The sequence below is a fragment of the Streptomyces sp. NPDC041968 genome, assembly GCF_055589025.1.
The window spans coordinates 56,717-114,387 of sequence record NZ_JBVJCB010000017.1; the positions used below are offsets into that span (position 1 = coordinate 56,717).

At 73.1% G+C, this 57,671-nt stretch carries 41 protein-coding genes and 1 other RNA gene (2 of these 42 running past the window's edge); 21 read left to right on the forward strand and 21 right to left on the reverse strand.

Annotation, left to right across the window (positions count from 1 at the left end):
• A protein-coding gene (locus ACZ6EG_RS31735; RefSeq protein WP_391968236.1) for an MFS transporter crosses the window boundary here: on the forward strand, positions 1 to 358 show its 3' end. Its footprint begins 956 nt before the window's first position; the window shows 358 of its 1,314 coding nt (coding positions 957-1,314); its start codon lies off the left edge, out of view; its stop codon occupies positions 356 to 358.
• Positions 359 to 405: 47 nt separating this feature from the next.
• Here the strand turns inward: ACZ6EG_RS31735 and ssrA are convergent.
• From ssrA to ftsE, 5 genes are all read right to left on the reverse strand, one after another.
• Positions 406 to 805: a transfer-messenger RNA gene (gene ssrA, locus ACZ6EG_RS31740) on the reverse strand.
• A 99-nt stretch (positions 806 to 904) separates the two neighbouring features.
• A complete protein-coding gene (gene smpB / locus ACZ6EG_RS31745) occupies positions 905 to 1,384 on the reverse strand; it encodes an SsrA-binding protein SmpB (protein ID WP_383640061.1) in 480 nt (159 codons plus the stop codon).
• A gap of 77 nt (positions 1,385 to 1,461) precedes the next feature.
• Positions 1,462 to 2,634: a S41 family peptidase gene (locus tag ACZ6EG_RS31750; RefSeq protein ID WP_391968237.1), complete on the reverse strand. Its 1,173-nt coding sequence runs from the start codon at positions 2,632 to 2,634 to the stop codon at positions 1,462 to 1,464.
• 68 nt (positions 2,635 to 2,702) lie between these two features.
• Positions 2,703 to 3,620: a permease-like cell division protein FtsX gene (ftsX, locus tag ACZ6EG_RS31755; RefSeq protein ID WP_053131875.1), complete on the reverse strand. Its 918-nt coding sequence runs from the start codon at positions 3,618 to 3,620 to the stop codon at positions 2,703 to 2,705.
• Between the two features lie 29 nt (positions 3,621 to 3,649).
• Complete coding sequence (gene ftsE, locus ACZ6EG_RS31760; protein ID WP_053131878.1) at positions 3,650 to 4,339, reverse strand: cell division ATP-binding protein FtsE; 690 nt, start codon at positions 4,337 to 4,339, stop codon at positions 3,650 to 3,652.
• A gap of 247 nt (positions 4,340 to 4,586) precedes the next feature.
• On the opposite strand from ftsE, the gene ACZ6EG_RS31765 reads away from it, so the two are divergent.
• Positions 4,587 to 4,778: a hypothetical protein gene (locus tag ACZ6EG_RS31765; protein WP_384701106.1), complete on the forward strand. Its 192-nt coding sequence runs from the start codon at positions 4,587 to 4,589 to the stop codon at positions 4,776 to 4,778.
• 128 nt (positions 4,779 to 4,906) lie between these two features.
• Here the strand turns inward: ACZ6EG_RS31765 and ACZ6EG_RS31770 are convergent, their stop codons facing one another.
• The 4 genes from ACZ6EG_RS31770 to ACZ6EG_RS31785 all read right to left on the reverse strand — a co-directional run bounded on the left by ACZ6EG_RS31770 (position 4,907) and on the right by ACZ6EG_RS31785 (position 10,358).
• On the reverse strand, positions 4,907 to 5,746 hold the full coding sequence (locus ACZ6EG_RS31770) for a hypothetical protein (RefSeq protein ID WP_469609835.1): 840 nt from the start codon (positions 5,744 to 5,746) through the stop codon (positions 4,907 to 4,909).
• A 320-nt stretch (positions 5,747 to 6,066) separates the two neighbouring features.
• Positions 6,067 to 7,173: a peptide chain release factor 2 gene (gene prfB / locus ACZ6EG_RS31775; RefSeq protein ID WP_391968239.1), complete on the reverse strand. Its 1,107-nt coding sequence runs from the start codon at positions 7,171 to 7,173 to the stop codon at positions 6,067 to 6,069.
• Between the two features lie 75 nt (positions 7,174 to 7,248).
• Entirely contained in the window at positions 7,249 to 8,493 is a 1,245-nt protein-coding gene (locus ACZ6EG_RS31780) for a serine/threonine-protein kinase (RefSeq protein ID WP_391968240.1), read from the reverse strand.
• A 143-nt stretch (positions 8,494 to 8,636) separates the two neighbouring features.
• A complete protein-coding gene (locus tag ACZ6EG_RS31785; RefSeq protein WP_469609839.1) occupies positions 8,637 to 10,358 on the reverse strand; it encodes a serine/threonine-protein kinase in 1,722 nt (573 codons plus the stop codon).
• Between the two features lie 469 nt (positions 10,359 to 10,827).
• Here ACZ6EG_RS31785 and ACZ6EG_RS31790 point away from each other — a divergent pair, with 469 nt between their 5' ends.
• From ACZ6EG_RS31790 to ACZ6EG_RS31830, 9 genes are all read left to right on the forward strand, one after another.
• Positions 10,828 to 14,592, forward strand: coding sequence for an FHA domain-containing protein (locus ACZ6EG_RS31790; protein ID WP_469609842.1), 3,765 nt, complete (start codon positions 10,828 to 10,830; stop codon positions 14,590 to 14,592).
• 487 nt (positions 14,593 to 15,079) lie between these two features.
• Positions 15,080 to 16,495 carry an ABC transporter substrate-binding protein gene (locus ACZ6EG_RS31795; protein WP_469609845.1) on the forward strand — a complete coding sequence of 472 codons (1,416 nt, stop codon included), beginning with the start codon at positions 15,080 to 15,082 and terminating at the stop codon, positions 16,493 to 16,495.
• Between the two features lie 4 nt (positions 16,496 to 16,499).
• Complete coding sequence (locus ACZ6EG_RS31800; RefSeq protein ID WP_391968244.1) at positions 16,500 to 17,846, forward strand: carbohydrate ABC transporter permease; 1,347 nt, start codon at positions 16,500 to 16,502, stop codon at positions 17,844 to 17,846.
• Positions 17,843 to 18,760 (forward strand): carbohydrate ABC transporter permease, encoded by a 918-nt coding sequence (locus tag ACZ6EG_RS31805; protein WP_361011185.1) that lies wholly within the window; start codon positions 17,843 to 17,845, stop codon positions 18,758 to 18,760. The genes ACZ6EG_RS31800 and ACZ6EG_RS31805 overlap by 4 nt, the downstream gene beginning before the upstream one ends.
• A gap of 177 nt (positions 18,761 to 18,937) precedes the next feature.
• Positions 18,938 to 21,199, forward strand: a complete 2,262-nt coding sequence (locus tag ACZ6EG_RS31810; RefSeq protein ID WP_469609850.1) for a bifunctional glycosyltransferase/CDP-glycerol:glycerophosphate glycerophosphotransferase — start codon at positions 18,938 to 18,940, stop codon at positions 21,197 to 21,199.
• Positions 21,200 to 21,355: 156 nt separating this feature from the next.
• A complete protein-coding gene (locus ACZ6EG_RS31815; RefSeq protein WP_391968246.1) occupies positions 21,356 to 23,563 on the forward strand; it encodes a bifunctional glycosyltransferase/CDP-glycerol:glycerophosphate glycerophosphotransferase in 2,208 nt (735 codons plus the stop codon).
• 7 nt (positions 23,564 to 23,570) lie between these two features.
• Positions 23,571 to 25,796 carry a bifunctional glycosyltransferase/CDP-glycerol:glycerophosphate glycerophosphotransferase gene (locus ACZ6EG_RS31820; protein WP_391968247.1) on the forward strand — a complete coding sequence of 742 codons (2,226 nt, stop codon included), beginning with the start codon at positions 23,571 to 23,573 and terminating at the stop codon, positions 25,794 to 25,796.
• Positions 25,793 to 27,070: a hypothetical protein gene (locus ACZ6EG_RS31825; protein WP_391968248.1), complete on the forward strand. Its 1,278-nt coding sequence runs from the start codon at positions 25,793 to 25,795 to the stop codon at positions 27,068 to 27,070. The genes ACZ6EG_RS31820 and ACZ6EG_RS31825 overlap by 4 nt, the downstream gene beginning before the upstream one ends.
• Positions 27,071 to 27,162: 92 nt before the next feature.
• Positions 27,163 to 28,716, forward strand: coding sequence for a hypothetical protein (locus tag ACZ6EG_RS31830; protein ID WP_469609854.1), 1,554 nt, complete (start codon positions 27,163 to 27,165; stop codon positions 28,714 to 28,716).
• Between the two features lie 45 nt (positions 28,717 to 28,761).
• Here ACZ6EG_RS31830 and ACZ6EG_RS31835 read toward each other — a convergent pair whose 3' ends face one another.
• Positions 28,762 to 29,175, reverse strand: a complete 414-nt coding sequence (locus tag ACZ6EG_RS31835) for an organic hydroperoxide resistance protein (RefSeq protein WP_391968250.1) — start codon at positions 29,173 to 29,175, stop codon at positions 28,762 to 28,764.
• A 143-nt stretch (positions 29,176 to 29,318) separates the two neighbouring features.
• Here ACZ6EG_RS31835 and ACZ6EG_RS31840 point away from each other — a divergent pair, with 143 nt between their 5' ends.
• Entirely contained in the window at positions 29,319 to 29,786 is a 468-nt protein-coding gene (locus ACZ6EG_RS31840) for a MarR family winged helix-turn-helix transcriptional regulator (RefSeq protein ID WP_391968251.1), read from the forward strand.
• A 74-nt stretch (positions 29,787 to 29,860) separates the two neighbouring features.
• On the forward strand, positions 29,861 to 30,841 hold the full coding sequence (gene galE, locus ACZ6EG_RS31845) for a UDP-glucose 4-epimerase GalE (protein ID WP_391968252.1): 981 nt from the start codon (positions 29,861 to 29,863) through the stop codon (positions 30,839 to 30,841).
• Positions 30,842 to 31,023: 182 nt separating this feature from the next.
• On the opposite strand, the gene ACZ6EG_RS31850 is transcribed toward galE, so the two are convergent.
• Complete coding sequence (locus tag ACZ6EG_RS31850) at positions 31,024 to 31,650, reverse strand: TetR/AcrR family transcriptional regulator (RefSeq protein WP_469609860.1); 627 nt, start codon at positions 31,648 to 31,650, stop codon at positions 31,024 to 31,026.
• A 179-nt stretch (positions 31,651 to 31,829) separates the two neighbouring features.
• Between ACZ6EG_RS31850 and ACZ6EG_RS31855 the strand changes: the two genes are divergently transcribed.
• The 4 genes from ACZ6EG_RS31855 to ACZ6EG_RS31870 all read left to right on the forward strand — a co-directional run bounded on the left by ACZ6EG_RS31855 (position 31,830) and on the right by ACZ6EG_RS31870 (position 37,699).
• On the forward strand, positions 31,830 to 32,771 hold the full coding sequence (locus tag ACZ6EG_RS31855) for an ABC transporter permease (RefSeq protein ID WP_391968254.1): 942 nt from the start codon (positions 31,830 to 31,832) through the stop codon (positions 32,769 to 32,771).
• Positions 32,764 to 33,642: an ABC transporter ATP-binding protein gene (locus tag ACZ6EG_RS31860; protein ID WP_391968255.1), complete on the forward strand. Its 879-nt coding sequence runs from the start codon at positions 32,764 to 32,766 to the stop codon at positions 33,640 to 33,642. The genes ACZ6EG_RS31855 and ACZ6EG_RS31860 overlap by 8 nt, the downstream gene beginning before the upstream one ends.
• Positions 33,643 to 33,779: 137 nt before the next feature.
• A complete protein-coding gene (locus ACZ6EG_RS31865) occupies positions 33,780 to 35,999 on the forward strand; it encodes a CDP-glycerol glycerophosphotransferase family protein (protein WP_469609863.1) in 2,220 nt (739 codons plus the stop codon).
• Positions 35,996 to 37,699 carry a glycosyltransferase family 2 protein gene (locus ACZ6EG_RS31870; protein WP_469609866.1) on the forward strand — a complete coding sequence of 568 codons (1,704 nt, stop codon included), beginning with the start codon at positions 35,996 to 35,998 and terminating at the stop codon, positions 37,697 to 37,699. The genes ACZ6EG_RS31865 and ACZ6EG_RS31870 overlap by 4 nt, the downstream gene beginning before the upstream one ends.
• A gap of 95 nt (positions 37,700 to 37,794) precedes the next feature.
• Here the strand turns inward: ACZ6EG_RS31870 and ACZ6EG_RS31875 are convergent, their stop codons facing one another.
• From ACZ6EG_RS31875 to ACZ6EG_RS31890, 4 genes are all read right to left on the reverse strand, one after another.
• Positions 37,795 to 39,309 (reverse strand): hypothetical protein, encoded by a 1,515-nt coding sequence (locus tag ACZ6EG_RS31875; RefSeq protein WP_469609918.1) that lies wholly within the window; start codon positions 39,307 to 39,309, stop codon positions 37,795 to 37,797.
• Positions 39,310 to 39,473: 164 nt separating this feature from the next.
• A complete protein-coding gene (locus ACZ6EG_RS31880) occupies positions 39,474 to 40,292 on the reverse strand; it encodes an ABC transporter permease (protein WP_391968258.1) in 819 nt (272 codons plus the stop codon).
• The gene (locus ACZ6EG_RS31885) at positions 40,289 to 41,269 is read right to left on the reverse strand and encodes an ATP-binding cassette domain-containing protein (protein WP_469609870.1); all 981 of its coding nucleotides are present in this window, start codon (positions 41,267 to 41,269) and stop codon (positions 40,289 to 40,291) included. The genes ACZ6EG_RS31880 and ACZ6EG_RS31885 overlap by 4 nt, the downstream gene beginning before the upstream one ends.
• A gap of 12 nt (positions 41,270 to 41,281) precedes the next feature.
• Positions 41,282 to 41,950 carry a DUF4097 family beta strand repeat-containing protein gene (locus ACZ6EG_RS31890; protein WP_391972988.1) on the reverse strand — a complete coding sequence of 223 codons (669 nt, stop codon included), beginning with the start codon at positions 41,948 to 41,950 and terminating at the stop codon, positions 41,282 to 41,284.
• A 225-nt stretch (positions 41,951 to 42,175) separates the two neighbouring features.
• Between ACZ6EG_RS31890 and ACZ6EG_RS31895 the strand changes: the two genes are divergently transcribed.
• The gene (locus ACZ6EG_RS31895) at positions 42,176 to 42,925 is read left to right on the forward strand and encodes a GbsR/MarR family transcriptional regulator (RefSeq protein WP_391972987.1); all 750 of its coding nucleotides are present in this window, start codon (positions 42,176 to 42,178) and stop codon (positions 42,923 to 42,925) included.
• 113 nt (positions 42,926 to 43,038) lie between these two features.
• On the opposite strand, the gene ACZ6EG_RS31900 is transcribed toward ACZ6EG_RS31895, so the two are convergent.
• The 3 genes from ACZ6EG_RS31900 to ACZ6EG_RS31910 all read right to left on the reverse strand — a co-directional run bounded on the left by ACZ6EG_RS31900 (position 43,039) and on the right by ACZ6EG_RS31910 (position 49,907).
• A complete protein-coding gene (locus tag ACZ6EG_RS31900) occupies positions 43,039 to 47,994 on the reverse strand; it encodes an NAD-glutamate dehydrogenase (RefSeq protein WP_391972986.1) in 4,956 nt (1,651 codons plus the stop codon).
• A gap of 594 nt (positions 47,995 to 48,588) precedes the next feature.
• Positions 48,589 to 49,260 carry an HAD family hydrolase gene (locus ACZ6EG_RS31905; protein WP_469609875.1) on the reverse strand — a complete coding sequence of 224 codons (672 nt, stop codon included), beginning with the start codon at positions 49,258 to 49,260 and terminating at the stop codon, positions 48,589 to 48,591.
• Between the two features lie 131 nt (positions 49,261 to 49,391).
• The gene (locus ACZ6EG_RS31910) at positions 49,392 to 49,907 is read right to left on the reverse strand and encodes a DUF6912 family protein (protein WP_391972984.1); all 516 of its coding nucleotides are present in this window, start codon (positions 49,905 to 49,907) and stop codon (positions 49,392 to 49,394) included.
• Between the two features lie 343 nt (positions 49,908 to 50,250).
• Here ACZ6EG_RS31910 and ACZ6EG_RS31915 point away from each other — a divergent pair, with 343 nt between their 5' ends.
• Entirely contained in the window at positions 50,251 to 50,985 is a 735-nt protein-coding gene (locus ACZ6EG_RS31915; RefSeq protein ID WP_469609878.1) for an Rv3235 family protein, read from the forward strand.
• A gap of 216 nt (positions 50,986 to 51,201) precedes the next feature.
• On the opposite strand, the gene secA is transcribed toward ACZ6EG_RS31915, so the two are convergent.
• Positions 51,202 to 54,045 carry a preprotein translocase subunit SecA gene (secA, locus tag ACZ6EG_RS31920; RefSeq protein WP_469609881.1) on the reverse strand — a complete coding sequence of 948 codons (2,844 nt, stop codon included), beginning with the start codon at positions 54,043 to 54,045 and terminating at the stop codon, positions 51,202 to 51,204.
• A gap of 275 nt (positions 54,046 to 54,320) precedes the next feature.
• Here secA and ACZ6EG_RS31925 point away from each other — a divergent pair, with 275 nt between their 5' ends.
• Together ACZ6EG_RS31925 and ACZ6EG_RS31930 are read left to right on the forward strand one after the other, a co-directional pair.
• Entirely contained in the window at positions 54,321 to 54,887 is a 567-nt protein-coding gene (locus ACZ6EG_RS31925; protein ID WP_391972981.1) for a GNAT family N-acetyltransferase, read from the forward strand.
• A gap of 61 nt (positions 54,888 to 54,948) precedes the next feature.
• Entirely contained in the window at positions 54,949 to 56,124 is a 1,176-nt protein-coding gene (locus ACZ6EG_RS31930) for a winged helix-turn-helix domain-containing protein (RefSeq protein ID WP_391972980.1), read from the forward strand.
• A 4-nt stretch (positions 56,125 to 56,128) separates the two neighbouring features.
• Here ACZ6EG_RS31930 and ACZ6EG_RS31935 read toward each other — a convergent pair whose 3' ends face one another.
• Both ACZ6EG_RS31935 and hpf read right to left on the reverse strand, forming a co-directional pair.
• Positions 56,129 to 56,884 (reverse strand): response regulator transcription factor, encoded by a 756-nt coding sequence (locus tag ACZ6EG_RS31935; protein WP_356612080.1) that lies wholly within the window; start codon positions 56,882 to 56,884, stop codon positions 56,129 to 56,131.
• A gap of 217 nt (positions 56,885 to 57,101) precedes the next feature.
• On the reverse strand, positions 57,102 to 57,671 hold the 3' portion of the coding sequence (gene hpf, locus ACZ6EG_RS31940; protein ID WP_356612078.1) for a ribosome hibernation-promoting factor, HPF/YfiA family. It continues 123 nt past the right edge of the window; 570 of the gene's 693 nt are visible here — the last part of the coding sequence; its start codon lies beyond the right edge, outside the window; it ends in the stop codon at positions 57,102 to 57,104.

Consider the following 57,671-nt stretch of genomic DNA (forward strand, 5'->3'; position numbering starts at 1 on the left):
CGTCGCCGCGATGGCCGCCCTGCTGACGCTGCCGCTGATCGCGGCGTCGCTCACGGGCTCCCTGCCGCTGCTGGCGCTCACGCTGCTCGTCGCCGGGATGGCGACCGCCCCGACGATGGTCACCACGATGACCCTGGTCCAGCAGCGCACCCCGGAGGGGCGCCTGAACGAGGGGATGACCCTGGCGGTGACGGGTCTGCTCGGCGGCATCGCCTGCGGCAGCGCGGCGGGCGGCTGGACGGTGGAACACGCCTCCCCCACGGCCGGCTACGGCGTCCCGGTCACGGCGGCGGCGCTGGCCCTGCTGCTCGCCCTGGCCTCCTCCGCCCGGGGTGCGGCGCACGGGCCGCGGGCATGACGAAGGCCCCGCCGCGTGGAGCGGCGGGGCCTTGGCCCACATGGGAACTGTGGAGATGGCGGGAATCGAACCCGCGTCCAACGGTGCGGAATCAGGGCTTCTCCGTGTGCAGTCCGCTTCGATTTTCTCAGCCCCGGAGATCACGCGGACAAGTCTCCGACGGGCTCAGTCACTGTTTGGTTTCCCTCTTCACCCCGTGACCGGGATCAAGGTTTAGTCCCCTAGCTGATGCCAGGATCCGGGTCGGGAACAGCCCCGGGCTGACACTCCCGTAGTAGGAGGCTCGCTTCGCTACCTGAGATCAGGCAGCGAGGGCGAAGGCCTGCTGGGAGGAATCGCGCTTGGTGTTGGCGATTATTTTTTTCGGCCTGTGGTTTACGAGATCATGGCCGCTTCCTCGACACGCTTCCCCTGCTTCGACAGCCGCTGTCGAAACCGATCATCCCCATGTTGATTTTTCAATCCGCGCACCCGCGTGGGGTGCGTTCACCATCGTACGTGACCAACGCACGCGGGTGCCAGCCTATTCCTTCCCCTGCCGGGAGGTCAGGCCCGCTGCTTGCGCCTGATCGCCGAGATCGTGCGCTCCGCCTCGCGGCGGTCCTGCTTCTCCCGCAGGGTCTGCCGCTTGTCGTACTCCTTCTTGCCGCGCGCCAGCGCGATCTCCACCTTGGCCCGGCCGTCCTTGAAGTAGAGCGCCAGGGGCACGATCGTGTGACCGGTCTCCTGGGACTTCGACTCCAGCTTGTCGATCTCCACGCGGTGCAGCAGCAGCTTCCGCTTGCGGCGGGCACTGTGGTTGGTCCAGGTGCCCTGGCTGTACTCGGGCACGTGCACGTTGTGCAGCCACGCCTCGTTGCCGTCCAGCTGCACGAAGCCGTCGGCCAGCGACGCACGCCCCTGGCGCAGCGACTTCACCTCGGTCCCGGACAGGACCAGGCCTGCCTCGTAGGTGTCGAGGATCTGGTAGTCGTGCCGCGCCTTCTTGTTCTGCGCGATCAGCTTGCGCCCTTTTTCCTTAGCCATAGTGCCGCCCATTTTGGCACTAGGGAGGGGGCCCGCGGAAAGCCGATTACGGGAGGGGCGCCGACGGGAGCGCCCGCCTACCGCCCCAGTCCGCTGAGCACCGTCCGCGCCCGGTCCAGCGCGGCCGGGCCGGCCGGGTCGACCACCAGGTCGGGTGTGATGCCCGTGCCGTCCACGCCGCGGCCGGAGGGGGTGCGGTAGTGCCCGACGGTCAGCTCGGCCACCGAGCCCCCGGGCAGCCGGCTCGGCATCTGCACCGAGCCCTTGCCGAAGGTGCGGGAGCCCAGGACGACGGCGCGTCCGCGGTCCTGGAGGGCTCCGGTGAGCAGCTCGGCCGCGCTCATCGTGCCGTCGTCGACGAGCGCGACCAGGGGTCTGCCGGTGTCGCCGCCGGGGTCGGCGTGCAGGGCCCGCTGCTCGCCGTCGACGTCGTAGGTGGCGACCAGACCGCCGTCGAGGAAGGCGGAGGCGGCGGTCACGGCCTCGGCCACCAGGCCGCCGCTGTTGCCGCGCAGGTCGAGAACGACGCCCGCGCCGGACGGCACCCGCGCGACGGCGGCCCGCACCTGTGCGCCGACCCCCTTGGTGAAGGAGGTGACCTTGACGACGGTGACGCCGCCGGCGAGTGTGCGCACGGCCACGGGGTCGGTGGACAGCGTGGCCCGGCGGACGGTCCTGGTCCAGGAGCGCGAGCCGCGTTCCAGGCCGAGCCGGACGGCGGTGCCGGCGGGTTCGGCCTCGGTGTCGCCGCGCAGTATCGAGACGACCTCGGTGACCGGGCGTCCGTCGACCCGCTCGCCGTCGACGCTGCGCAGCCGGTCGCCCTCGCGGATCCCGGCGCCGGCGGCGGGCGACCCGGAACGCACCCGCGTCACCTCGATGCGGCCGTCGCGCTCGCGGCGCGCGGAGAGCCCGACCCCGGTGTACCGGCCGTCGAGGGCCTCCTCCAACTCCTCGTACTCGCCCGGGGAGTAGACGGCTCCCCAGCGGTCGCCGCTGCGGCTGACGGCCTGTTCGGCGGCCTCCACGGGGGACTTGCCGTCGGCCATCGCCTCGGCGGCGGCGCGGGCCACCTGCTCCTGCCGTCCGGCGGGAGCGGCCGGGCGGGCCGTGTCGGGCGCGGGTTTCCGGTCGCCGCCGGGGAGCGAGCCGGTGGCGGCGCCCGCGACGAGTACACCGGCGAACAGCAAGGTCAGGGTGGCCCCGTGGCGTGCGCGGCGGGGCTGACAGAACAGGTCACGACCTGACATGCCGGTGAGTCTAGGACAAGGCGAGAGGGCCGAACGGTCGCTTGCCCGTTCGGCCCTCTTGGCATGTGTCACACCTTCAGGTACTTGCGCAGCGCGAAGAACGCGGCCAACGCGGGCATCAGCAGGCTCGTGGCGAGGATGAGCGGCAGCTTCGTCAGCAGCGCGTCCCAGCCGATGAAGTCGATCAGGGCCAGCTTCTCGGACAGGGCGAGCCCGTGGTCGATGAGGAAGTACCGCGCGGCGACCAGGAACGCGCAGGCGACCCCGCCGCCGATGAGCCCGGCGACCGCGGCCTCCATGATGAACGGCGCCTGGATGTAGAAGCCCGAGGCGCCGACCAGCCGCATGATGCCGGTCTCGCGCCGCCGGCTGAACGCCGAGACCCGCACGGTGTTCACGATCAGCATGAGCGCGACGACCAGCATGAGCGCCATCACCGCGCGCGCGGCCCAGTTCATACCGTTGAGGAGTTCGAAGAGGCTGTCCAGGGTCGCGCGCTGGTCCGCCACGGACTGCACGCCGTCCCGGCCCTCGAAGGCGGTCGCGATGACCTGGTACTTCTCCGGGTCCTTCAGCTTGATCCGGTACGACTCCTGCATCTGGTCCGGCGTGAGCGAACTGGCCAGCGGCGAGTCGCCGAACTGGTCCTTGTAGTGCTTGTACGCCTCGTCCTGCGACTCGTACGTCACCTTGTCCACGACCGACAGCTTGTCGAGGTCGGCGAGGATCTGCTTCTTCTGGTCCTCGGTCACCGCGCCCTTGGCACAGGCGGGGTCGGACTTCGCGTCGCTCTTGTTGCAGAGGTAGACGGTGACGTTGACCTTGTCGTACCAGTAGCCCTTCATGGTGTTGACCTGGTCGCTCATCAGCAGTGAACCGCCGAACAGGGCCAGGGACAGGGCGACCGAGACGATGACCGCGAAGGTCATCGTGAGATTGCGACGGAGACCGACACCGATCTCCGAGAGGACGAACTGGGCGCGCATGGCGTCTCGTCAAGCCTTTCCGTTGCTCGTCAGTGCTGGTAGCCGTAGACGCCGCGCGCCTGGTCGCGGACGAGGCGACCCTTCTCCAGCTCGATGACGCGCTTGCGCATCTGGTCCACGATGTTCTGGTCGTGGGTGGCCATGATCACGGTGGTGCCCGTCCGGTTGATGCGGTCGAGCAGCTTCATGATGCCGACCGAGGTCTGCGGGTCCAGGTTGCCGGTGGGCTCGTCGGCGATCAGGAGCTTGGGCCGGTTCACGAAGGCGCGTGCGATGGCGACGCGCTGCTGCTCACCGCCCGACAGCTCACCGGGCCTGCGGTCCTCCTTGCCGCCGAGCCCGACCAGGTCGAGGACCTGCGGCACGGACTTGCGGATCTCGCCGCGGGACTTGCCGATGACCTCCTGGGCGAAGGCCACGTTCTCGCCGACCGTCTTGTTCGGCAGCAGGCGGAAGTCCTGGAACACGGTCCCCAACTGGCGCCGCATCTGCGGCACCTTCCAGTTGGACAGGCGGGCGAGGTCCTTGCCCAGGACGTGCACCTGGCCGTGGCTGCACCGCTCCTCGCGGAGGACGAGCCGCAGGAAGGTGGACTTTCCGGAGCCGGAGGACCCCACGAGGAAGACGAACTCGCCCTTCTCGACCTCCAGGGAGACATCCCTGAGGGCTGGGTGGTTCTGCTTCGGGTAGACCTTGGAGACGTTGTCGAATCGGATCACGGGTGCACCACGGGTCGCCGGGGGTAGATGAGCGTGACCATACGCGAACCGGGGAGCGCGCCGCAGTCACCGGCCGGGGTTGCGCGACAGTGGCACGTTTTGTCCCCGTCCTTACGGGGCATGCACCGGGGTCCGGCCTCGGGGGGAAGGCGCGCGGGGCCCCACGGAACCTGGCACAGTGGAAGGGGAACGTTCACGGCGGTGTGGGCGTTGACCTGACGGAGCCGGCGGCAAGGAGGGCGAGCGCATGACGTACGACCGGTTGGTGTGCGCGAACTGCGCGGCGCCCGTGAGCGAGGGCCGGTGCCCGGTGTGCCGGGCAAACCGCGAGCGGCTGCAGCAGGGGAACTTCCTCGCGGGCCTGAATCCGATGACGCTGGTCGCACTGCTGGCGGTGCTGATCGCGGCGATGGCCCTGCTGGCCCACCAGACCGTCTGAGGCCCCCGGAGGGCCCCTCCCGGGCCCAGAGGGCGCGGGACGAGGGGACAGGGACGAGGAAAGGGCCCGGAGCGGGTGCGCTCCGGGCCCTTTCGTCCGCGTTCGCTGCGCGTACGCGGGTGGCTACCTCAGGCAGCCGCTCCGCCGCGGCCGTTCATCATGCGCGGCAGCATGCGGAAGCCGATGCCGCCGGCGATCATCGTGGCGGCGCCGACCAGCAGGAACGTGGTCTCCGCGGCGCCGGTCTCGGCGAGCTCGTCACCGCTGCCCTGGGCGGCGGTGTCGGAGGCCGGGGCCTCGTCGCCGGTGTCGGTCAGGGCGGAGGAACCCTCGTCCTGGGTGACGTTGTCGTTGCTGCCGCCGTCGGGGGCGGTGTTGTCGCCGCCACCGGTCCCGCCGTTGCCGCCGGTGCCGCCGCCCGTGGTCTGCGAGCCGCCGTTGTCGCCGTTGCCACCGTTGTCGCCGGTGCCGCCGTTGTCACCGGAGCCGCCGTTGTCACCGCCCTCGGAGGTGCCCGTCGAGGTTCCCTCGGAGGTGCCCTCCGTGGTGCCCTCGGACGTACCCACCGAAGAGCCCTCGGAGGTGCCTTCCGTCGTGCCCTCGGAGGTGCCCTCCGTGGTGCCTTCGGTGGCGCCCTCCGTGGTGCCTTCGGTGGTGCCCTCGGACGTCCCCTCCGTGGTGCCCTCGGACGTGCCTTCGGTGGTGCCCTCGGAGGTGCCCTCCGTGGTGCCCTCGGTCACGCCGACGATCGCGCCCTCGGTGGTCCCCTCGGTGGTGCCCTCCGTGGTGCCCTCGGTGTCACCCTCGCCCTGGACGCTCACGCCGACGCCGACGTTGGCGTCGCCGACACCCACGCCCACGCCGATGTCGAGCGCCGAAGCGGCACCCGCGGCGGTCAGGGAGGCGCCGGCCGCGATCACTGCGCCGGCCGCTATGCGCGCGACACGGATGCGCGTCTTCTTCGTCATGTAGTTGCTACCCCCAGTAGCCGATGAGTCGGTGAGGCCGCACTCGGGGCCGTGATCGACGGAGGTGGCTGTTTACTGACGTCCCCCGGTTCACATGCGCCCCGTAAATACGCATGCCGCGCCTCACCCTGGCGAATGTTCAAAGCAACGTCAAGGCCATTGCGTACGCGATGTCCAGGTACGGGACGTATGCCGGACACAAAGGGTGTGAGTGTGATGTAAAACCCGGACATCACCGGCGTCCGGGCGGCAGACAAAAGGCAACCGCCCCCGAAACGGCGGCAGTTGCCTTGTCGACAAAGCGGTCTCAGCGCTTCGCCCTACTTCTCCTGCTGCTTGCGCCAGCGAATTCCGGCCTCCAGGAACCCGTCGATCTCACCGTTGAACACGGCCTCCGGGTTGCCCACTTCGTGCTCGGTGCGCAGGTCCTTGACCATCTGGTACGGGTGCAGCACGTAAGAACGCATCTGGTTGCCCCAGGAGTTGCCGCCGTCGCCCTTGAGGGCGTCCATCTTGGCCTGCTCCTCCTGGCGGCGCCGCTCCAGCAGCTTGGCCTGGAGGACGTTCATCGCCGTGGCCTTGTTCTGGATCTGGGAGCGCTCGTTCTGGCAGGAGACCACGATGCCGGTGGGGAGGTGGGTGAGTCGCACCGCGGAGTCGGTGGTGTTCACACCCTGTCCACCGGGGCCGGAGGACCGGTACACGTCCACCCGCAGCTCGGACTCGTCGATCTCGATGTGGTCGGTCTGCTCGACCACCGGGAGGATCTCGACGCCCGCGAAGGAGGTCTGGCGGCGCCCCTGGTTGTCGAAGGGCGAGATGCGCACCAGGCGGTGGGTGCCCTGCTCCACGGAGAGGGTGCCGTAGGCGTACGGCGCCTGGACGGCGAAGGTCGTCGACTTGATGCCGGCCTCCTCCGCGTACGACGTCTCGTAGACCTCGGTCTTGTAGCCGCGCTGCTCGGCCCAGCGCAGGTACATCCGCTGGAGCTTCTCGGCGAAGTCCGCGGCGTCCACGCCACCGGCTTCGGCGCGGATGTTGACCAGCGCCTCACGGGCGTCGTACTCGCCCGAGAGCAGGGTGCGGACCTCCATCTCGTCCAGCGCCTTCTTCACGGCCGTGAGCTCGGACTCGGCCTCGGCGCGGGTGTCCGGGTCGTCCTCCTCCTCGGCCATCTCGAAGAGCACCGCGAGATCGTCGATCCGGCCGCGCAGGCCCTCGGCCTTCCGCACCTCCGCCTGGAGGTGGGAGAGCTTGCTCGTGATCTTCTGCGCCGCCTCCGGGTCGTCCCACAGGGAGGGTGCTGCCGCCTGCTCCTCGAGCACGGCGATGTCTGCCCTCAGCCTGTCCAGGTCCAGGACGGCCTCGATCGACTCCATGGTCGAGGAGAGGGACTTCAGCTCTTCGGATACATCGACGACTGCCACGCATCCAGCGTAACGGCTCCGTCCACCGGCTTTCGCCGGGTCGTCGCGGTGTCCGTGGCGACCCGGCCCCGGGCCTCAGGGCGAGGCCGGTGCCGAGTTCCGCGTGTCCTGCGGGTCCGCGCCGCTCTCGTCACCGCCCGTGGCGAGCCAGGTACCGGCGCCGATCGCGGCCACCAGGGCGACCACGCCGGCGCCCACCGCCAGCCGGCGGCGCCGGGCGGCGGCGCGGTTGCGGGCGGAGCCGGGGCGCGGGGCACCGGCGGCGCGCGGGGCGCGGGCGGTGCCGCGGGCTCCGCCGGCCAGCTCGTCGGGGGCGGGCACGCGCATGGAGGTGTGCGTGTCGCGGTTGGAGTCCGCCGGTGCGGAGCCCGGCACCAGGGGCACCGCTCCCCGGCGCCGTACCGGCTCCCCGGAGGGCGCGGCGGACGCCGGGGGCTCCTCCGGGGCGTCCTCGTCCTGCTCGGTGTCGGGCTCGTCCACGTCCAGCGGCCCCATGCCGACCAGCATCGGCAGCAGCTCGCGCAGCCGGTCCCCCAGCTCGGAGGCGCGCAGCCGGGAGGCCGGGGCCTTGGCGAGGCACTGGACGAGGAGCTGCCACAGCTCGTCGGGGATGCCCGGGAGGGGGACGACCGTCTCCGTCACGTGGCGGCGCAGCACCGCGCCCGGGTGGCCCCCGCCGAACGGCGTGAAGCCCGCGAGCAGCTCGTACAGCACCGTGGCCAGGGCGTAGATGTCCACGGCCGCGCGCGGGGGCAGGCCTTCGACGATCTCCGGGGCCAGGTAGTCGGGCGTGCCGATGATCTTCGTGGCGCGGGTGCGCCGGGGGGTGTCGATGAGCTTGGCGACCCCGAAGTCGGTCAGCAGGGCCGGGTGGGAGCCGCCGGGGCCGAGCGGGCCCTGCATGTCGAGCAGCACGTTCTCGGGCTTGACGTCGCGGTGCACGACCCCGGCGGCGTGCGCGGCGGCCAGGCCGTCGGCGACGTCGGCGGCGATGGCGACCGCCGCCTCGGGCGCCAGGCGCCGCTCCCGGTCCAGGCGGGTCCGCAGGTCCGTCCCCCGGACCAGGTCCATCACCAGCGCGAGGTCGTTGCCGTCGACCACCAGGTCGCGCACGGAGACCACGTGCGGGTGGTCCAGGCCGAGCAGCGCGGTGCGCTCCTGCACGAAGCGGGAGACCAGCTCCTGGTCGGACGCCAGGTCCTCGCGCAGCAGCTTGATCGCGACGGGCCCCTCGGGTCCCTCGCCCAGCCACACCGTGCCGGCGCTGCCCCGCCCCAGGATCTGGTGGGCGGTGTACCGGCTGCCGATCTTCCGTGCCAAGACTGCTCCTACCGACGCGTGTTGCGCCTAAACGTACGCGCCCGCGGAGCCGACCTTCACGGGGGAGCCGGAAATCACCCGCCGGATGTCGACAAATCTCCAGACTCGCCGTCGGATCCGGGGGAACGGGACCCGCCGGAGGCTCAGTTGCCGGTCGACGTACCGCCGCCCGAGCCGCTGCCGCCGCCCAGGTCCCCGATCCAGTCGGTCACGGTGGTGAACCAGTCGCTGAGCTGCTCCCAGTAGCCCTTGCCCGTGCCGATCCAGTCCTGCAGGGGGCTCAGCTCCCAGATCAGCCAGCCGGCCACGACCAGGATGACGAGCGTGAACAGGCAGCCCTTGAGACAGCCCAGCCCGGGGATGCGCATCGGGTTGGCGCTGCGCTGCCGCGGCGGCCGGGGCTCGCGCCGGGGCGGCTGGGGCTCGGGCGCGGGCGGCGGGGCGTAACGCTGCGGCTGGGGCCGCTGAGGCTGCGCGGGCTGCTGCGGCTGAGGGGTGGCGTAGCGCTGCGGCTGTTGCTGCTGCGGGTACCCGTAACCGGGCTGCTGGGGCGGCGGGCCCTGCGGTGCCTGGCGGGGCTGCTGCTGCGGGCGGGCGACCTGCCGCTGGGGGCGGCGGCGCAGCGGGTCCTGGTTCGGGTCGAGGTACTGGACCTGCGTCTGCTCGTTGCGGTCGCGGGCGGCGCGGAGCTGGTTCTGCCAGGGGTGGGGGTCCTCCGGTCCGCCCTGCTGCCCCGGTCCGCCCGGCTGCCCCGGGGGCACGGGCGGCATGACGGCGGTCGGGTCGGCGGCGCCCCGGTGGGGGAGCACGGCGGTGGGGTCGGCGGCGCCCGACGGGTTGCCGGTCTGCGGCAGGACGCTGGTGGCGCCGTTCGGGTCGTGGGCACCGGGCGGGTTCTGCGGCAGGACCTGCGTCGGGTCGGCGGCGCCGGGGGCTCCCGGGACCGGCGCGGGGGCCGGGTCGGGGGCGAGGAGCACGCCGACGTTCTCGGCGGCGCCGATCTGCGCGCTGCCGGCGTGCACACCGATGCCCTCGGCGACCACGCGCAGGCCGCGGGCGAGGTTCTCGGCGCTGGGGCGCTCGTCGGGGTTCTTGCGCAGGCAGCGCTCGATGACCGTCCACAGCGGGTCGGGGACGGTGGAGGGGCGGCGCGGTTCGGCGCTCAGGTGCTGGTGCAGCACCTCCAGCGCGGAGCCTCCGGCGAACGGGGGCCGGCCGGTGACCAGCTCGTACAGCAGGATGCCGGCGCCGTAGATGTCGACGGCGGAGGTCTGCGGGCGGCCCTCGGCGGACTCCGGCGCCACGTAGGCGGGGGTGCCGACGAACTCGTGGGTGCGGGTCAGGCCGGGTGAGTCGGCGAGGCGGGCGATGCCGAAGTCGGTGAGCATCGGGTGCATCTCGCCGCCGGTCTGCCTCAGCAGCACGTTGGCCGGCTTCAGGTCGCGGTGGACGACGCCGTCCTCGTGGCTGGCGGCGAGGGCGTCGGCGATCTGGGCCGTGAGCAGGGCCGCGGCGACCGGGGTGAACGGCCCGTTCTCGCGCAGGTAGCGGTGCAGGTCGGGGCCCTCGACGAGGTCCATGACCAGCGCCAGCAGCTCGCCCTCGACGACCAGGTCCCGGACCCGGACGATGTTGGGGTGGGTGAGCCGGAGCAGGACGGAGCGCTCCCGCAGGAAGCGCATCACGATGTCGGGATCGCTCGCGAGCTCCTCCTTGAGGACCTTGATCGCGACGGTCTCGCCGGGCTGCCCGGCCACGGCCGCCTCGGCACCCGCGGTCTCCCGCTGGCGGGCTCGCCAGACGGTGCCCGTGGCTCCGCGACCGAGGGGCTCCTCGAGGAGGTACTTGCTGCCTACCGGCCGCACGTCATGCGCTCCCTGTTGCTTGCTGGCTGTTCCGACCCACTGTAGTGCCGCGGTGCGGGCGCCGGGCTGTCGTCGCCCTTCGGGGTTCTCGTGGGGCCGCGGGCGGGTCCCGCGCTCCGCTCGCGTTCCGTGTCCGGCACCTGTTCAGGTGCGGGTGTTCAGGTGCGTGTTCGGAGGGAAGACGCTCGACCCGGTCCCTTGGTTGCCGGGCCCGGACGTGACCGATCTCAAGCGGGCACCCTTCGATCGCCGGCACGACAGCTGTCAGGCATTTTTACGGGCAGAGCCGACCAATCAAGATCATTTGATGGCCGGTGACGGGCGCGTTGTCAGTGGCAGGTGCGAGGATGCGTGCAGTACTGGCCGACGTGCTCGTGTGGCGGTGGGGGAAGTCCGCGGTGGGGGACCGTGGTGACGGCTTCTTGTTTCCCGGCGCGCGGGCGCCCGCGCGAAGGGACCGCTGACGGCGATGCAGATCCGGCTGACCGTCGTAGACCCGCTGGGCCCGCATGCCGCGGTGGGGGGCCGCGCCGCGAGCTGCGACGTGCTGGTCACCGCACCGGCCGGCACCGCGCTGGCCGCGATCTCCTCCGCGCTGGCCGCCGTGCTCCCCGGCGGTGAGGGCCAGGGCTCCGGCCAGGTGGTGCTCTACGCCGGTGCGCAGCGGCTCGACGCCCAGCGCAGCACCCTCGGCGAGCCACCGCTCCTGGACGGCGCCGTGCTCTGCGTGGGCGCCCCGGGCGAGCCCGACCCGCACACCGAGCCGGCCGACGTCCCGGCCCAGCTGCACGTGGTCGCCGGTCCCGACGCGGGCGGCGTGCACCTGCTGCACGGCGGCCAGGTCCGGCTCGGCCGCTCGGCGGAGGCGGACGTCGCGCTGGACGACCCGGACGTCTCCCGGATGCACTGCGCCGTGACCGTCGCCGCCGACGGCCGCGTCTCGGTCGCCGACCTCGGCTCCACCAACGGCACCACACTGGACGGCACCCGCGTGGGCGACCGCCCGGTCCGCTTCGCGCCGGGGGCGCTGCTGCGGGTCGGCGAGTCGGCCCTGCGGCTCGTGCCGGTGCCCCCGGCGGACGAGGCGCGGGTGCCCACGACCTCCGACGGCGAGGGGCACGTACGGCTGCCGGCCGCCCGCACGTCCGCCGCCTTCGGCGGGGACGACGTGGTGCACGCGCGCGTGGCGGACGCGGTGGAGGGACGCGCCCCGGCGAGCGGGGCGGGAGGCTCCCCGCACCCGGGCGGCTCCGCGGCAGGCTCCCCGTACCCGGGCGGCCCGGGGGCGGGTTCCGCCCGGCCCGGTGCGGGGGCGCGTGGTCACCGGCACCCGGCCGACGCCACGGACGGCGGCGTGTACGGGGCGGGCGGGCCTCCTGCGGCCGGACGGACGGGCGGCCCCACCCCCCGGGCCGGCGCGGCGGACGGAGACCCCCGCGCGGCCGGTGCGCCGGACGGACGACCCGGGACCGGTCGCCAGGACCCGCCCGTTTCCGCCGGGCCCACCCACCACGCCTACGGCACCACGGGGTACCCCGCGGCGGGGTACGGCACCGCTCCGCACGGCGGCGCGGGGCCGGCCGGGTCACCTCAGGTGCCCGGCCAGGGAGGCGCACCCCGCATCGAGAGCCATGGGTACGACCCCGGGGCAGGTTCACCGCGCTCGTACCCGGCCGCGGGCGACACGCACGGCGCCGGAGCCGGGTCGGACGCCTTCACGGCAGGGGCGACGGCCGCCTTCGGCGGGAGCGCGGGCCCCGGCGACGCCCCCCGCCTGGACGACGGCGCCGGACGCGCGGGCACACCGCCGCGGGACGCCGATGCCCCGCAGGGCGCACGCCGGCGCGGCGGGCTCGGCGCATGGGCGCGGCGCCTGGCCGGCGGACGCGGCGGCCCGCAGCACGCGCCCGGACCCGACGCGTACACGGACGCCCTCGACGAGGAGGCGGCCCGGCCGGCGCCGACCGCCCCGACCGGCGCCTCCCGCGCGCCGGAGACCTGGCCGGACCCCGCCTCGCTGCTGCTGACGGCGCTCGGGCCGGGGCCCCGCCTGTGGGAGCGCGGCCCGGGCCACCCGGAGGCGCTCACCGTGCGGCTCGGCACGGCCGACCGGGTGGCGCCCGGCGGCGACGCGCCGCTGCCCGCCGTCCCGGTGACCGCCGGGCTGCGCGAGGTGGGGGCGCTCGGACTGGCCGGCCCGCGCGGGCGGCTCGCCGGGCTGGCCCGCTCGGTGCTGGCCCAGCTCGCCGCGCTGCACTCCGCCGACGTCCTGGAGATCGTCCTGATCAGCGCGGACCGCTCCCGCCCGCTCGCGGACCGGGCCGCCGAATGGGCCTGGCTGGGCTGGCTGCCGCAGCTGCGCCCGGGACACGGCCAGGACTGCCGCCTGTTGCTCGCCTACGACCGCGAACAGGCCGCGGCGCGCGCCGGTGAACTCCTGCGCCGCCTGGAGGACCACATGGCGGACGTCCGCTCCGGCGCACGGCCACCGGCCCCCGCCGGCACGATCCCGGCCCAGCCGACGGCCCTCGCGCGGGACGCGCGGGGGCACGGCGCGGCACCGGCGGCCGACACCGTCCGACAGCCCTCGTGGGCGCGGCCCGACGACGGCTCCGACCCGGCCGGCGGCTTCCCGGGCCCGTACACGGTGGTCGTGGTGGACGGGGACCCCGGCGGGGCGGACGTGCGCGAGACCGTGACGCGCCTGACCCTGGAGGGGCCGCGGGCCGGCATCCACGTCGTGTGCCTCGCCGAGACGGCCGCCGCCTCCCCGACCTCGCCGGTGACGGAGACCTACGAGGCGGCCTGCGCGGCGTCGCCGGTGTTCCGGAGTTGCGGTGCCGTGGCGCTGCTCAGCGGGGACGTGGCGACGGCCCTGCGGCTGCTGCGCGTCGCGCGCGCCGGCACCTCCCCCGGCACCCCGGACACCGCGTCCGCCCCCGCCGGCCCGGTCGGCCACGGCACGCTCGGCACGGTGGACGCCGTCTCCCTCGCGTGGGCCGAGCGGTTCGCCCGCGCCCTGGCTCCGCTGCGCACCGACGGCCCGGTCGGCGAGCGGCACACGCGCGTGTCCGCACCGCTGCCCCAGGCGGCCCGGCTCCTCGACGAGTTGGGCCTCGCCCGCGCCACCCCGGCCTCCCTGATGGCCCGTTGGGCGGACGCGGCCGACGACGCCCAGGCCCTCGGGGGCCGCGCGCACGCCGTGCTGGGCGCCGGACCGCGCGGCCCGGTCGCGGCGGACCTCGGCGCCGAGGGGCCGCACCTGCTGATCGAGGGCCCGCCGGGAAGCGGCCGCACCGAGCTGCTGCGGGCGATCGTGGCCTCCCTCGCCTCCGCCGAACGCCCCGACCGCCTCGGCGTCGTCCTGGTGGACGGCCGGGACAGCGTGGGCGCGGGCGGCGGACACGGCGAGGGACTGCGGGTCTGCACGGACGTACCGCACGTCACCACGCACCTCACCGCCAACGACCCGGTCCGCATGCGGGAGTTCGCGCAGTCCCTGAGCGCGGAGCTGAAGCGGCGCGCCGAGCTGCTCGGGCGGTCGCACTTCGCCGAGTGGCACAGCGGGCGGGAGGTGTCCGGCCGGCTGGTCGCCCAGCGCGGCCCCGCGGACGGGTCCGGGGCCGGGCCGGGGGCGGGCACCGGGGACGTGGAGTCCCCGCCCAGTTCCACGCTGCGGCTGCGGCCGGGCGCGGCCCGGCGCCGAGCGGAGGCCGTACCACCGCTCCCCCGCCTCGTCGTCGTCGTGGACGATCTCGACGCACTCGTCACTCCCCCGCTCGGCTCGCCCGGCCGCCCCGCGGCGGGCTCGGTGATGCGGGCGCTGGAGGCCGTAGCGCGGGAGGGCGAGCGGCTCGGCGTGCATCTGGTGGCCGCCACCACGCCGGGGGGCCGCACCTCCCAGACGGAGCCTTCGTCGCGCGCCACGCTGCGGGTCGCCCTCGACGCGCCGGTGCCGGGCCCGGACGAACCGGCGCCGGGGCGGGGGCGGTTGACCCGCCCGGACGGCCAGGTCGTGGTGTTCCAGGGCGGCCGGGTCACGGGACGCATCCCGCGGACGGCGACCCTGCGGCCCACGGTGGTCCCGCTGGAGTGGCACCGCATGGGCGACCCGCCTGCCCGGCGCCCCGTCCGGGAGCTGGGCAACGGGCCGACGGACCTGGCCCTGCTGGCCAGCGCGCTGGAGCGGGCGGCGCGGGAGGTGGCGGCGGCGGAGGTGCCGTCGCTGCTGTGACCCCGGCCGTCGACCGGCCCGCCGAAGGCGCCACCCGAGGCGGGCTCCGCGGGCCGGAGGGCCAAGGGCCGGTCCGACGATTCCCGCCCGCCTCGCGACGCCACGCGCGCACCCTCGACGCCACGCGCGCACCCTCGACGCCACGCGCACCCTGGCGCGGCCACGCGCGCCCTCGCAACGCCACGCGCACCCCCCACGCGACGCGCACCCTCGACACCTTGCTCGCACCCTCGACGCACCGGCCGCCGCGAGACCGCCCTCCGGGCGACGACGCTCGGGGCCGGCCAGGCCCTGGACCGGTCAGTCGCGAGCGGCGGTGCACGGGCGGCGGCCCTCGACGGTGCCGGCCGCCCGGTGCCTGGTCACGACGCGGTCACGATCCCCCGCTTGACAGCGGAGGCGCTCTTGCCGCCCTCACCCCCCTGGCGTACACCAGAGCGCACGGGACAGCGCCGGACGTTCGACGAGGACGAAGAACGGGGCAGTGATGCGCACGAGCAGCACCATGGGGACACGCAGGACCGTCAAGGGCACGGGCAGAGCCGCGAAGAGGACCACCCGGGCCGCCGCCGCCCTCGCCGCGGGGGCGCTCGCGCTCTCGCTCACCGCGTGCGGCGGCGACGACGACAAGGGCGGCGACGAGAACGCCGGTGAGGGGGGCGGCAAGGAGACGGCCGCCACCGTCACCCTGCCGAAGCTGGACGGCGAGAGCCTGGAGGTCGCCGCCGTCTGGACCGGCGCCGAGCAGGAGAACTTCAAGAAGGTCCTCGCCGAGTTCGAGAAGCGCACCGGCGCCAAGGTGACGTTCGTGCCCGCCCAGGACCCGATCATCAACTTCCTCGGCTCGAAGATCGCGGGCGGTGCGCCGCCGGACGTGGCGATGCTGCCGCAGCCGGGGGCCATCAAGCAGGCCGTCGACAAGGGCTGGGCCAAGCCGCTGGGCGCGGAGGCCGCCAAGGAGCTGGCGGAGAACTACTCGCCGGGCTGGCAGGAGATCGGCAAGGTCGGCGGCAAGCAGTACGGCGTCTACTACAAGGCCGCCAACAAGTCCCTGATCTGGTACAACGCGCAGGTCTTCGAGAACGCGGGCGCGGCGGAGCCCAAGACCTGGGACGAGCTGCTCACCGCCGCCCAGACGATCTACGACTCCGGCGTCACGCCGTTCTCGGTCGGCGGCGCGGACGGCTGGACGCTCACCGACTGGTTCGAGAACGTCTACCTCTCGCAGGCCGGCCCGGAGAAGTACGACCAGCTGGCGAAGCACGAGATCAAGTGGACGGACCCGTCGGTGAAGGAGGCGCTGACCACCCTCGCCGAGATCTGGGGCAAGAAGGACTACGTGGCGGGCGGCGCGTCCGGCGCGCTGCAGACCGAGTTCCCGGCCTCGGTGACGCAGACTTTCACCGGCGGCGACCAGCCCAAGGCGGGCATGGTCTACGAGGGCGACTTCGTCCAGGTCAACATCGGCGAGACGGACGCGGAGGTCGGCACGGACGCGAAGGTGTTCCCCTTCCCGTCGGTCGGCGGCACCGCGCCGGTGGTGTCCGGCGGCGACGCGGCCGTGGTCCTTCAGGACTCGAAGGCGGCGCAGGCCCTGGCCACCTGGCTGGCCTCGCCGGACGCGGCGACGATCCAGGCGAAGCTCGGCGGCTACCTCTCGCCGAACAAGAACGTGGAGGCGTCGGCGTACCCGAACGACGTGCAGAGGAAGATCGCCGAGGCGCTCGTCGCGGCCGGTGACGACTTCCGCTTCGACATGTCGGACCAGGCCCCGCAGGCCTTCGGCGGCACGCCCGGCAAGGGCGAGTGGAAGGCGCTGCAGGACTTCCTGAAGAACCCGAAGGACGTCGCGGGCACGCAGGAGCGGCTGGAGGCGGACGCGGCCGCCGCCTACGGGGACTGACGCGATGACGTCGGTCACGGCGGCGGGGACCACACCGGGCCCTGCCGCCCCCAAGTCGCGCAAGAGCGTGACCGGCACCCGCAAGGCCGTGGCGGTGCTGTTCCTGCTGCCCGCCCTGGTGCTGCTCGGCGCGCTCGTGGTCTACCCGATCGGGTACTCGCTGATCCGCAGCTTCTACGACCAGTCCGGCGACTCCTTCGCCGGATTCGACAACTACCAGGCCCTGTTCACCGACGACGGCATCCGCACGGCCCTCAAGAACAACATCATCTGGGTGGTGTTCGCGCCCACGGTCGCCACCGCGCTCGGCCTGATCTTCGCGGTCCTGACCGAACGGGTGCGCTGGGGCACGGCGTTCAAGCTGGTCGTCTTCATGCCGATGGCGATCTCGATGCTCGCGGCGGGCATCATCTTCCGCCTGGTGTACGACCAGGACCCGGACAAGGGCGTCGCCAACGCGGTGTGGGTCGGGGTGCACGACACGTTCGCCGAGTCGTCCGCGTTCCCGAAGGCGCACCCGGGCCGCGACTCGCCGCTGGAGCCGGCCGGCGGGGGCGCCTTCGTCACCAAGGAGCCGGTGCGGGCGGGCGCGACCGTCGTCCTGCCCCTGGTCGGCGTCGCCCCCGACCTGATGCCGGACGGTGCGAAGAAGGCCGTGCCCGCCGAGCCGGAGGACGGCAGGATCACCGGCACCACCTGGCAGGACTTCACCCGCGGCAAGGGCGTCGGGAAGCTCAACGGCGTCGACGCGGCCGAACTGGGCTACGCCGGGATGAGGATCGAGGCGGTGAAGGACGGCGAGGTCGTCGCCTCGGCCACGGCGGCCGGCGACGGCACCTTCTCGCTGCCGGCGGCTGCCGACGGGGCACAGCTCAGGCTGCCCGCCGACAACTTCAAGGAGCCCTACAACGGCCTGGACTGGCTGGGCCCCTCGCTCGTCACACCGGCCATCATCGGGTCGTACGTGTGGATGTGGGCGGGCTTCGCGATGGTGCTGATCGCGGCGGGGCTGGCCGGGGTCCCGCGGGAGCTGCTGGAGGCCGCCCGGGTCGACGGGGCCAACGAGTGGCAGGTCTTCAGACGGGTCACGGTGCCGCTCCTGGCGCCGGTGCTCGCGGTCGTGGCCGTCACCCTGATGATCAACGTGCTGAAGGTCTTCGACCTGGTCTTCATCATCGCCCCCGGGTCCTCCCAGGACGACGCGAACGTGCTCGCCCTGGAGCTGTACCGCAAGGGCTTCGCCTCCGACCAGCCGGGCATCGCCAGCGCCATCGCGGTGTTCCTGCTGCTCCTGGTGATCCCGGTGATGTGGTTCAACGTACGGCGGCTGAGGCGGGAGGTGCGGCGATGACCACGGACGCGGGCTCCCTCACGAAGACGGCACCGGCGTCGCCCGGGACCGCCCGCGAGGCGAAGCGGTCGCTCGGGTCGCGGCTCGCCGAGGGCGTCAGCGGCGGACTGGTCCGGGTCTTCCTGATCGTGGTGGGCCTGTTCTGGCTGGTCCCGACGATCGGTCTGCTGCTGTCCTCGCTGCGCACGCCCCGGGACATGGCGTCGAGCGGCTGGTGGGAGGTCTTCACCAAGCCCTCCCAGCTCACCTTCCAGAGCTACGAGGAGCTGCTGAAGAACGGCGACATCACCTCCTCCCTGTTCAACACCGTCCTGATCACGGTCCCGGCGACGGTCCTGGTCGTGGTCATCGGGTCGCTGGCGGGCTACGCCTTCGCGTGGATGGAGTTCCCGGGCCGCGACTGGTGGTTCCTCGCCGTGGTGGGGCTGTTGGTCGTCCCGGTGCAGGTCGCGCTGATCCCGATCGCCGAACTCTTCGGGAAGATCGGCCTGTTCGGGTCGATCGTCGGTGTGATCCTCTTCCACGTCGGCTTCGGTCTGCCCTTCGCGGTGTTCCTGCTGCGGAACTTCTTCGCGGAGATCCCGAGGGAGCTGCTGGAGGCCGCCCGGCTCGACGGCGCGGGTGAGCTGCGGCTGTTCGCCCGGGTCGTGATGCCGCTGGGCGGGCCCGCGATCGCGAGCCTCGGCATCTTCCAGTTCCTGTGGGTGTGGAACGACATGCTGGTCGCGCTGATCTTCTCGGACTCCGGGAACCAGCCGATCACGGTCGCCCTGCAGACGCAGGTACGGCAGTTCGGCAACAACATCGACGTGCTGGCGCCGGGAGCGTTCATCTCCATGGTGATCCCGCTGGCCGTGTTCTTCGCGTTCCAGCGGCAGTTCGTCTCCGGCGTGATGGCGGGTGCCGTCAAGTAGGGCGCCGGGGCACCACGCTTGAGGGGGCGGACCGGACACCGGTCCGCCCCTTCCTTCGTACGGGGCACGCGTCGGCGCGACGGTCCCCCGAATGCCGCAGGGACCGTAACCAAGTCACTCCATCGGCCGTTCCCGGGCAGAGCGCCCGCGCCGACCCCGCCGACCCATGGATGTCCCGTGCCCCGGTTCAGTGTCATCGTCCCCGCGTACCAGGTTCAGGCGTATCTGCACGAGTGCCTGGAATCGGTGCTGTCGCAGTCGTACCCGGACCTCGAGGTGATCGCGGTCGACGACTGCTCGCCGGACGCCTGCGGCGCGATCGCCGACGAGTTCGCGGCCCGCGACCCGCGCGTCCGCGTCGTGCACCTGCCCGAGAACCAGGGCCTCGGCCCCGCCCGCAACGCCGGGTTGGAGCGGGCGACCGGCGACTACCTGGTCTTCCTCGACGGTGACGACACCCTGACCCCGGACGCGCTCAGGGCGATCGCGGACCGGATCAAGGAGACCGGCGAGCCGGACGTCCTGGTCTACGACTACGCGCGGACGCACTGGTCGGGCGAGGCGGTCCGCAACCAGGCCGCCGCGCACCTCACCGAGCGGGGCCCGGCACCGTTCCGGCTCACCGACCGGCCGGGGCTGCTGAAGCTGCTGATGGTGGCCTGGAACAAGGCGGTGCGCCGCGAGTTCGCCGAGCGCGAGGGGTTCACCTTCCCGCCGGGCTACTACGAGGACACCCCGTGGACGTACCCGGTCCTGCTGACGGCGGAGTCCGTCGCCACCCTGGACCGGGTCTGCGTCCACTACCGGCAGCGCCGGCGCGGCAGCATCCTGGGCACGCCGAGCGAACGGCACCTGGACGTCTTCGCGCAGTACGACCGTGTCTTCGCGTTCCTGGAGTCGCACCCGGAGCGGACCCGCTGGCGGCCGGTGCTCTACCGCCGCATGGCCGACCACCTGACGACGGTGTTCACCCGCCCCGACCGCCTCCCGCGCTCCCTGCGCGCGGAGTTCCTGCGCCGGGCCCGCGTCCACTGCCGCCGTTACCGGGTCCCCGGCGCCCCCGCCCCGCTGCCCGTGCGGCTGCGCCACGCCCTGCTCCGGCTCGGCCTGCGCCGCACCTACGAGACCCTGCGGCTGGCGTCGGCCCTGCGCCGCCGGACGGTGAAGGTCACGGCGAAGCTGCTGCGCGCCGCACGGGCCGGCGCCCTGCGCCTGCACTACCGCGTCCAGCGCCGTCTCCCGCTGCGCGCCGACCGCGCCGTCTTCGCGGCCCACGGCGACCGCGGTCACGGCTGCAACCCGGGCGCGCTGGAGGAGGCGTTCCGCGACTTCGCGCCGCACGTGCGCACGGCGTGGGCCGCCGACCCCGCGCACCACCACACCGTCCCGCCCGGCCCGCGCCGCCTGACCCCCGGCACGGCCGCCTACTGGACGGCGCTGGCCCGCTCCCGGTACGTGGTGCACAACGCGGGCTTCGACGCCGGCCTGGTCAAGCGCAAGGGGCAGGTGCTGATCCAGACGCAGGCCGGGACGCCCCTCAAGCACATGGGCCTGGACCTCCAGGAACGCCCGGCCGCGGCGCGGGGCACCGACTTCGCCCGGCTGCTGCGCGACGTCGACTCCTGGGACTACGTCGTCTCCGCCAACCGCCACTCCACGCTGACCTGGGAACGCGTCCACCCCGGCGACTACACCACGCTGGAGTACGGCCAGCCCCGCACCGACGCCCTCCAGCGGGCGACCGCCGCGGACGTGGCCCGGCTGCGGGAGAGCCTCGGCATCCCCGACGGCACGGTCGCGATCCTGTACGCGCCGACCCACCGCGACTACCGGCGTACCCAGCGCGCCGCCCTGGACCTGGAGCGCGTCCTGACCCGTCTCGGGCCGCGCTTCATGGTGCTGGCCCGCGCCCACCCCCGCAACGGCGGCCCGCTCGTCGAGTCCGGGGGCCGCGTCCTCGACGTCAGCGACCACCCGAGCGTGGAGTCGCTCTGCCTGGCCTCGGACGCGCTCGTCACCGACTACTCGGCACTGATGTTCGACTACGCGGGTCTGGACCGCCCGATCGTGATCCACGCCGACGAGCCGGAGGCGTACGAGGCGGCCCGCGGGACCTACTTCGACCTGCGTGAGCTGCCGCCGGGAGCGATCGCCCGGGACGAGGACGAGCTGATCGACATCTTCGCCGACGGCCACTGGTGCGGCTCGCGGTCCGCGCAGCTCAGGACGGCTTTCCGGGAGCGGTTCTGCCCCTGGGACGACGGGCGCGCCGCCGAGCGCGTCGTGCGCCGGGTGGTGCTCGGGGAGACGGACCTGCCGCCCGTCGTGCCGCCGGCCGCGCGCCGCCCCGTGCCCTCCGCCGCCGCGGCCCTCGCCCGGCCCCCGCTGGCCACCGTGCCGCAACCCGCCGGGCCTCGCACCGTCACCGACAGCCTCTGATCGCCGTTTGTCCACTGGGAGTTCGCATGCCCCGCAGCTCGAAGCGGCCCACTCCGCCCCGGCCGTCCACCGTGCGGCCGACGGGACGGCCGGGCCGCCGCACGGCGTGAGCGGCGGGGGCTCCCTTCGGACCAGGACAACGAGAGAAAGAGCAGTATGCCCCGCTTCAGCATCATCGTCCCGTCCCATGGGGTCGCGGGGCGGCTGTCCCAGGCGCTGGACTCCGTCCTCGCCCAGTCCTTCGGCGACTTCGAGCTGATCCCGGTCCACGACGCCCCGGACCGCGCCGCGGCGGACGTCGTGGAGGAGCGCGCCGAGCGGGACTCCCGGGTGGCGCCCGTGCACGCGCCGCCGGAGGCCGGGCTGGCCGGGGCGCGCAACACCGGGATGCGGGCGGCGACCGGCGCGTACCTGCTGTTCCTCGACGGCGACGACGTCCTCGTCCCGGGCGCGCTGGCGGCGCTGGACGCGCGGCTGGCGGACACCGGGGGCGTCGACGTCCTGTACTTCGAGCACGAGCGGGTGCCCTGGTGGGAGGGCGAGCCGGCCAACCCGGCGGCCCCGCTGCTGGCGAAGGCCCCGGACGGCGCCTTCGCCCCCGACCGCGCCCCGCACCTCACCGGCGTGCGGCTGCCCGCCTGGAGCGCCGTCTACCGCCGCACCTTCCTCACCGAGCGGCGACTGGACTTCCCCGACGGGCACTTCACCGACGTCGGCTTCGGGGCGCTGGTCTCGGCGCGCGCCGAGCGCGTCACGGTGCTGCGGTCGGTGGTCGTACGGCATCTGGTGCGCCGGCAGGGCAGCCGGCTGAGCCTGCCGGGCGAGCACCACGCGGACCTCCTCGACCAGGCCGAACGGGCCCTCGCGCACGCCGAGGAGCGGGGGCTGCCGGCCGAGCGGCGCGGGCCGCTGTTCGAGCAGCTCTTCGCGGCGGTCCTGAAGACGGCCACCCATCCGCGGCGCCTGACCCGCCGGGGCCGCCGTGCCTTCTTCCGCCGCGCGAGCCGCCTCTACCGGCGCCACCGTCCCGCCGGTTTCCGGCCGCCGGGCGGCCGGCTCGGCGTCCAGCACCGGCTGCTGGCCTCCGGGTCCTACACCGGCTTCCGCGTCTTGCGCGCCGCCCACCGCGCCGCCTCCGGCGTCCTGCTGCGGCTGCCACGCCCGCACGGGCTGCGCACCCGGCTGCGCTACCGCCGCGCGCTGCGCCGCCCGCTCGACCCGAACCTCGTCGTGTACTGCGCCTACTGGGGCCGCGGTTACGCCTGCAACCCGGCCGCGATCCACGCCAAGGCCCGCGAACTCGCCCCGCACCTGCGGTCGGTGTTCCTGGTCGAGGCGGACCAGGCGCACACCGTCCCGAAGGACGTCGACCACGCGGTCATCGGCAGCCGGCGCTACTGGGAGGTGCTGGCCCGCGCCACGTACCTGGTCAACAACGCCAACTTCGCCGAGGGCGTCGTCAAGCGCCCCGGCAGTGTGCACGTGCAGACCCAGCACGGCACGCCGCTGAAGACGATGGGCGTCGACCAGTCGACGTACCCCGTGGTGGCGGCGGCCAGCGGCAGCTTCACCAGGCTGCTTGGCCGGGTGGACCGCTGGGACTACAACCTCTGCGCCAACCGCCACTCCACCCAGATGTGGGAGCGCGCCTTCCCCGGCTCGTACGAGCAGCTGGAGTACGGCTATCCGCGCAACGACGTCTACTGCACGGCCACCGCCGAGGACGTCGCCCGCGTCCGGCGCGAGCTGGGCGTCCCGGAGGGGAGGACGGCCGTGCTGTACGCACCCACGCACCGCGACCACGAGGCGGGGTTCGGCGCCGGCGGCCTGGATCTGGAGGCGTTCTGCGAGGCGGCCGGCGAGGACGTGGTCGTGCTGCTGCGGGCCCACTACTTCTACGACCGGGGCGGCGCCGCGAGCAGCGGCCGGATCATCGACGTGACCGCACACCGCTCCTCCGAGGACGTGTGCCTGGCCGCCGACGCGCTGATCACCGACTACTCGTCGATCATGTTCGACTACGCCAACCTGGACCGGCCGATCGTCGTGTACGCCGACGACTGGGAGGTCTACCGGGAGACCCGCGGGGTCTACTTCGACCTGATGGCGGCGCCGCCCGGCCCGGTGGCGCGGACACCGCAGGAGCTGGCCCGCGTCTTCCGCGACGGCACCTTCGCGGGCCGGGAGTCGGCGGCGCTGCGGGCCGCCTTCCGCGAGCGGTTCTGCGACTTCGACGACGGCCGGGCCGCCGAGCGCGTGGTGCGCCGGGTGCTGCTCGGCGAGCCGCCCGAGGCGCTCCCGCCCGTGACCCCGCTCGCCGAGCGCGTCCCGGCCCCCGCCGCCGCCACCCTCGTAAGGAGCTGATCCCGCAGTGCCCCGCTTCAGCGTCATCCTCCCCTGTTTCAAGGTGCAGGGCTTCCTGCGCGAGTGCCTGGACTCGGTCCTGGACCAGTCCTACCGGGACATCGAGGTCGTCGCCGTCGACGACTGCTCGCCGGACGGCAGCGGCGCCATCCTCGACGAGTACGCGGCCCGCGACGACCGGGTGCGGGTGCTGCACCTGGCGGAGAACGTGGGCCTCGGCCGGGCCCGCAACGCCGGGCTGCCGCACGCCACCGGTGACTACCTCTTCTTCCTCGACAGCGACGACTCCCTGACCCCGGGCGCCCTGCGCGCGATGGCCGACCGGCTCGCGGAGACCGACGACCCCGACGTCCTCGTCTTCGACTACGCGCGCACCTACTGGTGGGGCGGCACCCGGCGCAACGCCCTGGCCCGGGTCCTGGCGGAGGCCGGCGACGGCACCTTCACCGCCGCCGGGCACCCGGAGATCCTCGACCTGCTGATGGTGGTGTGGAACAAGGTCTACCGGCGCGACTTCGTGGAGCGGGAGGGCTTCACCTTCCCGCCGGGTTACTACGAGGACACGCCCTGGACCTTCCCGGTCATGTTCAGCGCCGGGCGGATCGCCGCGCTGGACCGGATCTGCCTGAACTACCGCCAGCGCCGCCAGGGCAACATCCTGTCCACCACCAGCCGCAAGCACTTCGACGTCCACGCGCAGTACGAGCGGGTGTTCGCGTTCCTCGACGCGCGTCCGGAGCTGGCCCGCTGGCGGCCGTTCCTGCACACCAAGATGGGCGAGCACTGCCTGGACATCCTGAGCAAGCCGGACCGGCTGCCGCCGTCCGACCGGGGCGAGTTCTTCGGCCGCACCGCCGAGATGTTCCGCGCGTACCGGCCGGAGGGCGCCGAGGTCCCGGCCGAACTGCGCGTCCTGGAGGGCGGGTACACCGCGTACCGCCTGCGGCGGCGGTCCGGGCGGGCGGGCCGGGAGCTGGAGCGGCGGGCGCGGCAGGTGCGCGGGGCGGTCGCCTCACGTGCGGGGCGGGTCAGGACCGCGGTGCACACGCGCCGCCCGCTGGTCGGGGACCTCGTCGTGTACTCGGCGTTCTCCCACCGGGGTGTGCTGGGGGACCCGGCGGCGGTCCACCGCAAGGCCCGCGAGATCGCCCCGCACCTGCGCGGGGTGTGGGTGGTGCGCGACGAGGAGGACGTGCCGCTGCTGCCGCCGGACACGGAGCACGTGATCCTCGGCAGCGCGGCCTACCGCCGGGTGACCGAGCGGGCGACGTTCTTCGTGAACAACGTCAACTGGCCCGGTGCGGTGGCCAAGCGCCCCGGCAGTGTCCACATCCACACCCACCAGGGCACGCCGCTGAAGTACATGGGCGTCGATCTGCTGGGCCGGCCCGGCGCCCGGCACGGCCTGGACGTGCCGCAGATGCTGCGCCGGGCCGACCGCTGGGACCACAGCCTGGTCGCGGGCCGGTACGCGGAGCGGGTGTGGGAGCGGGCGTACCCGTGCCACTTCACGTCCGCGCGCACGGGCAGCCCGCGCAACGACGTGCTGGTGAACGCGGGCCCCGAGGAGGGCCGGCGGGTCCGTGAGCGGCTCGGCGTCCCCGACGGGCACACCGTCGTGCTGTACGCGCCGACCCGCCGCGAGTACCGGCGGGGCGGGCACGTCGACCGGATCGACCTGGCCCGTCTCGCCGCCGATCTCGGGGAGGGGCACACCCTGGTGGTGCGGCTGCACCCGTCGCTGGCCACCGGACCGGCGCGCGGTCTGGGCCTGTCGGAGCTGCACCGGCGGGGCGTCCTGGTCGACGCGACGGACGAGCCGCACGTGGAGGACCTGATGCTCGCCTCCGACCTGCTGATCACCGACTACTCCGCCCTGATGTTCGACTACGTCCTCCTGGACCGGCCGGTCGTCATCCACGCCGACGACTGGGCGGCCTACACGGCGAGCCGCGGCGCCTACTTCGACATCACCGCCGAGGCTCCGGGCCACGTCTCGCGTTCGTACCGGGAGCTGGCGTGGCTGCTGGACTCCGGGGCGTGGCGGGACGAGGAGGCGGCGCGCCTCAGGTCCGCCTTCCGGGCCCGGTACTGCGAGTACGAGGACGGCAGGGCCGCCGAGCGGGTCGTGCGGACGCTGATGCTGGGCGAGCGGATGCCCGAGCCACAGCCGCCGGCCGTCCCCGGGGCCCGGGCCGCGCAGGCCCGCCGCGACCTGCTGACCTCCTCGTGAGGCCGCGCGGCTGGGTGCTGGTGGTGGCGGCCGTGTTCGCCGCGCTCCAGCTCGCGAACATCACCGGCCGGGACACCCCCGACACGAAGAACTACCTGGCGTACGCCCTGAGTCTCACCGGGGAGAGCAAGCGCGGGGTGGCGGCGGCGACCATCGACTACGTGTGCGCGAGCCAGGCCTCCGCGGCCCGCCGCGACCAGAGCGTGCACGTGGTCCGCTTCCACCGCCCCGACCCCGGCGACCGGGTCGCGGCCGAGTGCCGCCAGCGCCAGTGGCGGCAGGTGGAGCCGCGGCTGGCGGCCGGGCAGACCGGCGGGCACACGGTGCCGTACATGGAGGAACGCTTCATGCGGATCTTCGAGGCGCGGCCCGGCTATCCGGCGTTCCTGGTGCCGTTCGTCCTGGCCTTCGGGGCGACCTGGGGGCTGTGGGCCGCGGGGGTCGTGCTGGCGTGCGCGGGCGGGGTGCTGGTCTTCCTGATCCTGCGCACCCTGTCGGTCCCGGTACCGCTCGCGCTGACCGGACAGGCGCTCTACTACGTGCTGCCGAGCGGCACGACGGCCATGCGCCCGATGGCCGAGGGGCTGCTGATGGCGCTGACCCTGGCGGCGGTGTGGGGCTGTGCGCTGGTGCTGCGGGCCGGGCGCGGGCGGGCCGGGCTCCTGCTGGTCGCCGGGTCGCTGCTCGCGCTGTTCGCCGTCAAGCACTCCCAGGCGCTCTTCCTCGGGCTGTGCCTGGCGGCGGCGGGCGCGCTGCTGGCCCTGCGGCGGTACCGGCGGGGCCGGCCGCCCGGCCGGGACGTGCTCGCGATCGCGGTGACCGGCCTGTGCGGCGCGGCCCTGACCATGGTCCTGGCGCGGCTGCTGCACTACCCGACCGTGTCCGACAGCCTCCAGGACCTGCTCACCGGGCACTTCGCCCGGCCCGACCGGGAGGACCCGTGGCCGGAGTTCTGGCAGTTGCAGGGCAACTTCTGGGTGGAGTGGCTGCGCCGCCAGGCGTGGGAGCCGCTGTTCGCGGCGGCCCTGGGGGCGGGGGCGTGGGGTGCGCTGCGGCGCGGGGGCGCGGTCGGCGTCTTCCTGGTCGCGGCCGCGTTCACCGGGATCCTCACCCAGGCCGCGCATCCGGACATCGACATCTGGGGCGGGCGGCTGATCGTGCTGGCGTGGCTGCTGCCGGTGGTGGGGGTGCCGATGCTGCTGGAGCCGGTGGTGCGGGGCCGGGTGGCACTGCCGGCGCAGGGGCACACCGACCGGGCCCGCGCGATCAACTGAGGATCACTCGATGAGGTGACTTGGGTTCATGTCGTTGACCCCGACGGGAACATACGGCAAATGCCCCGAATGTCCCACCAGTCATCTCTTCCGTGAGCGCCGGCGTCCTCGTCCGGCGGCCCGTGCGCGGCGCGACGGCGCTGCGCGGCGGCCGCGCCTGGCGTCCCACCCCGTACCAGGTCGCCGGCTTCCTGTTCTTCCTGCTGATGTCGCTGGCGTACTGGGCGGTGCCGCTGTGCTGCGACGCCGGACAGCACGCGGCCGTCGTCGAGCGCCTGAAGGCCGATCTCCTCCATCCCCGCCATCCGATGGCCGACCTGCCCGGCGCGGGCAGCGCCTACTACTCGCCCTACGCGGTGGCGCAGGGCCTGTTCGCCCGGCTGACCGGCCTGGGCGGCTGGGAGGTGGTGCGGCTGGCCGGGCCGGTGAACCTGCTGGTCCTGCTGACCGGCCTGGGCCGCTTCGTCAGGGTGCTCTCCCCCCGGCCGTGGGCGCCGGTGCTGGCGCTGGGCGCGATGACGCTGCTGTGGGGGACCGAGCGGGCCTGGTGGAGCGGCTACCTCGGGCTGATGTCGATGACCGGCAACCTGGGCTACCCGTCGGCCTTCGCGATCGGGCTCACCTTCTGGGCCTGGGCGCTCACCGGTGCCCGGGCACGGGACGCGCGCCGGGTGCGCTACCTGGGACCGAGCGGGCTGCGCGGCCTGCCCGGGTACGCGGGCCTGGGCGTCCTCTACGGTCTGATCCTCCTCGTCCACCCGATCACCTCGGTGGCGGCGGCGCTGGGCGCGGTGGCCCTGGTGGGCGGTTGGCAGCGCCGGTGGCGCACGGCGGTCGTCGGACGGTGGGCCCTGACGGGCGCGGCGGCGGTGGCCTCGGCGGCGGCGTGGCCGTACTTCGACGTGTTCGCGCTGGCCGGGGACGACAGCGTGGACGGCATGCACCGGGTGCTGTACCTGGATCTGCCCGGCGAGTTCTGGCTGGCCCTGCTCGGGCTGCCGGCGCTGTGGCTGCGCGGGCGGCGCTCGGCGCGGGACCCGCTGGTGCTGATGTTCGCGCTGGACTGCGCGGTGGTGGCGTACGGCTGGTTCAGCGGCCACTACACCTACGGCCGCATTCTCGGGCTGACGCTGGTGCCGGCGCAGTTCGCCCTCGCGGTGGAGCTGGCGGCGCCCCGGCCGTGGGAGCGGTGGCGGCGGGCGCTGGGCGGGGCCGCGGCCGCCGGGGCCCTGCTGGGCTTCCTCGCGGTCCACGCCGGGGCGGTGGTGCCGCGCGCGCTGGACCCGGTCGGTTTCGAGCAGCCCCCGCGGTGGCCGACGTACGCGTGGGCGGCCCGGCACATCGGTCCCGGCGAGGTCGTGATCACCGACGGCTACTACGCCGGGCACGCCATCGCCGGGTACGGACCCAACCTCGCGGCGCCCGCCTGGCCGGACCCCTCGCTCGACGAACGGGAGCGCCGGCGGCGGGTGGCCGACGTCGAGGCGTACCTGGCGCCCGGCTCGACCCGCGCGGAGCGCGCCGCCGTGGTCCGCCGCCACCACGTCCGCTGGCTGCTGCTGACGCGCTGGCAGCCGGTGCCCGAGGAGGCGGTGGTGGTGGCGTGGAGCGAACGGACGGGCGAGGTGCTGGCGCGGGTCGGGTGAGGGCCTGCCCGGGGGCGGGCCGGGGGGCCGGGGGGCCGGGGGGCTCTACTCGATGACGAGCTCGACCGGGATGTTGCCGCGAGTGGCGTTGGAGTAGGGGCAGACCTGGTGGGCCTGCTCGACCAGCTTGCGGCCGGTCTCCTCGTCCACGCCCTCGGGCAGCTCCACCCGGAGGGTGACGGCGAGCGCGAAGCCCTCGCCCTGCTTGCCGATGCCGACCTCGGCGGTCACCGCCGCCTCGCTGACGTCGACCTTCGCCTGCCGGCCGACGACACCGAGGGCGCTGCCGAAGCAGGCGGCGTACCCGGCGGCGAACAGCTGCTCGGGGTTGGTGCCCTTGCCGTCGCCGCCCATCTCGGCGGGGGCGCTGAGCGCGAGGTCGAGCTTGCCGTCGGAGCTGACGGCGCGGCCGTCGCGGCCGTGGGTGGCGGTGGCGGCGGCGGTGTAGAGCGCGTCCATGGGGAACCTTCCCTCTGAAGAGATCTGGCGAGAAGCGTGCCGGGCGGCCGGCCTCCCGGCGCCCCGACGACACCAACTGTGACACACAATTAAGTTGTGCACAACTGAATGACGCGCAATCCCCACCCCGCTACCCTGGAGCCATGACCACGCCCGCAACGGACTGGCTCCGCCTCGACCAGCAGATCTGCTTCTCGCTCAACGCCGCCTCGCGTGCCTTCAACGGCGTCTACCGCGTGGTCCTCAAGGACCTCGGGCTCACCTACCCGCAGTACCTGGTGATGCTGGTGCTGTGGGAGGACGGGGAGCTGCCGGTGAAGAAGCTCGGCGAGCGGCTGCGGCTCGACTCCGGCACGCTCTCGCCCCTGCTCAAGCGGCTGGAGGCGGCCGGACTGGTCCGGCGGGAGCGCAGCGCGCGCGACGAGCGGTCGGTGGAGGTCGGGCTGACCGCGGAGGGCGTGGCGCTGCGCGAGCGGGCCGGCGAGGTGCCGCGCCGGATCGCCGGGGCGACCGGCCTGGACCTCGCCGAGATCCAGGACCTGGGCGCCCGGCTGAACCGGCTCACGGCCGCCCTGGACGCGTACGGCACCGGGTCACCCCCGGCGTCCTGACGGGTGCGGTGACCACCGGGTCCCGGGATGACGGATCATGGCTACCGAGGACCACTGACGAGGGGACGGCCGCAATGACCTGGCTGATCACCGGCGGCGCCGGCTACATCGGGGCGCACGTCGTACGGGCGATGACCGAGGCGGGCGAGCGGGCGGTCGTGTACGACGACCTGTCCACCGGCATCGCCGAGCGCGTCCCCGACGGCGTCCCCCTGGTCGTGGGCTCGGTCCTGGACGGCGAGCGGGTCGCGCGCGCCCTCACCGACCACTCCGTCACCGGGGTCGTGCACCTCGCGGCGAAGAAGCAGGTCGGCGAGTCGGTGGACCTGCCGCTCCACTACTACCGGGAGAACGTGGAGGGCCTGCGCGTCCTGCTGGAGGCGGCCACGGAGGCCGGTGTCGCGTCGTTCGTCTTCTCCTCCTCCGCGGCCGTGTACGGCATGCCCGACGTCGACCTGGTGACGGAGGAGACGCCGTGCCTGCCCCTGTCCCCGTACGGTGAGACCAAGCTGGCGGGTGAGTGGCTGGTCCGGGCGACCGGGCGGGCGGCGGGCCTGTCCACGGCCTCGCTGCGCTACTTCAACGTGGCGGGCGCGGCGAGCCCGGAACTCGCCGACACCGGTGTCTACAACCTCGTCCCGATGGTCTTCGAGAAGCTCACCGAGGGCGCCGCCCCGCGGGTCTTCGGCGACGACTACGCGACGCCGGACGGCACCTGCGTCCGCGACTACATCCACGTGGTCGACCTGGCCGAGGCCCACGTCGCCGCGGCCCGCGCCCTGGCCGCCTCCCCGGGCCGCTCCCTCACCCTCAACATCGGGCGGGGCGAGGGCGTCTCCGTCCGCGAGATGATCGACCGCATCAACGCCCTCACCGGCCACGACCAGCCCCCGACGGTCACCCCGCGTCGCCCCGGCGACCCGGCCCGCGTCGTCGCCTCGGCCGACCGCGCCGCCGTCGAGCTGGACTGGAAGGCCAAGCACGACGTCGAGGACATGATCACGTCGGCGTGGGCGGGCTGGGTGCGGCTGCATCCGGGGGCCGCGCGGGACTGAACCCGGTCGGACCACCCCGTCCGCGCGGCACCCGGGCCACCCCGGGCGCCCCTCACAGCCCCGACGGATCTCCCCGGCCGGGGAACGCGGGCCGCCACACCGGCCGAGGCCGACCACCGGGGCACGCCCGCCCGCCCGGCCGGCACCCCGCGGCCCGGAGCTTCACCCGGAGGCGACCGCGCTCACAGCGCCTTGAGGCCCTCCGCCGTGGCCCGCGCCAGCGCGCCCAGGTAGCCCTTGGGCAGCTTCGGGCTGCGGATGACCACCGAGCGCCAGTACAGCGGGCCCGAGATCAGGTCGAGGGCCAGGTCGGTGTCGAGGCCGGGGCCGACCTCGCCGCGCTCCCCGGCAGCGGCGAGGATCCTGCTGGCGACGCCGTCCTGCCCCTCCCGCAGGGCCTTCCGCAGCGCCTCGGCGATGTCGGGATTGCGGGCCGCCTCCGCCTGGAGGTCGGGGATGATCTGCGAGGCCACCGGGTGGCGCAGCGCCCGCGAGGTCACCTCGTACAGCAGCCGCAGGTCGCCCTCCAGCGACCCGGTGTCGGGCGCGGGCAGGCCCTGGACGGCGAGCGCGGAGACGATGTCGAGCACCAGGTGCAGCTTGGAGCGCCAGCGCCGGTACACCGCCGTCTTGCCGACCCCCGCGCGGCGCGCGATCCCCTCGATGGACATCCGCGCGTAGCCGACCGCCGCCAGCTCCTCGAAGACCGCCGCCCGGATCGCCTCCGTCACGTCCTCGCGCAGCACCGCCGCCCCGGCGGGGGCCCGGCGGCGCGGGCGCGGCTGCGGCTCGTCGGCGTTGGTCGTCATGCGAGCCAAGCATAGGGGCGATACGGGCGTCACGACGGAACGGTTGCGTCCCGACGCCGTCACGCCCTACCCTCACGTCACGACGATACGGTCCCGTCCCGACGTAAGTGAACGCACGAGGTCACTCGGGTGAACGCCGGGCGCCGCCCCCTCTCCCCCTCCGAGCGAAAGCAGCGGATGTGAGCCAGGCCCTCGACACACCGCCCCCGACACCGGCCCCCGCACCGGCCCCGGCCGCGCCCCCCGGCGACCACGACCTCGCGGCCCTCGCCGCCCGTCACGGTCTGTCGGTCAGCGGCGCCCGCCCCTCACTGCCCCAGTACGTCCGCCAGTTGTGGGCGCGCCGGCACTTCATCACCGCCTTCGCCACCGCCAAGCTCACCGCCCAGTACAGCCAGGCCAAGCTGGGCCAGCTCTGGCAGGTGATGACGCCCCTGCTCAACGCGGCGGTGTACTACTTCATCTTCGGCGTCCTGATGGACACCAGGCAGGGCGTGGAGGACTTCGTCCCGTTCCTGGTGACCGGCGTGTTCGTGTGGACGTTCACGCAGAGCTCGATCATGGCGGGCACCAAGGCCGTCTCCGGCAACCTCGGCCTGGTGCGCGCCCTGCACTTCCCGCGGGCGGCGCTGCCGGTCTCCTTCTGCCTCCAGCAGCTCCAGCAGCTGCTGTTCTCGATGGCCGCCCTGGTCGTGATCCTGCTCGCCTTCGGCGTGCCGCCCGCCGCGTCCTGGGTGCTCGCGGTCCCCGCGCTGGTGCTGCAGTTCGTGTTCAACGCGGGCGTGGCACTGGTCATGGCCCGGGTCGGCTCCAAGATCCCGGACATGGCGCAGCTGATGCCGTTCCTGCTGCGGACCTGGATGTACGGCTCGGGCGTGATGTTCAGCATCCATCACATGACCGGCCCGGACAGCGGCCTGCCCTCGTGGGTCGGGCCGCTCCTCCAGGTCAACCCGGCCGTCGTCTACATCGACCTGATGCGCTTCGCGCTGATCGACAGCTTCGGCGGCGGCATGCTGCCGGACCACGTGTGGGCGCTGGCCCTGGGCTGGGCCCTGGTCGCCGGGATCGGCGGCTTCATCTACTTCTGGAAGGCCGAGGAGACGTACGGTCGTGGCTGACAACACCGGCATCACCGAGCAGGCGGGCGAGCGCGTCCCCACCGTCATCGCCGACGGCGTCGACATCGTCTACCGGGTCAACGGCACCGGCGCGGGCCGCGGCTCCGCGACCGCCGCCCTCAACCGCATCCTGCGCCGCGGGAAGGCCGAGAAGGCCGCGGGCGTGCGCCGGGTGCACGCCGTGCGCAACGTGTCCTTCGTGGCGTACCGGGGCGAGGCCATCGGCCTGATCGGCACCAACGGCTCCGGCAAGTCGACGCTGCTCAAGGCGGTCGCCGGGCTGCTCCCGGTGGAGAACGGCCGCATCCACACCGACGGCCAGCCCTCGCTCCTCGGCGTCAACGCGGCCCTGATGAACGACCTCACCGGCGAGCGCAACGTCTACCTCGGCGGTCTGGCGATGGGCATGTCCCGGGCCCAGATCAAGGAGCGGTACCAGGAGATCGTCGACTTCTCCGGGATCAACGACAAGGGTGACTTCATCACCCTGCCGATGCGCACGTACTCCTCCGGCATGGCGGCCCGGCTGCGGTTCTCCATCGCCGCCGCCAAGGACCACGACGTCCTCCTCGTCGACGAGGCCCTGGCCACCGGCGACCGCGCCTTCCAGAAGCGCTCCGAGGAACGCATCCGGGAGCTGCGCAAGCACGCCGGCACGGTGTTCCTGGTCAGCCACAGCAACAAGTCCATCCGCGACACCTGCGACCGGGTGCTGTGGCTGGAGCGCGGCGAGCTGCGGATGGACGGCCCGACGGACGAGGTGCTGAAGGAGTACGAGAAGTTCACCGGCGGCCCGGACAGGGCGGCGAAGCCCAAGCCCGCGCCCAAGGCGGCACCGAAGCCGGCACCGGGGGCGAAGACGGCCGCCTGAACGCCCCGGCGCCGGTCGCCCTTCGCCCGTCAGGCGCACTCCCGACTCACCCTGTCGCCCGTTTGGTGCCACTATGACCCAATAGGCCGAGCAGCCAGGAGTAGGCCGGGAGCGACGAAGGCGAAGGAGTCCCCGCGATGTCCGAGACCCCCGAACTCAGCGTCGTCGTGTACGGACCCAACGCCCAGGACCACCTGCCCGCACTCCTCGGCCCCCTGGCCGCCCAGCCGCCCGACGGCGGCGTCGAGGTGATCGTCGCCGCCGTCGGGGACTGGGCCCGGGAGGCGGCCGAAGAGCACGCGCCCGCGTTCACCGTGCTTCCGCTGCCGGACGGGGCCGGTGACGCCGCGGCCCGCGCGGCGGGGGCGGCGCGGGCCTCCGGCCGGTGGCTGCACTTCGTCCACGCCAAGGACGGACTGCCCGCCGGCGCCCCGCGCACCATCGCCGACCACGCGGCGAGCCTCCCGGACACCGTGGACGTCCTGCTCTTCGACCATGTCCGCAGCACCTGGCGGACCACCGGCCTGCCCTCCCCCGACGGCCCCCGCCTCGCCCGGGCGGGCGGCGCCGCCCTGGCCCTCGACGACCGCGCGGCGCTGCTCGGGCTGGCCCCGCTGCTCGGCAACCGCGCCGTGCGCGCCGCCTTCTGGCGGGACCACGAACGGCTCCTCACCACCGACGACGAGCCGTTCGCCGCGTACACGGCCCTGCTGCTCGCCGACCGCGTCGCGTGCCTTTCCCACGCCGCCTACGAGGTCCGCGCGCTGCGCCGCGAGAGCCTGCCCCCCGTCCCGCCCGAGCGGCGGCACGCGCTGGTCGAGCGCTACGAGAGCCTCCTGGACCTGGCCGCCGACCGCCCGGCCGCCTACGCCGTCCTGTACGACCTGATGGTCGGCGACTGCCTGCGCACCTTCGCCCGCGCCGGCATGCCGGACGACGTCGCGCGGGAGTTCTTCCGGCGGGCCTCCCTGGCCGCCCGGCACCGCCGCCCCGACGGCCACCGGCGACCGCCCGGCCTCGAAGGCCTGCGCCGGTCGCTGCTGGAGGAGGACGCCTGCATGGAGTACCGCGCGCTCCAGGCCGCCAACCGCACGCGCCGCAGGGTGCGTTCCGCCGTCCGCACCGGCAGGCGCCGGGCCGGCACGCTGCTGCGCACGGCCCAGTACCGCCGGGCGCTGGCCGAGCCGGTCGATCCCCACCTCGCCGTCTTCTCCGCGTACTGGGCCCGCGGCGTGGCCTGCAACCCGGCCGCGATAGCCGCCGAGCTGGCCCGGCTCGCCCCCGGTGTCCACCCGGTATGGGTGGTCACCGCGGCGGGCGCCGCCCTGCTGCCGCCCGGCACCGACCACGTCGTGCCCGGCACCCGCCGCTACTGGGAGGTGCTGGCGCGGGCCAAGTACCTGGTCAACAACGTCAACTTCCCGGACGCGGTCGTCAAACGCCCCGGCACCGTCCACCTCCAGACCCACCACGGCACCCCGCTCAAGCGCATGGGCCTGGACCAGCTGCCGTACCCGGCCGCCGCCCGGGGCCTGGACTTCCAGGCGCTGCTGGAGCGCGTCGACAAGTGGGACTTCAGCGTCTCCGCCAACAGCCACTCGACCCGCATGTGGCAGCGGGCCTACCCCTCCCGGCACGTCTCCCTGGACCACGGCTATCCGCGCAACGACGTCTACTACCGCGCCGGTGCCGCCGAGGTCCGGGCGGTCCGCGCGCGCCTCGGCATCGCGCCCGGCCGCAGAGCGGTCCTGTACGCGCCGACCCACCGCGACTACGAGGCCGGCTGGACGCCGCGCCTGGACCTCGCCGCGCTCGCCGACCAACTCGGCGAAGAAACGATTCTGCTGGTGCGGGCCCACTACTTCTACGAGACCGCCGCCTCCCCCTCCTCCCCGCTGGCCGGTCTGCGCCGCGCCGGCCGGATCATCGACGTCTCCTCCTACGACCCCGTCGAGGAGCTGTGCCTGGCGGCCGACGCGCTGGTGACGGACTACTCGTCGATCATGTTCGACTACGCCAACCTCGACCGCCCGATCGTGATCCACGCCGACGACTGGGAGACGTACCGCACCACCCGCGGCGTCTACTTCGACCTGACGGCCGAGGCCCCGGGCCCGGTCGCCCGCACCCAGCGGGAGCTGGTGGACATCCTCAGCACGGACGCCTGGCACGACGAGCGCGCGGCGAAGACGCGGACCGCCTTCCGGCGCCGGTTCTGCGAGTACGACGACGGCCGCGCCGCCGAGCGCGTCGTCCGCCGGGTCTTCCTCGGGGAGGACGAGCGGACGCTGCCGCCGGTACTGCCGATCGAGGAGCGCACCCCGGCCCCGAGCCCCGAGGAGGCGACCGCGTCATGACCACGGTCCAGAGCCCGGCCAGGAGCACGGCCGTGACCACGCCGGACGTCACCGTCACGGTCATCGTCCACAACGACGCCGAACGCCTGCCCCGCGCGGTCGCGTCCGTCCTGCGCCAGACCCACACCGACATCGAGGTCGTCATCAGCGACGACCACTCGACGGACGCGACCCCCGACGTGGCGCGGCGGCTGGCGGCACTCGACCCCCGTGTCGTGTACCTCCGCCTGCCCGAGAACAGCGGCGGCTGCAGCGCGCCGCGCAACCGCGCCCTGGAGATCGCGCGGGCGCCGTACCTGATGTTCCTGGACAGCGACGACGAGCTGCCGGAGCGCGCCGTCGAGGTGCTGCTCGCCGCCCACCGGGAACGCGACCTCGACTTCGCGATGGGCGCGGTGCACCGGGTGCGCGTGGACAACGGACGCCGTACGACGTGGATGCCGCACCTGGTCGCCGAGCGCCGCACGCTCGACGGCATCGAGGCCGACCCGCGGCTGCTCTTCGAGCACCTGGCCACCAGCAAGATGTACGCCCGGACCTTCCTCGACCGGCACGGCCTGCGCTTCCCGGAGGGCATCCACTACGAGGACCAGCTCTTCTCCGCGCAGGCGTACTGCCTGGCCAGGGCGTTCACCGTCGTCCCGGAACCGGTCTACCGCTGGTACGTCGCCCCGTACGCCGCCTTCGAGGCCGCCTCCATCTCCAACCAGCGGCACAAGCTGAGCAACGTCCGGGACCGCGTGCACGTGCAGCGCCTGATCGACGCGTTCCTGGCCGGGAGCGGGCACGGGTCGCTGCGCGAGGACAAGGACTTCAAGTTCCTCAAGCACGACTTCCGGATGTACGCCGGTGACCTGCCGTACCGGGACGACGCGTGGCTGGCGTCCTTCGCGGACCTCATGGCCCCGTACCTCGACACCCTGGCCCCGGGCGCCTTCGCCCGCCTGCCCCGCGCCGAACGCGTCGTGCTCCAGCTGGTCCGCGACCGCCGCCTCGACGACGTCCGGGAGGCGGCCCGCGGCCTCGGCCACGACGTCGCCCCGCGCCGGACCATTACGGACCCGGCGGACGGCCGCACCTACTGGGGCGGGGAGGTCCCCCGCTCCGAACCGGCCCGCGGCGAACTGGACCTGACGGACCTGGACCTGGACACCCGTCCGTTCTTCACCGCCCTGTTCCGCCACGAGATCACCGAGATCGCGCGGGGGCCCGGAGCCTCGGTCGACCTGACGGTCCGCACCTACGATCCCGCTCTGCGCCTCCCGGTCGGCCCCCAGCGCGCCACCCTCCACCTCGCCCCCGGGCGCCGCCGGCTCACGGTCGCCTTCCGCCTCTCCCCCGTCCGCCCCGGTGTCTTCGAGGGCCGGGTGCGCCTGGACCTGGCGTCGGCGCGCCTGCCCGTGCAGGGCTTCGAGGGCGTCCGCCACCCCGTGCTCCGCCTCCGCGGCCAGGGCCGGACCCACACGGGCGTGCTCCTGGCTCCGCTGTCCTTCCCGCCCCTGACCGCCCGCGTCCCGTACCACGGGGGCACCACCCCCCACCGGGTCACCGCGGAACCGGAGGGTCACGACCCGGGCCGCCTGCAGATCCGCTGGCAGCCCGTGGGCAGCACGGCTGCCGTCGTCCGACCGGCCGTGCGCCGCCTGGCCACGCCCCGCGTGAAACGGGCGGCCCGCCTGGCGGCCGCGGTCCTGCGCTGACCTCCCGCACCGCCGGCACGGCCGAGAGCGCCGGCACCCCACCGGGGCGGGCGGGGTACAGGTCGCGCTCCCCGCGTGCCCGGCCGAACCGCCGTTCAGTCCGCCACCGCGTACAGCACCTGCCCGCCCGGCCCCCGGGCCACCACCCGCAGTCCCTCGGCCCCGCGGAGCCCCGCGCCCCGGTCCACCACCCAGCGCACGCCGTACTCCCGCACGATGTCGCGCCGCGTCCCCGCCGCCGTGTCCCGCGCGAAGTACGTCCGCACCGCCGCCGCCCGGGTGTCCTCGTCCCGCAGGAAGAAGTCGGGATAGCCGGGAGCCACCGTGTACGCCCCGTACGCCGGGATCTCCCGCGCCGGGAGCCGCCGCGCCATGACCACGTCCCCGTAGCCCACCCACGGCGTGATCCAGTGGTATCCCGGCCACGGTTCAGGGGATTTCCCCGCGACCGCGCCCGGCAGGGCCTCCCGGTCGACCACGTACGCGAGCGTCCCCGCCTGCGCCCAGGCCCCCACCGCCAGCGCCGCGGCCAGCACGCACGCCCACCCGGCCCGCACCGCCCGCCGCCCCGGCTCCACCACCTCCAGCGCCACCGCGACCTGCGCCGGGATCAGCGCGGCGGGCAGCACCCGTCCCCAGGACCAGTGCCCGCTCACCCCGCCCGCCGCGAACACGACCGCGCCCAGCAGGAAGAACAGCACCAGGGGGTCCCGCCGGTCGCGCCACCACCGCATCCCCAGCGCCGCCACCCCCAGCAGAACCAGCCAGCACCGCCCGAACAGGTCCCGGTAGAGCGACCGGTGCACCGCGTCCATCCCGTCACCGGCACCGAGCAGCGCGTAGAAGTCGTAGTACGGCCAGAGCCACAGCACCACCGCTCCCACCAGCAGCCCCGCGCCCAGCCGCCCCCACACCCGCCGCCCGGCCCGCGCCGCCCCCACGACGGCGAGGACGCCCAGGGAGGCGACGATCCCGGAGAACTGGTGCACCAGCAGGACCACCGCCCACAGCGCCCCGAGCCCGGCCAGGACCCCCCACCCCGCCGGCCGCTCCCCGCTCCCGCGCACGGCCCGGGCCAGCCAGGCCCAGAGGTGGAAGGCGAGGCCGAGCGCGAGGACGCTCGGGTACGACACCGTCAGGGCGAGGGAGGTGAGCCCGAGGAAGCCGCTCCAGCCGAACTGGGCCGTCCCCCACAGCAGCACCAGGCACAGCAGCGCGAGCGGCGGTGCGGCCGGGCGGGCGCTCAGCGTGCGGACGTACCGCCACACTCCGGTCGTCAGCAGCCCCAGCGCCACCAGCGCCCCGAGCCGCAGCACGACGAAGACGGAGAACCCGGTCACCCGCGCCACGCAGCCCAGCAGCACCATCCAGGGCGAGTAGTACGGGCTCGGGGTGTCCGCGTCGACCAGGGGGTTGCCGGGGTCGAGCAGGCTGTGCCGCAGGCGTTGCAGGGTGGCCGCGTGCATGCCCAGGTCACCGGCCCAGGGCAGCCGGACGACCACCAGGAGCAGCAGCAGGAGGAGGAGGGCGGCGACCGCGCCGACGGTGGCCGCTCCTGGGGCGGCGACCGTGCGTGGCGGTACGGCACGCGACGTCCCGGGGCGCTCCATCACGCCGTCACTTTATCCGTAATGTCCCGTTCTCTGCCGAGTGCGGGGACACCGTGCGCGCGGGACCGCCCACGCGGAACGGGGCGGCGTCTGCCGACTCGGTGTCGGGGGACGCCGCCCCGGGGGCGGAACGCGTTGCGGGTGGGCCCGCGCCGGCATGCCGGCTACTTCGGGTCGCGGTTGAACGTCGTGGTCGACCAGAAGTAGCCGAGGACCGTGAGGCCCACGCACCAGGCGACGGCGAGCCAGCCGTTGTGGCCGATCTCCCCGCCGAGCAGCAGACCCCGCAGGGTCTCGATGGCCGGCGTGAAGGGCTGGTACTCGGCGACCGGCTGGAACCAGCCGGGCATGGAGTCGACCGGGGTGAAGGCGCTGGACAGGAGCGGCAGCAGGATCAGCGGCATCGCGTTGTTGCTGGCCGCCTCGACGTTCGGGCTGACCAGGCCCATGCCGACCGCGATCCAGGTGAGCGCCGTGGCGAAGAGCACGAGCAGTCCGAAGGCCGCGAGCCACTCCAGGGCGGTGGCGTCCGTGGAGCGGAAGCCGATGGCCGCGCCCACGATCCCCACGAGGACCACACTCAGGACCGACTGCAGCACGCTGCCGACCACATGTCCGACGAGCACCGAGGGGCGGTGGATCGCCATGGTGCGGAAGCGGGCGATGATGCCCTCGTTCATGTCGCCGGCCACGGAGACCGCGGTGCCGATCACGGTGCTGCCGATGGTCATCAGCAGCAGGCCCGGGACGACGTACGCGATGTACGCGGAGCGGTCCGGGCCGCCGCCGCCGATGCCCGCGCTCATCGTGTCGCCGAAGATGTACACGAAGAGCAGCAGCAGCATGATCGGCGTGAGCAGCAGGTTCAGGGTGAGGGACGGATAGCGCCGGGCGTGCAGGAGGTTGCGGCGCAGCATCGTGGACGAGTCGCGCACGGCGAGGGACATCCGGCTCGGGCGGGCGGGAGCGGCGGGGGTGCTCATCGTGCGGTCTCCTTGGGCTGGTCGGTGGGGCGGGACAGGCCGGACCGCGCGGCGGTGTCCGTCAGGGCGAAGAACACGTCGTCGAGGTCGGGGGTGTGCACGGTCAGCTCCTCGGCCTCGACGCCGGCCGCGTCGAGCCGGTCGAGGACGGCGCGCAGTGCGCGCTGGCTGCCGTCGGACGGGATCTGCAGGGCGAGCGCCTCGTCGTCGCGGGTGACCTCGCCCAGGGCGAGGGCGGCGCTCCGGTAGGCGGCGGGGTCGGTGAAGCGCAGGCGCACGTGGCCGCCGGGGACGAGCCGCTTCAGCTCCTCCGCGGTGCCCTCGGCGACGATCCCGCCGTCGTTGAGCACGGCGATGCGGTCGGCGAGTTCGTCGGCCTCCTCCAGGTACTGGGTGGTGAGGAAGACCGTCACCCCGCCCGTGACCAGCTCGCGGATGATGCCCCACATGGTGTGGCGGCTCCGCGGGTCCAGGCCGGTGGTCGGCTCGTCGAGGAAGATGATCCGCGGGCCCCCGACCAGGGTCATCGCGATGTCCAGGCGGCGCTTCATGCCGCCGGAGTAGGTGGAGGCCGGCTTCTTCGCCGCCTCCCTCAGGTCGAACCGCTCCAGCAGCTCGGCGGTCACCCGGCGCCCCTCGGCCCTGGACAGGTGGTGCAGGTCGGCCATGAGGAGCATGTTCTCCTCGCCGGTGATCAGGCCGTCCACCGCGGAGAACTGCCCGGTGACCCCGATCGCGGCGCGGACCGCCTGGGGGTCGGCGGCCAGGTCGTGGCCTCCGATGTGGATGCCGCCGGTGCCCGGGTCGGCGGAGACGAGGGTGGAGAGGATCTTCACGGCGGTGGTCTTGCCGGCGCCGTTCGGGCCGAGCAGGGAGAAGATCGTTCCCTCGGGGACGGCCAGGTCGATGCCGTCGAGCACGGTCTTGTCGCCGTAGGACTTGCGCAGCCCGTTCGCCGCGATCGCCAGGTGGGTCATGGTGGAAGCTCCTCAGAGGCTGCGGGCGGCGATGTCGCCGTACGCGGTGGTCGCGTGGATGGTCAGGTCGGCGGTGCCGTCGGTGTTGCGCAGCGCGTTGTCGATCCGGCCGTAGCCGGTGCCGGCGTCCAGGGCGGCACAGACGCCGCGGGCGGCGACCACGGACACGTCACCGGACTCGGTGCGCAGCACGACCTCGCCTCCCATGGCCTCGGCGATGGTGATGTCGCCCTTCTGGGTGCTGATCCGCGCGGCACCGCGCAGCCGGCGGACCGAGACGTCGCCGTCCAGGAGGGTGAGGCGGGCGCTCTCGGCCTCGTCGAGCTTGACCGAGCCCTGCGCCAGTTCGAAGGCCACGTCGCCGAACCGGCCGACGCCCCGGAACTCCCCGCCGGCCGCCTTCGCCTCGACTCGGGAGCCGGTGGGCAGCTGGACGGTCACCTCGACGGCGCCGGAGTCGCCGAGGAGCCGGTTCTTCTCCGGTGCGGCCTCGATCCGCAGGACGCCGTCGCGGTACTCGACGGTGATCCGCTCCGCCGCCTTCACGTCGCTGCCCTTGGCGGCGTTCGCCGGGAGGATCTCGACGGTGGTGTCGGCACGGTCTGCGGCGATGAACCGGATGTGTCCCGCGGGGATGTCGAGAACGGCGGAGACGGGGGCGGTGGTGTCGAACTTCGGCATGGTGTCCTCCTGGCTGCTCGCTGCTTTCTGACATCACGAACGCTACGTTGCCTTCACGGATCGCTCAACAGCCTTGTTGCATTCGACTTACTTTTCCGCAGGTCAGCAGCCATTAATCGTTGCAACCGCCGAATATCTAACGCAACATCACCTCTACCTTCGTTGCAATAGATTGAAACTGAACGCTATGCTGGGGGAGTTGAGGAAGAGGAAGGGAGGCCCCCGGTGCCGGGAGGCAGACTCACCCAGCAGGAACGGCGGCAGATCGCGCTGGGACTGGCCGACGGGCTCGCCTACGCGGAGATCGCCAGAGGCCTCGGCCGCCCCACGTCGACGGTCACGCGCGAGGTGATGCGCAACGGCGGCCCGACCGTCTACCGCGCCGACCTCGCCCACCACGCCACCGAGCGGCGCGCCCACCGGCGCAGGCAGGCGGCCCCGCGCGGACCCAAGGACGCCCCGCAGGCCCCCGGGCGGGACGCCGAGGCGGTGCGGGAGTACGAGGAGACGTTCACCGTCCACTTCATGCAGTCGGGCCTGCCCAGGATGACGGCCCGCGTGCTGACGTGCCTGCTCACCACCGACGCCGGCAGCCTCACCGCCGCCGAACTGGTCCAGCGTCTCGAGATCAGCCCGGCGTCCGTCTCCAAGGCGGTCGCCTTCCTGGAGGCCCAGGGCCTCATAGGCCGGGAACGCGACGAGCGCCGCCGCGAGCACTACACCGTGGACAACGGCGTCTGGTACGACGCGATGATCGCCAGCGCCCGGAACAACACCCAGTTCGCCGAGATGGCGCGCCAGGGTGTCGACCTGCTCGGCCCCGGCAGCCCCGCCGCCGCCCGGCTGGAGAACGTCGCCCGCTTCATGGAGTTCGTCGGCGAGAGCATCGCCCGCGCCGCGGAGCAGGCCCGGGAGGTCCTCTACTCCGAGCCGCCCCGGGACGCCGCCGACCCGGCGCGCACGGGTCGCGCCTAGCCGGGCGAGGGCCGGCGCGGTCTCCCGGCGAGCCCCCTCCCGACGCGAAGGTGCCCCGGGCCGTGACGGCCCGGGGCACCTCAGACGGTCATGCCGTTCAGACGGTCACGCCGTCAGGAATGCGTGCGCAGCAGCGTCCGCATCGTCCGCATCGCGACCGACAGGTTGGACAGGTCGAAGGCGTCCGAGCCGTGGATCTCCTCCAGCGTGGTGCGGGCCCGGCCGAGGATCGCCGCGTTCTTCTGTTCCCACGCCTTGAACCGCTGCTCGGGCGTCGACGTGCCGTTGCCCACCGCCAGCACGTCCGCGGTCAGCGCCGCGTGCGCCGCGTACAGGTCCTCGCGGATCGCCGCACGGGCCATGGACTGCCAGCGGTCGTTGCGCGGCAGGTCGCTGATCCGGTCCATGAGCTGGGTGACGCTCAGCCGGTCGGCGAGGTCGTAGTACACCTCGGCGACGTCCAGCGGCTCCTTGCCCATGCGGTCGGCCACCGACACGATGTCCAACGTCGGGAAGGCCGAGGAGAACCCGGCCACCCGCGTCGCCGGCTCGTCCGGCACACCGGCGGCGGTCAGCTCGTCGTAGATGTGCTGGTACCACTCGGCGTCCGCGCCGCGCAGCAGCTTCGGCAGCTGCGCCCAGACCTGCTCGACGCGCTCGGCGAAGAAGTCCACCGTCTCGGCCAGCTCCAGCGGCTGCGGCCGGTTGTTGAGCAGCCAGCGGGTGCCGCGCTCGACCAGCCGGCGCGAGTGCAGCCGGATGCGGGTCTGGACCCCGGCCTCGACCGTGTTGTCCAGGGCCTCCACCGCGTCCCACACCGGGGAGGAGCGGAAGATCGCCCGGGCCGCGGTCTGCGCCCGCACGATCTCCTCGAGCGACGCGCCGGTCTCCTCGCGCATCCGGTGCAGGTACGTCGTACCGCCCGTGTTGACCGTGTCGTTGACCAGGACGGTCGTCGTGATCTCCCGGCGCAGCGGGTGGCCGTCGATCCGGTCCAGGAACTGCTCGCGCAGCGCCTTGGGGAAGTAGGCGTGCAGCAGGCCCTTGAGGTACGGGTCGTCGGGCAGCGAGGTGTGCAGCAACTCCTCGGCGACGGTGATCTTCGTGTACGCCAGCAGCACGGCCGTCTCCGGGCTGCTCAGACCGTGTCCGGCGGCGAGCCGCTCGCGGATCTGGCGGTCGGTGGGCAGGAACTCCAGGGCCCGGTTGAGGTGGCCCTCGCGGACCAGGTGGCGCATGAAGCGCTGCTGGGCGTGGAGCATGTCCTTGGACTGCGCCAGGGCGTTGGCGATCGCCGTGTTCTGCGCGTAGTTGTTGCGCAGGACCAGGGCGCCGACCTCGTCGGTCATCTCGGCGAGCAGCTTGTTGCGCTGCTTGACGGTCATGTCGCCGTCCTTGACAAGACCGTTGAGCAGGATCTTGATGTTCACCTCGTGGTCGGAGGTGTCCACGCCCGCGCTGTTGTCGATGGCGTCGGTGTTGATCCGGCCGCCGTGCACCGCGAACTCGATCCGGCCCAGCTGGGTCAGGCCCAGGTTGCCGCCCTCGCCGACGACCTGGACCCGCAGGTCCCTGCCGTCGACGCGGATGGCGTCGTTGCCCTTGTCGCCGACGTCGCCGTTGGACTCGGTGGACGCCTTGACGTACGTGCCGATGCCGCCGTTCCACAGCAGGTCGACCGGCGCCGAGAGGATCGCCTTCATCAGGTCGGCCGGGGTCATCTTCGTGATCCCGGACTCGATGCCGAGGGCCTCGCGGACGTGCGCGTTGACCGGGATCGACTTGGCCGTGCGCGGGAAGATCCCGCCGCCCGCCGAGAGCAGCGCGGTGTCGTAGTCCTCCCACGAGGAGCGCGGCAGGTCGAACAGGCGGCGGCGCTCGGCGTACGAGGTGGCCGCGTCCGGCGTCGGGTCGAGGAAGATGTGGCGGTGGTCGAAGGCGGCGACCAGGCGGATGTGCTCGCTGAGCAGCATGCCGTTGCCGAAGACGTCACCGGACATGTCGCCGATGCCGACGACGGTGAAGTCCTGGGTCTGGGTGTCCACGCCCAGCTCCCGGAAGTGCCGCTTGACGGACTCCCAGGCGCCGCGGGCGGTGATGCCCATGCCCTTGTGGTCATAACCCGCCGAGCCGCCGGAGGCGAAGGCGTCACCGAGCCAGAAGTTGTAGGACTCGGCGACCTCGTTGGCGATGTCCGAGAACTTCGCGGTGCCCTTGTCGGCGGCGACGACGAGGTAGGTGTCGTCCTCGTCGTGCCGGACGACGTCGGCGGGCGGGACCACCTCGCCCGCGACCATGTTGTCCGTGATGTCCAGCAGCGCGGAGATGAAGGTCCGGTAGCTGGCGATGCCCTCGGCCATCCAGGCGTCGCGGTCGACGCTCGGGTCGGGCAGCTGCTTCGCGACGAAGCCGCCCTTGGCGCCGACCGGCACGATGACGGTGTTCTTCACCATCTGCGCCTTGACCAGGCCGAGGATCTCGGTGCGGAAGTCCTCCCGCCGGTCCGACCAGCGCAGACCACCGCGCGCGACCTTGCCGAAACGCAGGTGCACGCCCTCGACCCGCGGCGAGTACACCCAGATCTCGAACGCCGGACGCGGCGCGGGCAGGTCCGGGATGGCCTGCGGGTCGAACTTCATGGAGACGTACTCGTGCGGCTTGCCGCCCGCCGCCTCCTGGAAGAAGTTCGTCCGCAGCGTCGCCTTGATGACGGTGAGGAAGGAGCGCAGGATCCGGTCCTCGTCGAGGCTCGCCACCTGATCGAGGGCCGCGTCGACCTCTTCGAGCAGGGCGTCGACGATCTCGCGCCCGGCACGCTGCCTCTCCGGCGCCATCCGCGCCTCGAACAGGGAGACGAGCAGCCGCGTGGTGTGGACGTTGTTGCGGAGGGTGTCCTCCATGTAGTCCTGGCTGAACGTCGAGCCGGCCTGCCGCAGGTACTTGGCGTACGCGCGCAGCACCATCGCCTGCCGCCAGGTCAGTCCGGCGCTGAGCACCAGGGCGTTGAAGCCGTCGTTCTCCGCCTGGCCGGTCCAGGTCGCGGCGAAGGCGTCCTGGAAGCGCTCGCGCGCGTCGTCGCCGAGGTAGTCGGCGCCGCCGGCCACCGCCTTCGGCATCCGCAGGCCGAAGTCGTAGATCCAGGCCGTCGTGCGGTCCGAGCAGCGCAGCTCGTAGGGCCGCTCGTCGGTGACCTCGACGCCGAGCCGGCTGAGCACCGGCAGCACGGCGGACAGGGAGACCGAGCCGCCCTTCTGGAAGATCTTGAACCTGCGCTCCTGGGGCGTGGCGCCCACCGGCTCGTACAGGCTCAGCGCGAACGTCCGGTCCTCGTCGAGCCGCTCCAGGTGGCCGAGGTCGGCGACCGCGGAGCGCGGACCGTGGTCCGCCTTGTAGCCCTCGGGGAAGGCGCTCCCGTAGTGGCGCAGCAGCTCGGCGGAGCGCTCCTCTCCCATCTCGGCGTTGAGCGCCTCGGCGAACCCGTCGGCCCAGGAGCGGGCGGCCTCGACGAGGCGGGCCTCGATGCGCTCCTTGTCGGCGTCGGACAGCTCCGGCAGCTCGGTGCCCTGCGGGACCCGGACCACGAAGTGCAGCCGGGACAGGATCGACTCGGTGTTCCAGGCGGTGAAGTCGACGCTGGTGCCGCCGAGCTCCTCCTTGAGGATGTCGATGATCCGCAGCCGCACCCCGGTGGTGTAGCGGTCCCGGGGGAGGTAGACGAGGGCGGAGTAGTAGCGCCCGTACTCGTCCTGCCGCAGGTAGAGCCTCAGCCGCCGCCGCTCCTGGAGGTAGAGCACCGAGGTGACGATCGGCTCCAGCTCCTCGACGGGCATCTGGAACATCTCGTCGCGCGGGTAGGTCTCCAGGATCTGCAGCAGGTCCCGCCCGTCGTGGCTGTTGGGTGAGAAGCCGGCCCGCTCCAGCACCTCCTCCACCTTGCGCCGGACGACCGGCACCCGGCGGACGGACTCGGTGTAGGCGGCGGACGAGAACAGACCGAGGAAACGCCGCTCGCCGACGACGTTGCCCTGCTCGTCGAACTTCTTGACGCCGACGTAGTCCAGGTACGACGGCCGGTGCACGGTGGCCCGGCTGTTGGCCTTGGTCAGCACGAGCAGCCGGTGCTCGCGGGCCTTGGCCCGGGCGTCGGCCGGAAGCCGCTCGAAGGACGGGCTGACCGGGTGGCTCTCCTCGGTCGCGTGGTGCGGGTCGGAGCGCAGGATGCCGAGGCCGGTGCCGGCGACGGCGGCGAGGGAGTCGTCGCCGCGCAGCTGGTACTCGCGGTAGCCGAGGAAGGTGAAGTGGTCGTCGGCCAGCCAGCGCAGCAGTTCGCGGGCCTCCTCCAGCTCCCGTGGGGGGAGGTCGTCGGGCGTGGGCTCCGCGGGTAGGTCTTCCGCGAGGCGGACGGCCGCGTCCCGCATCTTGCCCCAGTCCTCGACGGTCTCGCGGACGTCGTTCAGGACGCGCAGCAGGTCGGCGGTGATCTGCTTCAGGTCGCCGCGGTCGGTCTCGCGGTCGATCTCGACGTGGATCCAGGACTCGACGTGGGCGTCGTGCGGCAGGTCGTCGGACGGGCCGCCGTTGAGCACCTCGACGAGCTTCCCGGCGACATCGCGGCGGACGACGATCAGCGGGTGGACGACGACGTGGATGCCGCGGCCCTGGCGGGTCAGCTCGTTGGTCACGGAGTCGACGAGGAAGGGCATGTCGTCCGTGACGACCTCGACGACGGAGTGGCTGCACGTCCAGCCGTTCTCCTCGACCGTCGGGGTGTGCACCCTGACGTTCGCCGTGCCCTGCGGGCGGTTCTCCGCCAGCCGGTAGTGCGAGACCGCGGCGCCGAAGACGTCGACCGGGTCCCGGTCGGTCAGGTCCTCCGGGGCGGTGTGCCGGTAGTAACGCCGGAGGAACGCGAACACGGATGCGTGGTCCGGGGCCGGGGTGCCCGGGGTGTCCGGGGTGCCCTCGTCCGTCGTCCCAGTCGGTAGGTGCCCCCCGACCGGGCTGTTCTCAGCTACCCGGGCAGCCCTTTCGAGCAGCTCGGCCTTGGCTTCGTCCAGCTTGGTCTGCATTGTCCTCTGGCTCCTGTCGCGCGCCGTTGCGTGACGTAGAAGGAAGTACGGTCTCCTGCCTTCCGGCATGACGTCGGGACACGGGGTGTCCGGTCTGCTCCGACGCTATGCCGCAAGATGAGAGGAGCGGGGGCATATCAGCCAATGTCGCCGCGCCCGTCGGGTGTGACGTCGCTCTCGCCGTCACCGTCCCGGGGGTGCGCGGCGCCGTAGCGGGGGCCTTCGATGCCCCGTCCCGCCCGCGAAGACCAGCGACCGCCGCCCGGACACGGATGTCGTCCGTGCGTACCGGGCGCAGGGCAGGGGCGCCGGTGCCCCCGCGAGCTATCGCGCTGATCACGCCACAAGGCTATCGCCCCTCGCGGGGCCCCCGTCACGAGCCGTATGTGTACAAAAGCGGGGGTGAAACTTTGACGTTCTGCACAGATACGGCCGCCTGACGGGGGCAGCCGGGCCACACCCGCCCCTTGCGCCCGCCCTGCCCCTGGTCGCACGGTGCGGGGCCGGCCACCTCGCCGCGGGCCCCACCGCCGACGGCGGCCGGGGGACCACCCGGCGCGCGGCACGTACCGCGCCCGCCCGGCCGACCGGCGCCTACGCCGCCAGCCGCTCCGCCTCCGCCACGGCTTCCCGCAGCGTGTCCACGACCGGCACCCCGAACCCCTCCAGACTGGCCCGGCTGTGCGATCCCCCGGTGTAGAGCACGGCCCGCGCCCCCACGTGCCCCGCGGCCACCGCGTCGTCGCCGGCGTCCCCGATCACCACCGTGCGAGCGGGCTCCACCCCGGCGAGGGCCAGCTCCGCGAGGTGCCGCACCATGTGCTCGGCCTTGCTGCCCCCGGACGGCCCGGTCCGCCCGTCGACGCGTATGAAGTGGGACTCGATGCCGAAGTCCTTCACCAGCGGGACCAGCTCGTCGTGGCCGTACATGCTGAGGATCGACTGGCTGCGCCCCGCCGAGCGCCAGCCCGCGAGCAGCTCCGCCGCACCCTCGGCGAGCCCGCACCGCACGCGGTGCTCGATGTAGTGGCGGTGGAAGGCCGAGTCCATGACCTGCCACTCGGCCTCGGTGGGCAGCCGGCCCATCAGCCGCTCGTAGAACTTCGGCACCGGCACGCAGTACAGCGTCCGGTACTGCTCCAGCGTGATCGGTGTCAGCCCCAGCTCGGCGAAGGCCGCGTTGGTCGCCGCGATGATCGCGTCGTTGTCGTGGAACAGCGTCCCGTTCCAGTCCCAGACGATGTGCGCCCCTGTCTGCATCCCCATGCCCGAAAACGTACCCGCCGCCACTGACAATCAGCCGGGGACCCCGGCTGTACGCCCGAACCCGGGGCGAGGCCCGGCAACAGACACCCCGGGGCCGGGCCCATCCGCGCAACCGAGCCCAGGCGGAGGCGTCAGCCGCGCTCCCCCACCAGCGCCGGGATCTCCTGCGTGGCGTACCACAGCAGCTCGTGGTCCTCCGCGCCGTCCACGACGGACCGGGCGTCGTCGTCCCCGCCGTCCGCCGCCGCGAGGGCGTCGGCCGCGGCGGTCACGTCCGCCTCCGCGTCGGCGGAGTCGACGTGCACGGAGGCCGCCTTGGCCAGCGGCAGCGGCCCCGCGACCCGCACCTCGCCCAGCGCCACGGGACCGGGCCCCCGCCCCGCATCGGCCGAGACGCCGCCGTCGGGCACGTCGGCGGCGACCACGACCCGGCGGCGCGGCACGCCGGCGTCGGCCGCCAGCAGCCGCAGCGAGGCCAGCGCGGCCCGGTTCAGGGCGGCGTACTCCAGCTCCTCGATGTCGTCCGTGAGGTACCACTCGCGCAGCGCCGGCGTGACGGCGTACGCGACGAGCTGTCCGGTCTCCAGCTGTCCCGACCTGTGCGCCTCGGCGAGACCGGAGAGGGTCAGGGGGACGTAGACGCGCATGTGACGGCCGCTTTCGTGGTCGGGTCCACCGGAGGCACGAACGGCCTGGGGCGGGCGTGGAGGGTCTTCAGGAAGGGTCTTCAGGATACGTGCGGGTGTCCCCTTTCGGGTTCCCGCACGTGACGCCCCACACGTCCACTCCCGTCCCCGGAACTCACCCGGTGCACCCCCTCCGTCCCGGGCCCTCCCCCGGCTCCGATCACTCGGATAAGTGAACCTCCCGGCCCCCTCGCCCCGGCCGCCCTCCTCCTTGCCGTACCGCCCCGCCACCCCGTACAAGATCCACGACCACGAAGTTACTGCCCGGTATCACCTCGGCCGGGCCACCGAACGGGGAGTCCCCATGCACAAGGTCATGACCAGGACCCAGCTCAGCCCGGCCGGCACGTCCCTCCTCGCACCGGACCACGCGTCTCTCGCACCGGACCACGCGTCCGCGAGCGCTCCCGCTCACGCTCCCGGTGGCCTCCCGCCCCGCAGGCCCGGCGGCAGCGGGACGCGGGCCACGGCGACCGGTGGCCGCCCGCCGGGCTCCCCGGGCAGGGCCGCGCGGGCCCGTACGAGGCCGACGGACACCCGCCCCGCCGCGACCGGTCCGGGCCGTACCGGCGGGACGAACCGGCGGGCGGCGGTGGGCGCCCCCGGGACGGGCCCCGCCGCGCCGGCCGCACGCGGGTCCGCCGTGGCTCCGCAGCCGCCTCTCGTCCCCGCCCAGACCCCTTGGCGCCCCGTCCCGCAGCTCCGCCCCACCGACCACTTCGCCGAGCTGCTCCTCCACGTGCTCAGCGGCCGACGCCCCGTCCACTCGATGCTCCGTCACACCGTCGGGCGCGCCTACGACGAGCTGGCCCGCCTCGCCGAACGCGGCCCCCTGCGCACCCGCGGCGCCCTCCCCGTCGTCCGGGACATCGGCTACTTCGAGCCCCGGCCGGGCGCGCTGGAGGTCTTCGCCCGCATCGGCGCCGGTGACCAGCTCCGCGCCATGGCCTTCCGCCTGGAGCGGGGCCGGGATCTGCGCTGGCGCTGCACGGCGGTGGAGCTGGGCGGCCCCCGCGGGCGGCACACGGACGACGACTGAGCGGCCCCCGCCCCGGGACAGGCCGAAGGGCCGGGCACCCAGAGGTGCCCGGCCCTTCCACCGGCCGGTGCGGCACCCGCGGGCGCCGCACCGTCACTTCACGCTGCCACCGCCGGCACTGTCACTTCGAGCGCTCCGTCACTTCGAGCGCTCCGTCGCTTCGTGCGCTCCGTCGCTTCGTGCGCTCCGTCGCTTCGTGCGCCGTCGCCTCCGCGGTCACTTCTTGCGGCGACGCCCGCCCTTGGCCTGCTTGCGGCGCTCCGCGCGCGTGAGCCCGTCGGACTGCGGCTGCGGCTCGCCGTCGGTGGTGAAGTCGCCCTCGACGACACCGCCCTCGCCGTCCACGGTCGGCGCGGAGAAGTGCAGCCCCCGGCGCTGCGGGGCGTCGAGTCCCTTGGCGCGGATCTCCGGGCGGGCGCCCGTCTGGGCCGGGACCGCGTCCTGCGCGCCCTTCTCCAGCGACGGCGCCGTGTCCTCGACCGGAACCTCCTCGACCTGCTGCTCGACCTGGACCTCCAGGTTGAACAGGTAGCCGACGGACTCCTCCTTGATGCCCTCCATCATGGCCTGGAACATGTCGAAGCCCTCGCGCTGGTACTCGACCAGCGGGTCCTTCTGCGCCATCGCGCGCAGGCCGATGCCCTCCTGGAGGTAGTCCATCTCGTAGAGGTGCTCGCGCCACTTGCGGTCCAGGACCGAGAGCACGACCCGGCGCTCCAGCTCACGCATGATCTCGGAGCCGAGCTGCGCCTCACGCGCCTCGTACTGCTCCTGGATGTCGTCCTTGATGGACTCCGAGATGTAGTCGGCGGTCAGACCGGCCCGGTCGCCGGCCGCCTCCTCCAGCTCCTCGACGGTGATCTTCACCGGGTAGAGCTGCTTGAAGGCGCCCCAGAGCCGGTCGAGGTCCCAGTCCTCAGGGAAGCCCTCGGCGGTCTCGGCCTGCACGTACGCGTCGATCGTGTCGCCCATGAAGTGCTGGATCTGCTCCTGCAGGTCCTCACCCTCCAGGACGCGGCGCCGCTCGCCGTAGATGACCTCGCGCTGTCGGTTGAGGACCTCGTCGTACTTCAGGACGTTCTTGCGGGTCTCGAAGTTCTGCGTCTCCACCTGCGACTGGGCGGAGGCGATCGCGCGCGTGACCATCTTGTTCTCGATGGGCACGTCGTCCGGAACGTTCGCCATCGACATCACGCGCTCGACCATCTGGGCCTTGAACAGCCGCATGAGGTCGTCGCCGAGGGAGAGGTAGAAACGGGACTCGCCGGGGTCGCCCTGACGGCCGCTGCGGCCGCGCAGCTGGTTGTCGATACGGCGCGACTCGTGCCGCTCGGTGCCCAGCACGTAGAGCCCGCCGAGGTCCTTGACCTCTTCGAACTCCGCCTTGACCGCCTGCTCGGCCCGCTCCAGCGCCGCGGGCAGGGCCGCGGCCCACTCCTCGATGTGCTCCTCGGGGTCGAGGCCGCGCTGGCGCAGCTCCGCCTCCGCGAGGTCCTCGGGGTTGCCGCCGAGCTTGATGTCCGTGCCACGGCCGGCCATGTTCGTCGCCACCGTCACGGCGCCCTTGCGGCCCGCCTGGGCGACGATCGTCGCCTCCCGGTCGTGCTGCTTGGCGTTGAGCACCTCGTGCTGGACGCCGCGCTTGCTGAGCTGCTGCGAGAGGTACTCGGACTTCTCGACCGAGGTGGTGCCGACGAGGATCGGCTGGCCCTTGCGGTGCTTCTCCTCGATGTCGTCGACGACCGCCTCGAACTTCGCGACCTCGGTGCGGTAGATCAGGTCCGACTGGTCCTTGCGGACCATCGGCCGGTTGGTGGGGATGGGCACCACGCCGAGCTTGTAGATCTGGTGGAACTCGGCGGCCTCGGTCATCGCCGTACCGGTCATGCCGGACAGACCGGGCAGTTCCTTGCCGTTGTGGTCGTGGCGCTTGTAGAGGCGGAAGAAGTTCTGGAGCGTGATCGTGGCGAGCGTCTGGTTCTCGTCCTTGATGTCCACCCCTTCCTTCGCCTCGATCGCCTGGTGCATGCCCTCGTTGTAGCGGCGGCCGGCGAGGATGCGGCCGGTGTGCTCGTCGACGATCATGACTTCGCCGTCGATGACGACGTAGTCCTTGTCCTTCTTGAAGAGTTCCTTGGCCTTGATGGCGTTGTTCAGGTAGCCGACCAGCGGGGTGTTCACCGACTCGTAGAGGTTGTCGATGCCCAGCCAGTCCTCGACCTTGGCGACACCCGACTCGTGGATGGCGACGGTGCGCTTCTTCTCGTCGACCTCGTAGTCGCCGGTCTCCTCGATGCCCTTGAGGGTGTTGCCGGCCTCGCCCCGCTTCAGGCGCGTGACCAGCTTGGCGAAGTCGCCGTACCACTTGGTGGCCTGGTCGGCCGGACCGGAGATGATCAGCGGCGTACGGGCCTCGTCCACCAGGATGGAGTCGACCTCGTCGACGATGGCGAAGTTGTGGCCACGCTGGACGAGTTCGTCCTTGGACCACGCCATGTTGTCGCGCAGGTAGTCGAAGCCGAACTCGTTGTTCGTGCCGTAGGTGATGTCGCAGCCGTACATCTCGCGGCGCTGGGCCGGCGTCTGGTTGGCGAGGATGCAGCCGACGCTCAGGCCGAGGAACTTGTGGACGCGGCCCATCATCTCGGAGTCGCGCTCGGCCAGGTAGTCGTTGACCGTCACGATGTGGACGCCCTCGCCGGCCAGGGCGTTGAGATAGGCGGGCAGCGTGCCGACGAGGGTCTTGCCCTCACCGGTCTTCATCTCGGCGACGTAGCCCATGTGCAGGGCGGCGCCGCCCATCATCTGCACGTCGTAGTGGCGCTGGCCCAGGACGCGCTTGGCGGCCTCCCGGACGGTGGCGAAGGCTTCGGGAAGCAGGTCGTCCAGGCTCTCACCGTCGGAGTAGCGCTGCTTGTACTCGTCGGTGAGCGCCCGCAGCTCGGCGTCGGAGAGGTCGACGAAGTCCTCTTCGATGGAGTTGACCTGGTCCGCGATGCGGTGCAGCTTGCGCAGGATCTTGCCTTCGCCTGCACGCATGATCTTCGAGAGGACGGACACGGGGGTTGGTCTCCTTGCCGGTCGGGCCTGGGACGGTCGTTTTCCTGTGACGTACTGAGCAACGGCCATCGTATGCGAGGACCCCGCCGCCCCGGGAGCCTGCTGTGACGGGGACCGTGTGCTCCTTCATCCAGCTTCCGGTCTGCTGTCACCCGGTTCAACGTCCGGGCTCCGCGGATGGTGCCGCGCCCACAGGGAAACACGCGGAAAGTGACCCTCCGTTCACACAAGGTAAAAAGATGGCGCCCGCCGAGGGCGCCGCGCAGAATCGGCCGATGGAAACCCTCACCCTCACCACCGACCGCCTCGTGCTGCGCACGGTCGGCCGCCAGGACACCGACGCCGTGTACGCCGCCTGCCAGGATCCCGACATCCAGCGCTGGACCACGATCCCCTCGCCCTACCTGCCGGAGCACGCGAAGGGCTTCACGGAGCAGATGGTCCCCGACGGCCTCGCGAACGGCTCCATGTTCACCTTCGGCCTCTTCCTCCCCGCCGGTGACCTGGTGGGCGTGCTCGGCGTCACGGTGGTCTCCCCGGGCGTCGGGGAGATCGGCTACTGGGGAACCAAGGAGTACCGCGGCCGCGGCTACACCACCGAGGCCGCCGTCGCCGTCGCCCGCTGGGCCTTCACCGAGCGCGCGATCGACCGCCTGGAGTGGCGCGCCGAGGTCGGCAACACGGCCTCCCGCGCGGTGGCCCTGCGCGCGGGCTTCACCATGGAGGGCACGCTGCGCTCCGCGATCAGCAACGACGGCGTGCGGCGCGACTGCTGGATCGGCTCCCTCCTGCCCTCGGACCTGGCCCTCCCGTCGGCGGCCCCGTACGTGCCGGCGCCCTGACCCTCCGCGCCGCCCGCCCGCGGGCTCCCCTTGTCAGACCCACCGCCTATCGTGCGGACGTATGACGACCCTCCCGCCCCCCGCCACGGACCTGTCCGCAGACGAGGCCCGCCGCCTCGCCCTCCGCGCGCAGGGGTTCCTCGGCGCCCCCGACCGGCGCGGAGGCGTCCGCGGTGTCCTGCGTCATCTCGGCGCGGTGCAGCTCGACACCATCTCGGTCCTCGCCCGCTCCCACGAGCTCGTCCCCTACGCCCGCCTCGGCGCGGTGGGCCGCAAGGCGGTCGAGGCGGCCTACTGGACGGACACCCACGCCTTCGAGTACTGGTCGCACGCCGCCTGCATCCTCCCCATCGAGGAGTGGCCCCACTTCGCCTTCCGCCGCCGCGCCTACCGCAACCGCCCGCAGTGGAACCACGACCTACCCGACGGTGTCTACGCCCAGGTCGTCAAGCAGCTCCGCGCCGAGGGCCCCCTCACCGCGACGGACCTGGGCGGCGCGAAGAGGACCAGCGAGTGGTGGGACTGGTCGGGGACGAAGGTCGCCGTGGAGCGCGCGCTCATGTACGGCGAGGTCGTGTGCGTCGAGCGCCGCGGCTGGAAGCGGGTGTACGACCTGGCGGAGCGCGCCGTCCCGGCCGGACTGCTGCACGACGACCTCGACGACGCGGAGTGCCTGCGCCGCCTGGTCCGGCTGGCCGGCCAGTCGCTGGGGGTAGGCACGCGCGCGGACATCGCGGACTACCACCGCCTCAAGGCCGAGCAGGTCGACGCCGTCATCGCCGAATCGGGGCTCGTCCCGGTCACGGTGGAAGGCTGGGGCAAGCCCGCGTGGGCGGACCCCGCGGCCCTCGAAACACCCCCGCGCGGCCGGCACCGCACGACGCTGCTGTCGCCCTTCGACTCCCTGGTCTGGGAGCGGGCGCGCACGGAACGGATCTTCGGCTTCACCCACCGCCTGGAGGCCTACGTGCCCAAGCAGAAGCGGGTGCACGGCTACTTCGCGATGCCGGTCCTGGCGGGCGGGCGGCTCGTCGGCCGCGTGGACCCGGCCCGCGAGGGACGCACCCTGGTCGCCAGGCAGGTCACGCTGGACGACCCCAAGGCGGTCCCGGCGGTGGCCCAAGCCCTGGTCGAGGCGGCGGGCTGGGTGGACTGCACGGACGTGCGCGTGGAGCGGGTCGACGCGCCGGACCTGCGCGAGCCCCTTGCCGGGGAGCTGGCCCGCCTGCTCGCCTGACCGGTCACCGGATCTCGAGGATCTTCTCCCGCATCGCGTACACCACGGCCTCCATCCTGGAGTGCAACTGCAGCTTCTCCAGGATGTTGCGCACGTGGTTCTTCACGGTGTTCTCGGAGATGAACAGTTCCTTGGCGATGTCCCGGTTGTTCATTCCCGTGGCGACGAGCTTGAGGACCTCCAGCTCGCGGTCCGTGAGCCGCGGCGCGGGCACCAGCCGGCGTTCGTCGGTCCGCTGGATCATCGACTTGAACTCGGTGAGCAGTTTCGACGCCATGGAGGGGCTGATCTGCGACTGCCCGTCGGCCACCGCGCGAATGGCGGTGGCCACCTCGTCCGTCGAGATCTCCTTGAGGAGATAGCCGGTCGCGCCCGCCTTGATCGCGTCGTAGAGGTCGGCCTCCTCGTCGCTGATCGTCAGCATGATGATCTTCGCGCTGGGGGCCACCTCCTTGATGGAGGTGCACGCCTCGATCCCGCCCCGCTTCGGCATCCGCACGTCCATCAGGACGATGTCCGGCAGCAGGTCGGCGGCCTTCTCCACGGCCTCGGCGCCGTCCCCGGCCTCCCCGACGACCTGGATGTCCTCCTCGGCCGCGAGCACGATCTCCAGTCCGCGGCGGAACAGGGCGTGGTCGTCCACCACCAGGACCCTGATCGGCTCCTCGCGCGCGGAGCCCGCGTCCGGGCCCATGCCGTCGGCGCCGTCGTCGATCCCGTCGACGCCCTCGCCCCGCATCGGTCCGAAAGTGTCCGCCATCGTTCCTCCCCCTGAAGGCTGTGGCCCGAGGTCCTGAGCCATCGCCAACCCAGAGCAACGACCCACCGGTTGGGCCGTTGCCGCCATGATTCCATGTCCGGCCGACACCGGGGGGACGAGCGGCGCCACGAGGGGGTCGCAAGCCTCGCGCACCGTCGCACACCGGTGCCCCTGGGGGCGCACACGCGCTCCAGGGGCACCGACTGTTCCGGCGTCGTCAGCCGCCCAGCGCGTCTCCCGCCTCGGGAGCGTGCGACTGGGTGACCATCGTGTCCGTGGTGAGGTGGATCACGCCGTAGTCATAGGCGTGCCGCCGGTAGACGACGCTGGGTTCCTTGGTCTCGGAGTCGACGAACAGGTAGAAGTCGTGCCCGACCAGCTCCATCTCGTAGAGCGCCTGGTCGAGGGTCATCGGCGCGGCCACGTGGGTCTTCTCGCGGACGACGAGCGGGCCGTCGCCCTGCACCTCGAGCGAGCCGATCTTCTTGGTGGGGACGCCGTCCTGCTTCTCCTCCGGGACGATCTCGCCGTTCCCGTTCAGGGTCGCGGCGCCGGGGACGTGGTCGGCGACCTCGGCCGCCGAGATCCGGCGCGATCCGCGACGCGAGAAGCGCTTGTCGTGCTGCTTGCGCAGCCGTGCGTCAAGCTTCTCCGCCGCCAGGTCGAGCGCCGCGTAGGGGTCGCTCGCCGCTGCCTCCGCCCGGATCACCGGACCGCGGGAGCGGAGCGTGATCTCCACTCGGTCACAGCGGTCGGCCTGTCGGGGGTTCGGCTCCTTGGACACCTC

Excerpts from the sequence above, each read along its gene's own strand:
- ACZ6EG_RS31840 (WP_391968251.1), top strand. The coding sequence starts at position 29,319 with ATGACCACGCCCGCAACGGACTGGCTCCGCCTCGACCAGCAGATCTGC.
- ACZ6EG_RS31910 (WP_391972984.1), bottom strand. The coding sequence starts at position 49,907 with ATGCGCGTCTACGTCCCCCTGACCCTCTCCGGTCTCGCCGAGGCGCAC.
- ftsX (WP_053131875.1), bottom strand. The coding sequence starts at position 3,620 with ATGCGCGCCCAGTTCGTCCTCTCGGAGATCGGTGTCGGTCTCCGTCGC.
- ACZ6EG_RS31850 (WP_469609860.1), bottom strand. The coding sequence starts at position 31,650 with ATGACGACCAACGCCGACGAGCCGCAGCCGCGCCCGCGCCGCCGGGCC.
- ACZ6EG_RS31795 (WP_469609845.1), top strand. The coding sequence starts at position 15,080 with ATGCGCACGAGCAGCACCATGGGGACACGCAGGACCGTCAAGGGCACG.
- ACZ6EG_RS31750 (WP_391968237.1), bottom strand. The coding sequence starts at position 2,634 with ATGTCAGGTCGTGACCTGTTCTGTCAGCCCCGCCGCGCACGCCACGGG.
- ACZ6EG_RS31805 (WP_361011185.1), top strand. The coding sequence starts at position 17,843 with ATGACCACGGACGCGGGCTCCCTCACGAAGACGGCACCGGCGTCGCCC.
- ACZ6EG_RS31790 (WP_469609842.1), top strand. The coding sequence starts at position 10,828 with ATGCAGATCCGGCTGACCGTCGTAGACCCGCTGGGCCCGCATGCCGCG.
- ACZ6EG_RS31915 (WP_469609878.1), top strand. The coding sequence starts at position 50,251 with ATGCACAAGGTCATGACCAGGACCCAGCTCAGCCCGGCCGGCACGTCC.
- ACZ6EG_RS31905 (WP_469609875.1), bottom strand. The coding sequence starts at position 49,260 with ATGGGGATGCAGACAGGGGCGCACATCGTCTGGGACTGGAACGGGACG.
- ACZ6EG_RS31875 (WP_469609918.1), bottom strand. The coding sequence starts at position 39,309 with ATGGAGCGCCCCGGGACGTCGCGTGCCGTACCGCCACGCACGGTCGCC.
- ACZ6EG_RS31815 (WP_391968246.1), top strand. The coding sequence starts at position 21,356 with ATGCCCCGCTTCAGCATCATCGTCCCGTCCCATGGGGTCGCGGGGCGG.
- ACZ6EG_RS31880 (WP_391968258.1), bottom strand. The coding sequence starts at position 40,292 with ATGAGCACCCCCGCCGCTCCCGCCCGCCCGAGCCGGATGTCCCTCGCC.
- ACZ6EG_RS31770 (WP_469609835.1), bottom strand. The coding sequence starts at position 5,746 with ATGACGAAGAAGACGCGCATCCGTGTCGCGCGCATAGCGGCCGGCGCA.
- ACZ6EG_RS31930 (WP_391972980.1), top strand. The coding sequence starts at position 54,949 with ATGACGACCCTCCCGCCCCCCGCCACGGACCTGTCCGCAGACGAGGCC.
- ACZ6EG_RS31870 (WP_469609866.1), top strand. The coding sequence starts at position 35,996 with ATGACCACGGTCCAGAGCCCGGCCAGGAGCACGGCCGTGACCACGCCG.
- ACZ6EG_RS31885 (WP_469609870.1), bottom strand. The coding sequence starts at position 41,269 with ATGACCCACCTGGCGATCGCGGCGAACGGGCTGCGCAAGTCCTACGGC.
- ACZ6EG_RS31900 (WP_391972986.1), bottom strand. The coding sequence starts at position 47,994 with ATGCAGACCAAGCTGGACGAAGCCAAGGCCGAGCTGCTCGAAAGGGCT.
- ACZ6EG_RS31835 (WP_391968250.1), bottom strand. The coding sequence starts at position 29,175 with ATGGACGCGCTCTACACCGCCGCCGCCACCGCCACCCACGGCCGCGAC.
- ACZ6EG_RS31765 (WP_384701106.1), top strand. The coding sequence starts at position 4,587 with ATGACGTACGACCGGTTGGTGTGCGCGAACTGCGCGGCGCCCGTGAGC.
- ACZ6EG_RS31935 (WP_356612080.1), bottom strand. The coding sequence starts at position 56,884 with ATGGCGGACACTTTCGGACCGATGCGGGGCGAGGGCGTCGACGGGATC.
- ACZ6EG_RS31925 (WP_391972981.1), top strand. The coding sequence starts at position 54,321 with ATGGAAACCCTCACCCTCACCACCGACCGCCTCGTGCTGCGCACGGTC.
- ACZ6EG_RS31890 (WP_391972988.1), bottom strand. The coding sequence starts at position 41,950 with ATGCCGAAGTTCGACACCACCGCCCCCGTCTCCGCCGTTCTCGACATC.
- ACZ6EG_RS31800 (WP_391968244.1), top strand. The coding sequence starts at position 16,500 with ATGACGTCGGTCACGGCGGCGGGGACCACACCGGGCCCTGCCGCCCCC.
- ACZ6EG_RS31865 (WP_469609863.1), top strand. The coding sequence starts at position 33,780 with ATGTCCGAGACCCCCGAACTCAGCGTCGTCGTGTACGGACCCAACGCC.
- smpB (WP_383640061.1), bottom strand. The coding sequence starts at position 1,384 with ATGGCTAAGGAAAAAGGGCGCAAGCTGATCGCGCAGAACAAGAAGGCG.
- galE (WP_391968252.1), top strand. The coding sequence starts at position 29,861 with ATGACCTGGCTGATCACCGGCGGCGCCGGCTACATCGGGGCGCACGTC.